Below are 57671 nucleotides of genomic sequence, written 5' to 3'. Positions count from 1 at the left end.
GGGCGACTGCGTGATCGTCCGGCTGACCAACGAGGTGGACTGGGAGCACTTCGAGCAGCACGGCATGCGCGGCACCCTCGACGGCGACTCGCCCATCGCGCTGGAGCCGGAGTTCCCGGTGCCGCCGGACGACGAGGACGAGGACGGCCCGCAGTTCGAGCCCGGTGTGCCCTGGTTCGCCGGGAACCGGGTGTCGATGCACCCCTCCCTCGTGCGCTACGACGTGCGCACCAGCGACGGCACCACCGTGGGCTACAACCTGGACCAGACGGCCGGGCCGGGCGACACGGTCCAGTACGTCTGGTACGCCGACGAGGTCGTCTACCAGGACCCGGCCAGCGAGCCCGAGCTGACGGACGGGGAGCTGGGTGCGGTGCCACTGACGGCGTTCGGGGACGTCCGCGGGCACCGTCACCACGGCCTGCTCGCGGCGCTGGTCGTCGGGCCGCGCGACGCCCGCTACCGCGACCCCTTCACCGGGGCCTGGGTCAGCAGCGGCGCCCAGGTCGACGTGCTGCCGGGCACCGAGGGTGCGGACTACCGCGACGCGGTCCTGCTGCACCACAACGGCCTCAACCTGCGCGACGCCGACGGCGACGTCCTCTTCGACCCGATCCCCGACGACTGGCCGGACGGCGGCGAGCGGGCCATCAGCTACCGCAACGCCCCGCTGCACCACCGCCTCGGCCTGGACCACCCGATCAGCGACCGCACCGTGGAGCCCCCGGCCGACCCGCGCGGAGCGCCCCTGGACGTGGCCGGCTTCGGCGAGCGGCTGGCCAACGCCTTCAGCAGCACCTACCCGGTCGACGGCCTGCCGATGGGCGACCCGGACACCCCGATGGTCCACGCCTACCAGGGCGACCCGCTGCGGGTGCACCTGGTCCAGGCCGCCGACCGCGCACGGACCGTCGCCTACTCCCTCGGCGGGCACAGCTGGCTGGAGCACCCCTTCGACGCCGGGTCGGTGCGCCAGGGCGTGACCGGCTCCATGGCCACCGGCAGCGCCGCCACCCTCCACGTCGAGGCGGCGGGCGGCCTGCTGCAGGCGATCGGCGACTACCGCTACGGGGTGACGAACGGCACCATGGGCCTGTCGTCGGGCAGCTGGGGGATCGCCCGGGTCTACCAGCAGCCGGCGCCCGGCACCGAGCGCTTCCCGGTGCCGCTGGAGCGCTGCCGCAACCCCTACCTCGGGTGCAACCCCCTGCGGGTCATCAACGAGGCGCTCACCCCCGAGCCGGGTATGCCGGTGCTGCAGCTCACGGCCGACCCGACGGTCGTCGGGTCCCTCCCCGGCGAGGTCGAGGTGACCGCGCGCCTGACCGTCGACGGACGACCGCTCAGCGGCGGCTACGACGTGCAGTTCTCCGTCGGCGAGCCCAACGTCCTGGACGAGACGGTGCGCACCGGCACCGACGGCACGGCGGTGGTGACGGTGCCGGTCACGGCATACCCGGCCCCGGGCGTCCTCGAGGTCACCGCGACCACCACGGTCACCGTCACCACGGACGGGGAGTCGGTGGTCCGGCCCCTGGCCGCCGGCGTGCAGGTGCTCGTGCTCGACCCCGCTGACGCCACCGGGCCGACGGTCACCGGCGTGGTGCCGGCGGACGGCGCCCAGGACGTGCTCCGCGACGAGCCGGTCGTGCTCACCTTCTCCGAGCGCGTCGACCCGGCCACGCTGTCCGACGGGGTCCGCCTGGTGGACACCGTGACCGCCACCGCGGTGCCGGTCTCGGTCACCGAGGACTCCACCCAGGACGTCACGGTCTCGACGGTCACCGTGACCCCGGAGAGCCGGCTGGCGGCCAACCGCACCTACCGGGTCGAGGTCGGCACCGACGTCACGGACCTGCGGGGCAACGCCGTGGCGCCGGCCTTCAGCAGCACCCTGACGACGGCCGGTGTGCTGGTCGACCGGGTCAACGGGCCCGACCGCTACGCCACCGCGGCGGCCGTCAGCGCCTCGCTGTTCGAGCCCGGCGTGGACACGGTCTTCCTGGCCAGCGGCGACGCCTTCCCCGACGCGCTCGCGGGCGGTCCGGCCGCGGCAGGCGCGGGTGGCCCGCTGCTGCTGACGCGCCCGGGCAGCCTGCCGGACGCGACGCTCGCCGAGATCGAGCGGCTCGACCCGCTGAACATCGTCATCCTCGGCGGGCCGGGAGCGGTCAGCAGCGGGGTCCTGGAGACCCTGACCGCCCTCGTGCCGGCATCGGGCACGGTGACCCGCGTGGCGGGCACCGACCGCTTCGCCACCGCCGCGCAGATCAGCCGGACGTTCTTCGACCCGGGCGTGGGGACGGTGCTCGTCGCCAGCGGCGGCAACTTCCCCGACGCGCTGGCGGGCAGCGCACCGGCGGCCCGCGACGGCTCGCCGATGCTGCTGACCCGCACGGCCAGCCTCCCGCCGGTGGCGGCCGAGGAGCTCGCCCGCCTGGCGCCGGAACGCGTGGTGGTCCTGGGCGGCCCGGGCGCGGTGTCGGAGGAGACCCTGGCGCAGATCCAGGCGGTGACGGGTGTCGTCCCCGAGCGCGTCGCGGGCACGAACCGCTTCGAGACCGCGGCCGCCGTCAGCGCGGAGTTCTACGCCGCCCGCACCGACCGCGCCTATCTCGCGACCGGCGCCAACTTCCCGGACGCGCTGGCCGCCGGGCCGGTCGCCGGCCTGGAGGGGGCACCGATCCTGCTGACGCAGACCGCCACCCTGCCGTTGTCGACCCGTGACGAGCTGGTGCGGCTCGACCCGGTCCGGGTCCGGCTGCTCGGCGGGTCCAACGCGGTCGGTCCCGTGGTCGAGGAGGCGGTGCATGACCTCCTCAACTGACAGCACGACGCGACAGCCCGCGCGTGCTCCGGCGGCGCCCGTGACGCCGGCTCGCGCCACCCCCGCCCCGCGGCGGGGGCTGGCGTGGGCGGGGGTGGTGCTGGGGGTGCTCGTCCTGGCCCTGCTCACCCTCTGGGGGCAGACGGCCGGGCAGGGCAGGGCGCTCGTCGACACCGAGGTGGCCCACGACGGGGGTCGCTTCGTCGTGACCCAGGCCTGGACCACACCGGACCCGATGATGCTCATGCACCCCGACGACGCCGACAGCTTCGCGGCGCTGGGCATGCAGATGCCGGCGATGTCGGCGATGATGTCCGACGCCGTCCCCGAGGGGTCCAAGCGGGTCGCGGTCGAGCTCGTGGTCACCGCCGGGGAGTCCGGGATGTCCTTCCCGGCGGGAGCGACGTCGCTGACCGCGGACGGGGTGACCTATCCCCCCTACCTGGCGCTGCTGGGCGACGAGAGCCTGCTCCCGGGTGCCATGATCAACGGCGTGGTCATCTTCGAGGTCCCGAGCAGCACGGGCGCCGCACAGTTCCGCCTCGGCACGGAGGGCCGCCCGGTCCACGTCGACGTGGGTGGCGGCCCGGGCGGCGGCGGGCACGAGGGCCACTGAGGGCCGACGTGGTCCTGACGCGCCTGGGTGCCAGGCTCACGCTCCTGCTCGCCCTTCTGCTGCTGCCCCTGGCCGTCCTCGCGGGACCCGCCCAGGCGCACGCCTCGCTCGTCTCCTCCGACCCGGTCGCCGACGCCCTCTACGACGTGGGCCCGGAGGCGGTGACGCTGCGCTTCAGCGAACCGGTGGGGGTCGACCTCGGCGGGGTGCGGGTCTTCGGCCCCGACGGGCAGCGTGTCGACGGCGGCACGCAGAGCCGTGAGGGCGGGACCGTCGTCACCGCCGGCATCGGCGCCGCGAGCGGCGCGACAGGGACCTTCACCGTCGCCTGGACGGTCGTGTCCGCCGACTCGCACGTGCTCTCGGGCACCTTCGTCTACCACGTCGGCGCGCGCAGCGGGGCCGTGGAGGTGGCGGGCACCGACCCGGCGGCCCTGACCACGACCCGGTGGCTGGCCCGGTGGGCGCTGCTCGCGGGCACGACGGTGCTCGGCGGTCTCGTGGTGCTGCGCGCGGCCGCCCCGTGGGCGGGACTGGGCTCGTCCCGCGCGGCGCGGCTGGCCCGCGCTGCCGCCGTCGCGCTCCTGGTCGGAGCCTGCGCCAAGCTGCTCGTCCACGTCGCCGACGCCTCGGCCCGCCCGGTCCTGGAGGTGCTGCCGCTGCTCGGCGACGCCGTGCTCGGCACGCGCGCGGGCCTGCTGGACGGGGTGCGGGTACTCGCCGGGGTCCTCGCCCTCGTCGCCGCCCTGGCGTGGCGGAGCAGGTATGCCGTTCCCCTGGCGGGCGCGGCGGTGCTCACGGCCATGGTCGCGCTGGGCCTGTCCGGTCACCCGTGGACCTCGGCCGTGCCGGCGGTCGCGGTCGTGACCGACGTCGTCCACCACGCCGCCGCGGCCGTGTGGATCGGTGGGGTGGCCGCGCTCGCCCTGGTGCTCGCGCCGCAGGAGGGTGGGGCCGAGGACGGCGTGGCGCGGGCGGTGCGCCGGTTCTCCGCGCTGGCGCTGGCGGCGGTGGTCACCGTGACCGTCAGCGGTGCGGTCTCCGCCCTGCTGCAGAGCGGGATGGCCCCCGGGACGCTGCTGTCGACGCGCTACGGCGCGACGCTGCTGGTCAAGCTGGTCCTCGTCGCCGGGGTGGTGCTGCTGGGATGGTGGCAGCGGTCCCGCCTGCTCGCCACCGTCGCCTCGTCCGGGCAGCTGTTCCGCACCGCCCGGGGCGAGCTCGCCGTCGCCGCGCTCGTCCTGGGCACGACGGCGCTGCTCGTGGACACGGTGCCGGCCCGGGAGTCGCTGCAGCCGCAGCCCTTCGAGGTGAGCGCCACCGACGAGGGCGGCACGGTCTCGGTGCTGGTCACGCCGAGCCGCAGCGGCGACAACGCCATCCACCTGACCTTCTTCGACCGGGTCGGGTCACCGCGAAGCGTCGACGTGGCCTCGGCCACGGTCGTCCGGGGCGACCTGCCCCCGCGCCCGGTGGAGCTGGAGCCGCTGGCGGGGAGCCACTGGGTGGCCCCCGCCGTCAGCCTTCCCTCGTCAGGCACGTGGACGCTGCAGGTCGACACGCTCGGCCGGTCGCAGCAGACCAGCTTCAGCGTCGACATCGACGTGGCCGACCCGCCCGCCGGCTGACCGTCGCAGCAGCCGCATGGCGTTGACGATGACGACGAGCACCGAGAGCTCGTGGACGAGCATCCCCACCGCCATGGTCACGCCGCCGAGCAGCACGCCGACCATCAGCAGGCCCACCGTGAGCAGCGCCACGACGATGTTCTGACGCATGGTGCGCACGGTGCGCCGGGCGAGGGAGACCGCCTCGGGCAGCCGGAGCAGGTCGTCGGTCATCAGGGCGATGTCCGCGGTCTCGACCGCGACGGCCGTGCCGGCCGCCCCCATCGCGACCCCGATGTCGGCGGTGGCGAGCGCGGGGGCGTCGTTGACGCCGTCACCGACCATGGCCACGGTGTGCCCCCGCCGCTGCAGGTCGGCGACCGCCTCGAGCTTGTCCTCGGGCAGCAGACCGGCGCGGACCTCGTCGACCCCGACCTGCGCCGCCACCGCCCTGGCGACCGGCTCCACGTCGCCGGTGAGCATGACGACGGTGCGCACGCCCGCTGCGTGGAGGCGCCGGACCATCTCGGCCGCGTCGCGGCGGACACGGTCGGCGACGGCGACCACACCGAGGACCTGACCGTCGCGGGCGACCACCATCGGCGTCCGGCCCGCGGCCGCCAGCCGGTCGACGACCTCGGCCGCCCGGGAGCGGTCGCGCGCGCCGCTCACGAGGCCGGCGCGGTCCCGCTCCTGCGCCAGGAGCGCCAGGCTGCCGACGGCGACGCGCTGCCCGTCGAGGGTGGCGACGACTCCCTTGCCGGGGACCGGCTCGGTGTGCTCGGGCAGGCCGGGAACCGCCAGGCCGGCCGCCGCCGCGGTCCTCAGGAGCGGACGCGCGAGCGGGTGCTCCGACCCGGCCTCCGCCCGGGCGGCGAGGCGCAGGAGGTCGTCGTGCGTCATACCGGGGGCGAGCGGGACGACGTCGGTCACCTGCGGCCGGCCCTCGGTGAGCGTGCCGGTCTTGTCCAGCGCGACCGCGTCGATGCGGGCCGAGGTCTCGAGGAACTCCCCGCCCTTGATCAGGATGCCGTCCTTGGCGCCGCGGCCGATCCCGGCGACGACCGAGACGGGGATGGAGATGACCAGGGCCCCGGGGCAGGCGATGACCAGCAGCGTCAGCGCCAGCACGACGTCCCGGGCGAGCAGCCCCAGGACGACGGCGAGGCCGATGATCGCTGGGGTGTACCAGGCGGAGAAGCGGTCCATGAACGCCTGGGTCCGCGCCCGTGCGTCCTGCGCCTCCTCGACGCGGTGGATGATCCGCGCCAGCGTGGTGTCGGCCCCGACACCGGTGGCGACCACCTGGAGGAACCCGCCGGTGGAGACCGTGCCGGCGTAGACCCGGTCGCCCTCGGTCTTCTCGACCGGGATGGACTCCCCGGTGATGGACGCCTCGTCGAGCGCGCCGCTGCCACCGGCCACCAGGCCGTCCACGGGGACCTTCGCACCGCTCTTGACCAGCACGGTCTCCCCGGTCAGAACCGTCGCCGCCGGCACCTCGACCTGGTGGCCGTCGCGCAGGACGACGGCGACGGCGGGGGCGACCGCGACCAGCTCGGCCAGCGCCGAGCGTGTCCGGCTCAGCGTCGCCGCCTCGAGGGCGTGGCCGACCGCGAAGAGGAAGGTCACCGCGGCGGCCTCCCAGTGCTCGCCGATGACGACGGCTCCTCCCGCCGCGACGGACACGAGCAGGTCGATGCCGACCACCCTCGCCGACAGGGCCCGCACGGCCGAGAGCACGACCGGTGTCCCGGCGACCACGGCCGCGGCGATCATGAGCGCGTCGCCCCAGCCCGGCTGTCCGCCGAGCCGGTCGATGACCAGCGAGGTCAGGATCAGCAGCCCGGAGACCCCCGGGACGGCCCACCGACGGTGGACGGACAACGCCTGGACGGAATGCACGTTCGTTCCTCCTCTCGGTCGGCAAGTCTCAGAACGCGGCGGGCCGGGCGGTGTAGCCGGCCCTCGCGACGGCCGCGACGAGGTCCTCGACGCTCACCACGGAGGAGTCGTGCACGACCTCGACGCGGGCGGAGGCAAAGTGCACCCTGACGGACACCACGCCGGCCAGCCGGCGGACCTGCTTCTCGATCTTGGCGACGCAGGAGGGGCAGGAGAACCCCTCGGCGCGCAGGACGGTCGTCGTGGTGGTGCTGGCGGTGGTGCTCATGGCAGGTCCTTTCGGTCCTCGGACATCCCCGTGGGGGGCTGATGTCTGCACGCTAGGCAGAACCGCGGCGCGGTTCCTTGACGCACGTCAAGCCCGGCGGGAGGGCGGTCAGCGACCGCAGCGCCAGATGTGATGCAGATCACGGACGGCTGCTCGAAGAGCAGTTCAGCGGCTTATCACGAAACGATCACGACGTATTCTGGGAATTCTGTGGAAGTCTCGATTTGCCAGGCCCCGTGGACCACCCGCAGTGTGGACAGGTCGACGTGAGACCCGGAGTCACCCTCTGACCCGTCCTGTCGAACCCTGTCCCTGTCGTCCCCGTCCGTGAGGTCACGTTTTCATGAAGCACCGTGCCATCAGCCCGCGCCGTCTGTCCGCGGTGGCCGCCGCCACCGGTCTGGCCACCCTGGCGGGCGTCTCCGTCTCCTCCTCCGCCCAGGCCGCCAGCGGCGCCACCTGGGACGCCGTCGCCCAGTGCGAGTCCGGCGGCAACTGGAGCATCAACACCGGCAACGGCTACTACGGTGGCCTGCAGTTCGCCCAGAGCACCTGGGAGGGCTTCGGCGGCACCGCCTACGCGCCCCGCGCCGACCTGGCCACCCGTGAGCAGCAGATCGCGATCGCCGAGAAGACCCTCGCCGTGCAGGGCCCGGGCGCCTGGCCCGTGTGCTCGGTCCGCGCCGGTCTGACCGCCGGCGGCCCGGCCCCCGAGGCCCCCGCCCCGGCGCAGGAGAGCGCGCCGGCCCCCGCCGAGCAGGCTCCCGTGCAGGAGCAGGCCCCGGCGCAGCAGGCTCCCGTGCAGGAGCAGGCCCCGGCCCAGCAGGCGCCGGCCCAGCAGGCGCCGGCCCAGCAGGCGCCGGCCGCCCCGCAGGAGCAGGCCCCGGCCGACCTGGTCGAGCACCTCATCGAGCGTGGCGAGACCACCTCGAGCATCGCCCAGCGCTACGGCTCCACCGTGCAGGAGCTCGTCGGCATCAACGACCTGATCAACGGCGGCGCGCTGATCTACGCCGGCCAGGTCATGCTGGTCCCGGCCGACGGCGCGGCCGCCACCGGCACCGTGACGATCGAGCGTGGCGACACCCTCGCCGAGCTCGCCCGCGAGCACGGCACCACCGTGGAGTCGCTGGTCGAGCTCAACGGCCTGGCGGACGCCGACCTCATCATCGAGGGCGAGTCGCTGACCATCGGCTGACCCCCTCCGCCCCGTGACGTCCCGCGGAGCCGCCGACCCCGATCGGCGGCTCCGCGGGACGACGCACGTCCGGACGCCGGCAGGCACGCCGCGCGCGATCGCCATACCCTGGGCAGATGGGCCTCTTCGACCGCATCAAGGGCGCCGCCCGCCGCAAGGACGAGGACGACGCCGAGGAGGCGCGCGAGCCTCGGGTCCGCGTGCTGCCGGACACCGGTGACACCCCGTCGGAGGAGCTGCCGCTCAAGCCGGAGTCCCGCCGGCTGCGGGAGGAGGAGCGTGCCCGCATCGACTCCCTGCTGGCGGCCCTGGAGGCCGAGGGGGTCGACGTCGACGACCTCGAGTCCGTCGGGGCCGGCCTGGACCGCGCGCTCGCGCGCTGGGTGAGCAGCGGCGGCAGCGACCACGACGAGATCGTGGCGCGCTACGCCGTGGCCGTGGGGGAGCACCTGCACCGGCACACCGACCTGGCCTGGGAGGTGGCCACCGACGTCTTCGGCACCGACCTGGCCGTCGTGGCGGGGGACTTCGTCGTGGTGCCGGCCAACCTGGTCGCCGTGCGCTGGATGCGCCGCGAGACGGGCTGGGTGCCCCAGGTCGTGGGGCACCTGGTCACCCTGCGCAACCGCTGACCGCGACCGGTCAGCCGCGCTGCGCCGGCCGGGCGCTGCGCCGCCCGCGCCACTGCTGCAGCTGGCGGACGACCCAGGAGGTGGCGACCTCCTGACCGGTCACCACGTACTCCACCATCGAGTCGTGGAAGAGCGTCTCCTGCGCGACCTGCAGGTCCTGGTCCCGCCCGAGCAGCAGGAGCACGTCCCCGGGCTCCAGGGCCATCTCACGCTCGGGCGTGAAGATGCGGCGTCCCTCCCGCACCAGCACCGCCGGGTATGCCGCGAGCAGGGTCTCCCGGTCGTCCGGGTCGCGCAGCAGGTCGCCGACCGTCATCTCCCGGGTGCGCATCCACCGCAGGGCCGCCGGTGCGTGCGTCTGGTCGAGGTCGAGCCGGATGCTCACCGGCGCCTCGTCGCCCACCGCGGCGACGATCTCGTCCATGACCTGGGCGTCCCACTCGTCGTCCTCGTGCAGCACGTGGTCGATGAAGCTCCAGTAGTTGGGCGAGGTGATCCGGGCCACCGCCTCGCGGGCCAGCAGCTCGGTGGGCACGAAGACCGAGTCGGCGTCGAAGGCGCGCAGCGGGGCGGCGTTGACCGCGGAGTTCTGCCGGATCGCGATGAACAGGTCGTCGTTCTCGATCCGGGCGTGCGCCGCCATCGCCATGTTGACGATGTCGGACTCGGCGCCGGCGATGAAGCCGACGGCGTCGGTGACGTCCGGGCGGCCGTCGGCAGGGTCGACGAGCACCACGTCCAGGCCCGCGCTCTCCAGGTCACGGGTCACCTCGAAGCCGAAGGTGCCGTCGGCGCACACGACCCAGTGGCCGTCCGTGAGGTGCTCCAGCTTGTGCGGCAGCTCGGTGCCGCGCGGGCTCATCAGCCACGACGCGAGCCGGAAGCCGGCGGGTCGGCGCAGCGCCATGACGAGGTAGGCGCCGTAGCGGTCGAAGGGGTTGATGACGACGTCCGCGGCGAAGTCGTGCATCTGCTGGGCCTGTTCGCGCTCGCTGGAGCGGGCGATGACCATGAGCTCGGGGCGCAGCAGGTTGACGTTCATGACCACCGACAGGTTGGTCTCGTCGCTGCTCGTCAGGGCGAGCACCGCCTCGCACTGGTCGTGGCCCAGCCCGGCGAGGCCGAGCATCCGCGGGTCGCGACCGCTGGCCGCGAACCCCGGCACGTCGGTGCTGTAGCCGTCGAGCGCGAGCCGCTGGACCCGCTCGGGGTCGTTGTCGAGGACCACGAAGGCCCGTCCCTGGTCGTCGAGGGCGCGGCAGACGGCCTCACCGGCCTGGCCGTAGCCCACGACCAGCACGAACGGCTCGCGCATCCCGCGGACCTTGCGGCTGAAGCGCTGCAGCTGGATGGAGCGGCGGAAGGTCACCTCCTGGGCGAGGGCCAGCAGGGAGGCGATGCTGTAGGACCAGGCGATGACGCTGGCGTAGATCGTCAGCGTCACCCAGACCCGCTGCATGTAGGAGAACTCGTGCGGGACCTCGCCGTAGCCGATTGTCAGCCCGGTGTAGCTGATGACGTAGAAGGCGTCGAAGACGGTGAGGGGCTCGGGGTTCTCCTCGGTGCCGGGCATGACCGACAGCCCGAAGGTCATGACCGCGAAGACCCCGACGACCACGACCAGCGGCATCCGCATCCGACGCAGCACGAGGAAGACCGCGTCGGTGGCGGGGGGCTCGCGGGGCACCTCCACCCGGACGCGCCTCAACGAGTCAGGGCGGGTGCGCGCCTGCTTGCCCCGGGGGAGCAGCTGCAGGAGGTTGACCATGGTCGGGAGGCGCCGGGGCGCTCAGCGGCGCCGGAAGGAGACGGTCTCGACCACCAGCAGGATGACCGAGACGATGTTGGCCAGCAGCGCGCCGGCCGCGATCGAGACCACGCTGGCCATGTGCTGGCCCGTCAGGCCGCCGGAGTCGACGTGCGAGCCCCAGATCCACACCAGCGCGGCGATGATCAGCTGGATGCTGGCCACCAGGCTTGTCGCCAGGTGCACGGCGCCGATCTGGGTGCGGTCGCCGAACTTCAGGATCGTGGCGATGATGTTGACCGCGACCGCCGCGTAGAGCTCGTAGACGTTGTGCAGCGCGGGGTTGTCGATCTCGCCGATGACGTAGCCGAAGTTCAGCGTCGCCGCCAGGAGCACGAAGAATCCGAAGACGACCTTCTCTAGGTTCACACGCCGACCATAACGCCGGGGAACTGTCGCACGGTGCTCCTACCATCGTCGGTGTGGACCTGGCACTGGCTGCGCGGACGGCGCGAGCGCTGATGGACGAGCACGGCCTGCACGACTGGACCTTCGACTTCGACCGGGCCCGCGTGCGCGCCGGGGCCTGCCACTTCAGCGACCGCCGCATCACCCTCAGCCGGGCGCTGGCGGCCGCGCAGGAGGAGGCGGAGGTGCGCGAGACGGTGCTGCACGAGGTCGCGCACGCGCTCGTCGGGCCCCGGCACGGCCACGACCGGGTATGGCGTGCCCGCGCCCGCGCCATCGGCGCCACCGGCGAGCGGTGCTACACCGCCGAGGAGCCGGTCGTGGCGGGCCGGTGGCAGGGCAGGTGCGTCGCCGGCCACGTCGTCCACCGCCACCGTCGGCCGGCGCGGCTGCTGCTGTGCGCCCGCTGCCGCGCGGTGCCCGACCCCGACCGCGTCCTGCAGTGGACCCACGACGGGCGGGCGGTCAGCCACGACGAGCTGGGGCGCGAGGTCGCGCTGGCCCTGGAGCAGCTGCGCGGCCTCGCCGCGCGCCCGGGGTCGCCGCCCGTCGGGCACCGCGGGCAGGGGGTCCTGCCGCCCGGTGCGCTGCTGCGGATCACGGCGCCCGGTCGGTTCCACGGCGTCACCGGGCGTGTCGTGCGGCGTGGCCGCTCCCGCTACCTGGTGCAGGTGGTCGGCCAGCGGCTCTACGTGCCGTTCGCGCTGGCCGAGCCGGTCGGTGGCCGCGCCGGGTCGACCGCTGGACAGCACCCCCTCGGGCCCGCTGGGATGGGCCGGTGACGACGGAGACGGTCCAGCACCTGCACCTTCGCGCCGGCGGCGTGTCGCTGGTGCTCGAGATGCCTGGACGCCGGCTCCCGGTCGTGCGGCACTGGGGTGCCGACCTGGGGCCGCTGGAGGAGGAGGACCTCGCCGCGCTCGCCACCGCCGGGCGGGTCCCCGTCGGTGACAGTCCTTTCGACGTCGCCGACTCGGTGAGCGTGCTGCCCGAGCACGCCCTGGCCTGGACCGGGCGTCCCGGCCTCGAGGGGTCGCGCGGCGGACGTGACTGGTCCCCCGCCTTGCGCACGACGACCAGGCCCGAGGTCGAGACCACGGCGGACGGCACCCAGCGGGTGGTCGTCCGCGCCACGGACGAGGCGGCACACCTCGAGGTGCAGCTGGAGGTCGAGCTGCACGCGCAGGGCCTGCTGCGGCTGCGCTCGACGGTGACCAACACCGGGGCCGACCCCTACGTCGTGGGGGCCGTGCGGCACACGGTGCCGGTGCCCGAGCAGGCGACCGAGCTGCTCGACTTCACCGGTCGGCACACCTACGAGCGCATCCCCCAGCGTCAACCGTTCCCTGCGGGGGTGCACAGCCGGGAGGTGCGCACGGGCCGCACCGGTCTGGACGCCTACCACCTCCTGTGCGCCGGTGAGCCGGGCTTCGGCTTCCGGCACGGCGCGGTGTGGGCGGTCCATCTCGGCTGGAGCGGCAACCAGCAGGTCTACGCCGAGCGGCTCCACAACGGTGCCCGCCTGCTGGGCGGTGGCGAGGCGCTGGAGCACGGCGAGCTGCAGCTGGGAGCCGGGGAGTCGTGCACCACCCCGTGGCTCTACGCCGCCTACGGCGTCGGGCTGGACGAGGTGACGGCGCGCTTCCACGCCTGGTCGCGCTCGCGGCCGCACGCCCCGGCACGACCCCGGCCGGTGACCCTCAACACCTGGGAGGCCGTCTACTTCGACCAGTCGCTGGAGCGACTGACCGCTCTCGCCGACGCGGGGGCCGCCGTCGGGGCGGAGCGGTTCGTGCTCGACGACGGGTGGTTCGGCGGGCGCCGTGACGACACGACCTCGCTGGGCGACTGGGCCGTCTCGCCGCAGGTGTGGCCCGACGGGCTGGGGCCGCTGGTGGAGCACGTCCGGGGGCTGGGGATGGAGTTCGGCCTGTGGGTGGAGCCGGAGATGGTCAGCGCCGAGTCCGAGCTGGCCAGGGCGCATCCCGAGTGGCTGTTCAGCGCCGGTGGGCGGCGCGGGCTGGAGTCACGTCAGCAGCACGTGCTCGACCTGGCGCACCCCGGTGCCTACGCGCACGTGCGCGACCAGCTGGTGGCCCTGCTGCGCGACCACGACATCGCCTACCTGAAGTGGGACCACAACCGGTATCTCAACGACGCCGGGCACGCACCCGGTGGTGAGCCGGGCGTGCGCGCCCACACGCTGGCCGCCTACCGCCTCATGGACGAGCTGCTCCGGGCCCGCCCCGGGCTGGAGATCGAGTCGTGCGCCGGAGGCGGGGGGCGGGTCGACCTCGGGGTGATGGAGCGCTGCGTGCGGGTCTGGGCCTCGGACTGCATCGACCCGCTGGAGCGTCGCGACATCCAGCGCTGGACCTTCCTGCTGCTGCCCCCCGGCTGGGTCGGGACGCACGTGGGGGCGACGCGCTCGCACACGACAGGGCGGCGCCACGACCTCTCCTTCCGCGCCGAGACCGCGCTCTGGGGCCACATGGGTATCGAGGCCGACCTCACGGCCGCGACCCCGGAGGAGCTGGCCGAGCTGGGTGCCTGGGTCGCCTTCCACAAGGCACATCGCGCCCTCCTGCACTCCGGCACGGTCGTCACCGGCGACCACCCTGACCCGGCCGTCCAGGTCCACGGGGTCGTGGCGCCGGGCCGTGACCGGGCGCTGTACTCGGTCGCCTCCGTCGCCCGTCCGGCGACCACCGGGCCGCACCGGGTGCGGCTGCCGGGCCTGGACCCGGCTCGTCGCTACCGGGCCACGGTGCCCGAGCCGGGCGCCCCCTGGTCCGGCGGGGTGGCTGACCGGGTGCCCTGGGCCCGGGAGGGTGTGGTCCTGCCGGGCTCGGTGCTGGGCCAGGCCGGGCTGCCCATGCTGCCCCTGCTGCCGGAGCACTCCCACCTCGTGCTGGTCGAGCCGGTGCCCGACCGCCAACCGTGACCACATCGTGATCCAGTGACGTGACGCAACTCACTGCGAGTGGGTAGTGTCGAGACCGATGTGCTGGCTGATGCGCGCACCCATCCCAGCGGTCGCGACGCCGGCACCGCGAGGAAGGAGCCTCACGTGGCGAGTTCACGACTGAAGCGCGGCCTGGTGACGACGACGTCGGTCGCCGTGGCTCTCACCCTGTCCGGCTGCCTGCAGAACCCCGACGCGGGTGCCGGGGCCGGCGGGTTCGGGGCCGACACCGAGCCGGAGGAGGGTGACGGCGTCGTCACCATCATGGGTGCCTTCGGCGGCAGCGAGGAGGAGCTGTTCAACGCCTCCCTGGCGGACTTCGAGGCGGAGTCCGGGATCGACGTCCAGTACGTCTCCGACCAGGACTTCACCACCAACATCCTCATCCGTGTCGACGCCGGCGACCCGCCGGACATCGGCCTGTTCCCCCAGCCCGGTGGTGTCATGCAGATGGCGCAGGCGGGCAACATCGTGCCGATCGACCAGTTCCTCGACTACGACGCGCTCAACGCCAGCCTGGTCAACGGCTTCCTCGACTCGGCCAACTACCGCGGCCGGGTCTACGCGGCCCCGATGCGCATGGCCGTGAAGTCGATCGTCTGGTACCCCAAGAAGGCCTACGAGGAGGGCGGCTGGAACACCGAGCCGGCATCGCTCGCCGAGCTTGACGAGGTCGCCGAGCAGATCAAGTCGGACACCGACGCGGCGCCGTGGTGCATCGGCTGGGAGTCCGCGCAGGCCACCGGGTGGGTCGGGACCGACTGGGTCGAGGAGTACATGCTCCGGCTGCACGGTCCGGACGTCTACGACGACTGGGTCGCGCACCGCATCCCCTTCAACGACGAGCGCGTCGTGCAGGCGATCGAGGCCTACGGCGAGCTCGCCAACGAGGAGGGCAACGTCCTCGGCGGGGCCACCGGCATCCTGTCGACCCCCTTCGGCGAGGCGATGACCCCGGCCTTCCAGGAGGACCCCGACTGCTACCTGATGCGTCAGGGCAACTTCGCCACCGGGTTCTTCCCCGAGGACGTGCAGGCCAACCTCGACGAGGAGGTGGGGATCTATGTCTTCCCACCCGCCGAGGACGGCTACGACGGGCAGCCCATCCTGGGTGGCGGCGACCTCGCGGCGGCCTTCACGTACGACACCGACACGATCGAGGTGATGGAGTTCCTCACCTCCCCCGAGTTCGGCGGCCCGTGGGCGGAGGGCGGCGGCTGGCTCAGCCCGCACACCACCTTCGACGCCAGTCTCTACGTCGACGAGACGACCCGGCAGATCGCCGAGATGGCCTACAACGCCGACGTCTTCCGTTTCGACGCCTCCGACGTCATGCCCAAGGAGGTCGGCTCCGACTCCTTCTGGAAGGGGATGGTCGCCTTCCAGAGCGGCGAGGCCACGGCGCAGGAGGTCGCCGACGACATCGAGAACAGCTGGCCCGACACCGGCGACGCGGCGACCGAGACAGGGTCGGGGCGATGACCTCCTCCCACTCGCAACCGCCGCTGAGCGACGACACGACCGTCGTCGAGGCCGACCCCCGCGCCGACGACGCGCCGCCCGAGGCCACGGTGCCCGACGACCAGGGGCTGCAGCCGGTCAAGCTGCTCATCGGCGTCGTGGGGGTGGCGTTCACCCTCTGGGCGATGCTCAACCTGTTCCTGGCCTTCGCCTACTACCCCGAGTGGTTCTTCAACAGCAAGATCCTCATGGGGGCCCTCGGCCTGGTGGTCGGGGTCGGCGGCGCCGCGGTGCTGTTCTACTTCATCAACGTCGCGGTCGAGGCGCTGCCACGGCGGCTGGAGCACGGGTTGATCCCCTACGCCTTTCTGCTGCCGGGCTTCTCCCTCATCGGGCTGATGCTGCTCTACCCCACGCTGCAGACCATCCACTACAGCTTCGCCAACGCCGACAGCACGGCCTACGTAGGACTGCAGAACTACGTCGACCTCTTCGGCAGCGGTGCGTTCTGGTCCGCAGTGATCAACAACCTGCTGTGGATCGCGATCGTGCCGGCGCTGACGGTCGCCATCGGCGTCGTCGTGGCGGTCCTGGCGGACAAGCTCTCCGCCGGCGGTGAGAAGTGGGCCAAGAGCTTCATCTTCCTGCCGATGGCGATCAGCTTCGTCGCCGCGTCGGCCATCTGGCTGACCCAGGTCTACGCCTACCAGGCACCAGGACGTCCCCAGACGGGCATGCTCAACGCGATCCTGACCGCCTTTGGTGGCCAGCCGCAGAACTGGCTCTCGATCGACACCGGGCGTCTCAACAGCCTGCTGCTCATGGTCATCCTCGTCTGGCTTCAGACCGGTCTGGCCATGGTGCTGCTGTCCGCGGCCATCAAGGGCGTCCCTGAGGACACCATCGAGGCGGCCCGTATCGACGGGGCGACCGAGTGGCAGATCTTCTGGAAGGTCGTCATCCCGCAGATCAAGGGCACGATCATCACCGTCTTCATCACCGTGCTGATCCTGGTCATGAAGGTGTTCGACATCGTCTACGTCCTGACGAACGGACGGGCCAACACCGACGTCATCGCCAACCAGTTCTTCAACCAGCTCTTCGCCCGCGGGCAGGCCGGGCTGGCCAGCGCTCTGGTCGTGATCCTGCTGATCGCGGTGATCCCGGTCCTGATCTACCAGGTCAAGCAGTTCCGTGAGCAGGAGGCCATGCGATGAGCACGACGACGGCGAACGACCGCGACACCAGGGTGACCGCCGAGAAGATCCGTGGCAGCGGCCGGATGAAGGACGGGCGCAAGCGCAGCCCGGTCTCCATGGTCGTGATGTTCCTGCTCGCGCTGCTGTGGACGGTCCCGACCATCGGCCTGCTCGTCACCAGCCTGCGCACCCGCGACGCGGCGGCCACCTCCGGCTGGTGGGAGGCGCTGTGGGCCGGCGGGTGGACGACGGAGAACTACTCCCGGGTCTTCGAGCAGGCCGACATGGGCAACGCGTTCATCAACGGGGTCCTGGTGGCCGTCCCGGCCACCATCATCCCGATCATGTTCGCCGCGTTCGCGGCCTACGCCTTTACGTTCATGGACTTCCGGGGCAAGGACGTCCTGTTCATCTCGATCGTGGCGGTGATGGTGGTCCCGATCCAGGTGGCCTTCGCGCCGCTGCTCGACATCTTCGGCCCCCGTGGCCTGGACATCGCCGGGCAGTACCTCGCGGTCTGGGTCCTCCACACCGGGTTCGGCATGCCGCTGTGCATCTACGTGCTGCGCAACTACATGGCCTCGCTGCCGTTCAGCGTGGTCGAGTCGGCGCGCATCGACGGCTGCTCCAACTTCCAGATCTTCTGGAAGCTCATCGCCCCGATGGCCATGCCGGCGATGGCGGCCTTCGCCACCCTGCAGTTCCTGTGGGTGTGGAACGACCTGCTCATCGCCAAGCTGTTCCTGTCCAACGAGAACACGACGGTGATCGTCAAGCTCCAGCAGCTGCTGGGCACCCAGGGCCAGGGCGCGGAGCTGCTGACGGCCGGGGCGTTCATCTCCATGGTGCTGCCGATGCTGGTCTTCTTCACGCTCCAGAACCTCCTGGTGCGCGGTATGACGTCCGGCGCCGTCAAGGGGTGAGCCCCGCCCCGCAGTGGCCCGAGCCGCTCGCGCCGTCCGTGCGCGAGCGGCTCGACGCCGTGCTGGCCGAGGTGCCCGGGCACCGACGCACCACCTTCGTCCTGCGGGTGGCCCGGTGGTGGGACGACCTCGTCTCCGGCCTGGCCCCCTACCCCGACCCCGCCGCGGTGGCCGGACGCCTGCTGGAGCTGGCGGCCACGGCATACCGCGACCGTGACGACGAGCTGCACCTGCTCGACGAGCGGCGCTCCCTGGAGCCGGACTGGTTCCAGCGTCCTGAGGTCGTCGGCTACGCGGCCTACGCCGAGCGGCTGGCGCCCCAGGGCACGGGGCTGGCCGGGGTCGCCGAGCGGGTGGGGCACCTGCGCGACCTGGGCGTCCGCTACCTGCACCTCATGCCGCTCCTGCAGCCCCGCCCCGCACCCAACGACGGCGGGTACGCCGTCGCCGACTACCGGCAGGTGCGCGCCGACCTCGGCACGATGGAGGACCTGCGCGCGCTCACGCGCACCCTGCGCGGGGAGGGCATCAGCCTGTGCCTGGACCTCGTGCTCAACCACGTGGCCCGCGAGCACGCGTGGGCGCGCGCGGCACGGGCCGGTGACGAGCGCTACCGCGCCTACTTCCACGTCTACCCCGACCGCACCGTCCCCGACGAGTACGAGCGCACGCTGCCGGAGGTCTTCCCCGACTTCGCGCCAGGCAGCTTCACCTGGGACGAGGAGCTGGAGGGCTGGGTCTGGACGACGTTCAACGGCTACCAGTGGGACCTGGCGTGGGACAACCCCGACGTCTTCTGCGAGATGGCCGACGTCGTGCTCTTCCTGGCCAACCAGGGGGTCGAGGTGCTGCGGCTGGACGCGATCGCGTTCATCTGGAAGCGGATGGGCACGATCTGCCAGAACGAGCCCGAGGTCCACCAGCTCACCCAGGCGCTGCGGGCGGTGGCGCGCATCGCCGCCCCGTCCCTGATCTTCAAGGCCGAGGCGATCGTCGGCCCGAACGAGGTCGTGCACTACCTGGGGCAAGGGCGCCACCACGGGCGGGTCTCCGACCTCGCCTACCACAACAGCCTCATGGTCCAGATCTGGTCGATGCTCGCGACCCGGGACGCCCGCCTGGCCACGCACGCGCTCGGCCGCTTCCCCCAGGTGCCGACGACCACCGCCTGGATCACCTACCTGCGCTGCCACGACGACATCGGGTGGGCCATCGACGACGCCGACGCCCGGGCCGTGCAGGCCGACGGTGCGGCGCACCGCGGCTTCCTGTCCGACTACTACTCGGGCGAGTTCCCCGGCTCGCCCGCGCAGGGCCTGGTCTTCCAGCACAACCCCGCCACGGGGGACCGGAGGATCTCCGGCAGCGCGGCGAGCCTGGTCGGGCTCGGCACGGCGCTCGCCGGGGACGACCCGAGCGCGGTCGACTCCGCGGTCGCCCGGCTGCTGCTGGGCTACACGATCGTCTACGGCTACGGCGGGGTCCCGGTCCTCTGGTCCGGCGACGAGGTCGCCCAGCTCAACGACGACGCCTGGGCGGCGGTGCCCGAGCACGCCGACGACAACCGGTGGGCCCACCGCCCGCGGCTGGACTGGCAACGGGTGCTCACAGCCCGGGCCGACGCAGCCTCGGCGGAGGGGCGCGTGTATGCCGGTCTGCGGCACCTCGCGAGGGTGCGGGCCGGGCTGCCGCACCTGCACGCCAGCGTGCCCGCGGAGCTCGTCGCGACCACGGACCCCGGCGTCTTCGCGGTGCTGCGCCGCCACCCGGTCGGCCCGCTGCTGGAGCTCTACAACGTGACCGAGCAGCCCCGGGAGGTCCCGGCCTGGTGGGTGCGCGAGCTCGGGCTGTCGGCGGACTCGGCGGTGGACGCCCTCAACGGCTACCCGCCCAACCTCACCGAGGACGGCGCGATCTGGCTCTCGACCTACCAGCCCGTCTGGCTCGTGCGTCCCTGAGCCGGCAGGGCCCTGGCCTAGTGTGTGCGCCATGAAGCTCGCCGACCTCGCCGCCGCCCTCGGTGCCACCCTCGACGACCGCTCCGGGCACGACGGGGACACCCAGGTGACCGGCGTCAGCCACCAGGCCGACTGGATCCGCCCGGGGCAGGCCTTCGTGGCGGTCCGGGGCGCCCGCTTCGACGGCCACTCCTTCATCGGCGAGGCGGTCGAGGCCGGGGCCGTCGTCGTCCTCGGCGAGGGCCTGCCGGAGCACGCCCTGTGCCCGGTGCCCTACCTGCGCGTCCCGCACGCCCGCGCCGCGCTGGCCGACGCCGCGACCGCGATCATGGGCCGCCCCAGCGACGAGCTCAGCGTCGTCGGGGTGACCGGCACCGACGGCAAGACGACGACCTCGTGCCTGGCGCTGCACCTGCTCCGGTCCGCGGGGCGCAGCACCGGGCTGCTCTCGACCATCGGCTACGAGCTGCCCGACGGGGTGCTGCGCCAGCCGCCGTCGCACTTCACCACGCCCGAGGCGCCGCAGGTGCAGCACATCCTGCGCGAGATGCTCCGGCACGGCGCCACCGACGCGGTCGTCGAGTCCTCCTCCCACGCCCTGGCCATGGACCGGGTCCGCGGCGTCTCCTACGACGTGGCCGTGTGGACCAACCTCACCGGCGAGCACCTCGACTTCCACGGGACGATGGAGCAGTACTTCGCCGACAAGGCCAAGCTGGTCCAGCGCGCCCGGCACAGCGTGCTCAACGCCGACGACCTGCCGTGGTTCGACCAGCTGCTGCCCCTGGCCACCGAGGGCGGGCGCACGTGCACCACATACTCGGCGGAGGGCGGGGAGGCCGACTGGCGTGCGACGGACGTCCAGGAGGGTGCCGAGGGGATCACCTTCACCCTGCACGCCCCCGACGGGCGGTTCAGCGCCAGCCTGCCGATGATCGGCCGCTTCAACGTCGCCAACGCGCTGGCCGCCATGGCCGGGGTCGCCGCGACGGGCGTCGCGACGGCCGAGCTGGTCGAGGCCCTCGCCGGCTTCGACGGCGTCGCCGGGCGGATGGAGATGGTCGAGCGGGGCGAGGGCGAGCCACGCGTCATCGTGGACTTCGCACACACCCCGCCCAGCCTGGAGAAGGCGCTGGAGACCGTGCGCGTGACCACCGACGGTGCCCTGTGGGTCGTGATCGGCTCCGCCGGCGGCCCGCGCGACCCCTCCAAGCGGGCGCCGCTCGGCGCGGTCGCGACCCGGCTCGCCGACCATGCCGTCCTCACCGAGGAGGACCACCGCACCACCCCGCTGCGCGACATCCTCGAGGAGATGGAGCGGGGCGCGCGGGAGGAGGGGCGCACCAACTTCGTCTCGATCGGCGACCGCACCGAGGCGATCAGGTATGCCGTGTGCTCGGCCGCCCCCGTCGACACCGTCCTGCTGGCGGGCAAGGGACCGGAGGAGACCCTCGAGCGCGACACGGAGACGATCCCCTGGGCGGAGATCGAGCAGGCTCGGGCCGCGCTGCGGGTGCGGCGGGAGGGCGGCTGCCCCTGAGGTGGGGCGTGACGGTCTGAGGTAGCCCGCGGGCGCAGGTCAGGGAGATCGCCCGATGTCTGCTCCTACCTCAGGAGACGACTCTGGACATGTCGGACCCGCCCGGGTCCGCCTGCCGAGAGGAACCCGTCATGTTCACCACCACCGCCTTCCTGGAGGTCGAGAACACCTACCGCCGCGAGCAGCTGCGGCGCGCCTGGGGCGGCCCGGTGCTGGCCCGCCTGCGGCGGCGCGCCCGGGCCGCGGCCGGTCGGCCGGCCTCCCGTCGCGCGTCCGGGAGCCACGTCCACGCCGTGGCCGGAGCCCGGTGACCGCGCGCCCCGTGTCGCCGTCCGCCGGCCAAGGACTGGATCTGTCCGCGCTGACGGCGATGATGGGAGACGTGACACCGGAGGAGCGCGCCGCCACCCCCCTGCTGGGGCGTGACCGAGAGCTGTCCGAGCTGGAGGCCAGGGTCGGCATGGGCGAGCTGCCCAGACCGGCCCCAGTCGTGCTCGGCGGTGACGCCGGGGTGGGCAAGACCCGGCTGCTGGGCGAGCTCGGCGGGCGGGCTCGTGCGCAGGGCTGGCGGGTGCTCGTCGGGCACTGCCTCGACTTCGGGGACAGCGCCCTGCCGCTGCTGCCGTTCACCGAGGTCCTCGGACGCCTGGACGACGACGCCCGTGAGCTGGCGGCGCCCGTCGTGGCGCACCACCCCGCCCTGGCGCGGCTGCTGCCCGCCGGCCGGGTCCTGGCCGTCCCGCACCCCGCCGGCGGGCCGGGCGGGCTGCCGGGGGCCGCGCTCGGGCCCGGTGGCACCCTCGCGGGCGACGACGGCGCGGTCCGGGCCGACCTCTTCGAGGCGCTGCACGCGGTGCTGGAGGTGCTCGGCGCCGACCGACCGGTGCTGCTGGTGGTCGAGGACGTCCACTGGGCCGACCGGTCCACCCGTGACCTGCTCTCCTTCCTCTTCGCCCGGGGCTTCAGCTCGCCGGTGTCGCTCGTGGCCTCCTACCGCGCCGACGACCTGCACCGTCGTCACCCGCTGCGCCGGGCGCTGGCGGAGTGGGGCCGCATGCCCGCGGTGCACCGGACGCACCTGGCCCCGTTGGGCGACGCCGACGTGCGCGCCCTGGTGCGCGCGGTGCGCCCCGGCCTGGGGGACCAGCGTGAGGTGGAGGAGATCGTCCGCCGCGCCGAGGGCAACGCCTTCTTCGCCGAGGAGCTGGTCGTGGCCCGGGAGCTGGGTGACGCCGCGCTGCCCACCGACCTGGCCGACCTGCTCCTGGTGCGCCTGGACCGGCTGCCCGACGACGCCCGGACCGTGGTGCGTGCCGCGGCCTGCGTCGGCCGGCGGGTGTCCCACGCGATGCTCGCCGAGGTGGTGCAGCTGCCGGGAGACGCTCTGGACGGGGCGCTGCGGGCGGCCGTGGAGGCCAACATCCTGGTGCCGGTGCCCGACGCCGGCTACGCCTTCCGGCACGCGCTGCTCGGGGAGGCGGTCTACGACGACCTGCTCCCGGGCGAGCGGGCCCGCATGCACGCCGCGTGTGCGCGGGCCCTGCGCGAGGGACGGGTGCCGGGCGCGGCCGCCGAGCTGGCGCGCCACGCCCGTGCCGGGCACGACCCGGTCACCGCCGTCCGTGCGTCCGTGCAGGCGGGCCAGGACGCGCTGGGGGTGGGCGGCCCGGACGAGGCGGCCGGGCACCTCCTCACCGCCCTGGAGCTGCTCGAGCTGCCCGACGTCGCCGACCAGGTCGAGGTGGAGCGCACCGCGGTGGTGCTGCAGGCGGTGGAGGCGCTGGTCACGGCCGGCGACGCCCCCAAGGCGGTCACGCTGCTGCGCCAGGAGGCGGAGGCCCTGGACAGCTCGACGCCCGGGCCGCGGGCCGAGCTGCTCGTCGCCCTCGCCCACGCCTCGCTGCTCGTCGACGAGGCGGGCGTCAGCGCGCTCGGCGCCACCGAGGAGGCGCTGGACCTGCTGGGGGAGGAGCGCACCGCCAGGCGGGTCCGGGCGCTCGCCGTGCACGCGCGGGCGCTGGCCGACCGCGGGCGCTTCGAGGTCGCGACCCGGGCGGCGACCGCGGCGCACGAGATGGCCGGGGAGCTGGGGCTGGAGCGGATGCAGACCGAGGCGGCCACGATCCTCGGCCGGCTCAAGTCGTTCGTGGGTGAGCCCGAGGCAGCGGTCGAGGCGATGGAGGACGTCATCGGCCGGCTGCGGAGCACTGGGTATGCCACCGGGCTCGTCCGCGCCCTGCACCAGATGGGCGGCATCCTCTTCGAGCAGGGCCGTTACGAGGAGGCCCGCGGCTGCTACCGGGAGGCGGCCGAGCTCACGCGTCAGGACGGCCGGCCCTGGGCGCCGTTCGGCTTCGACGCACGGCTGCTCGCCGGCATCGCGTCCTACATGGTCGGCGACTGGCCGGAGGTGGACCGGCTGGCGGACGTCTCGGACGAGGCCCCGCCTCCTGCGCTGGCCCCCCTCCTGGGTGCGCTGGCGCTGCATACCCTCGCCGGTCGGGGCGACCCGTCGGCGCGGTCGGCGCTGGACGCGCTGCCGCAGTCGACGGTGCGGGACGGCTGGGCCGTCGTGCTGGCGACCGGGCCGGCGATCGACATCCTCGGCGACACCGGGGACCTGGCCGGCGCGGTGGCCACCTACGACCGGGCCGTGGCCACGGTCAAGGAGCTGTGGCACGTCTCGAGCTTCGCGGCGCAGGTCCGGTTCGGTGCCCTGCTGCTGGGGCACCTGGCCGGGCGGGCGGCTGTGGCCGTGGGTCCGGAGCGGGCCGAGCTGGTCGCCGTCGCCGGGCGACTCGTCGCCGACGAACAGGCGGTGGCCCGGCGGCGTGCCGAGCTCGACCGTGCCGACGGTCCCGAAGGGGTCGCCTGGACCGCGCGCCACCGCGCCGAGCACCTGCGGCTGCGGTGGCGTGCCGACGCCGACCCACCTGCGCCCGAGGAGCTCGTCGACGCCTGGCAGGAGGCCTACGACGCCTACGACCGGCTGGGGCACCGCTTCGAACGGGCGAGGTCGGCCACCCGGCTGGCGTCGGTCCTGGCGCACGCCGGGCAGGAGCACGCCTCCCGGGCCCGCGAGCTGCTGGACGGGGCGCGGGACGAGGCCGAGCGGCTGGGCGCACTGCCGCTGCTCGCCGAGATCGGCGCGCCCGACGGGCGTCGGGCCGCGCGGCAGCAGGACGGCCGGGGACACGGCCCCAGGCAGGACGCCGGGAAGCACGGGCACGCCCTGGTCGAGCTCACCCCCCGCGAGCGCGAGGTGCTCACCCTCGTGGCGGCCGGACGCAGCAACGGCGAGATCGGCCGACAGCTGTTCATCGCGACCAAGACGGTGAGCGTCCACGTGTCCAACATCCTGGGCAAGCTGGGTGTCGCGAGCCGGACCGAGGCGGCGGCCGTCGCACGTGCCCGCCACCTGCTGGACTAGCAGCCGGTCGAGGTCCTCAGCGCTCGCCGAAGGCCTCGAGGACCTCCTCGCGGGTGACGTCGGCGACCGACGCGTGGGTCCACCGGGGCTGGCGGTCCTTGTCGACGAGCTGGGCACGGACGCCCTCGACAAAATCCGGGTGCCGGGCGAACGCCCTGCCGAGGACGAGGTCCTGGGCCAGCACCTGCGGCACGTCCATCGACGCCGCGCGACGCAGCGCCTCGAGCGTCACCCCCACCGAGTGGGGCGACCGGGCGGCGACCGTCTCGGCGGCGGCGCGGGCCTCCGGGGCGGGGTGCTCGCGCAGCCGCCGCAGCACGAGACCCGGGTCGTCCCCGGCGTAGCACTCGTCGATCCAGCCGCGGTGGTCCGCCAGCCAGGAGGACTCCTCCTGCGGACCGACCCGCTCCGCGATCTCGCCGGCGCCCTGGGCCGGGTCCTGGCGGAGGGCGTCCAGGACCCGGTCCTTGGCGGAGGAGGGTACGAGGACGTCGGCCATCCCCAGGACGAGGGCGTCGGCACCACCGACCGGCGTGCCGGTCAGGGCCACGTGGGTGCCGGTCTCGCCGGGCGAGCGCGCGAGGAGCTGCAGACCGGCCACGTCCGGGAAGAAGCCGATGCCCGTCTCGGGCATCGCCAGCTGGGTTCGCTCGGTGACCAGGCCCAGGGAGCCGTGGGAGGAGACCCCGACCCCGCCGCCCATGACGATGCCGTCCATCCACGCGACGTAGGGCTTGGGGTAGGAGTCGACGAGCGCGTTCACGGCATACTCCGCCTCCCAGTAGGCCACCGCCTCCTCCGGGCGCCCCTCGAGGATCGCCGTGCGCAGCGCCCGCACGTCGCCGCCTGCGCACAGCCCGCGGTCGCCCGCGCCGTCGAGGACCACGGCGGCCACGGCGTCGTCGGCCGCCCACGCGGACAGCTGCTGGTGCAGGGAGTCGATGGAGGCGCGGTCGAGGGCGTTGATGGCGCGTGGGCGGTGGAGGCGGGCGCGCCCGAGCGGGCCGTCCACCGCATACAGCACCTCGTCGCCGTGGCCTGGGGCCGGCGCCCATCGCAGCCGGTCGTCGGTCTGAGTCATGCTCAGCCACTCTAGCGACGCACGTAGACTCCCCCGCATGGGTAAGGCATCACGCAAGAAGCGCCAGTCCGAGGGCACCAGGGCCGCCAGCCGCGCGCCCTACGTCGCCCGGCCGTTCGAGGGTCTGGCCGACGAGGCCGACTGGGTCGCCATGCGCGAGATCCTGCCGGCCGCGACGGCGAGGGTGACGGTCGTGGTGCCGGAGGGGACCGAGGTCGACGGCCGTGCCGTGCCGGCCGGTGAGCACGAGGTCACGCTGGTGACCGTGCTGCCGGGGGCGGTGCCGGCCGTCCACCGTGACACCGGTGAGGTGCTGGTAGCACTGCAGTCGCGCACCTCCAGCGGCGACGCCTCCCGCGACATCGCCCGCGCGGTGCTGGTGGCGCTGGCCTCCGAGCCCGGCTCGGCGATCAACGCCGTGCGGCCGGCCACCGCCGACACCCCGCGTCTGCAGGACCTGCTCCAGGACGGGCAGCGCCTCGAGGTGAAGGTGGAGCAGGACTTCGGCTTCTGGCTCGGCGAGGACGCCACCGAGGAGCAGAAGGAGGCGCTGTCGCAGATGAACGACAACGCCGTGCCGATGGAGCGTCTCGACGGTGCGCCGTCCGCCTACTGGTGCCTGATGACGGGGCGGGCCTACATCCGCTGGATCCTGGACGAGGACGAGGACACCGCGACCCGCGCGGTCGCGCGCCTGCAGGCCGCCGGCCAGCACACGCTGGGCGAGGGCACCGAGCTGCTCGGCGCCTTCCGCGCCAACGGCCTGCTCGTGCCCGTCATCGAGGTCGACCCGGCCGCCGAGCCGTCGTCGCACTCGTCGGCGCTCGGTGAGCTGCGGTCCCGCTACGAGAAGGCGCTGACCTCCGACGAGCCGCTGACCGCGGAGGAGCGTCGCGCCCGCGACGGACTGGTCTCCCGCCAGGTCACGCTGCGCTGACGTCACGAGGTATGGCGTGAGCGCCCCCCACCCGACCGCCACGGCGGTCGCTGTCGTCCCGGCCAAGGACGAGGAGGACCGCATCGGCGCGACCGTGGCCGCACTGGTCCGGCTGGGCCAGGTCGGGCAGGTCGTCGTGGTCGACGACGGGTCCATCGACCAGACGGCTGCGGTGGCCGAGTGGGCCGGGGAGGTCGACGTGGTGCGGCACTCACGCAACCGGGGCAAGGCCGCGGCGATGACCACCGGGGCGGCCCGGGCGGCCGAGCTGGCTCCCGGTGCGCCGGTGCTCTTCGTCGACGCCGACCTGGAGGCCTCCGCCGCCAACCTCGGCCCGCTCGTCGACGTCGTGCTGGACGACGAGGCGGACATGGCCATCGCCGTCCTGCCGCCGCAGGCCCGTCCCGGGGGCGGGTTCGGGTTGGTGGTGCGCACGGCCCGTGAGGGGATCGAGCGACTGACCGGCTGGGCCCCCACGCAGCCGCTGTCCGGGCAGCGCTGCCTCACCCGCGCCGCGCTCGACGCAGCGATGCCGCTGGCTCCCGGCTGGGGGGTGGAGGTCGGCCTCACGGTCGACGTGCTGCGCTGGGGTGGACGGGTGGTCGAGGTGCCCTGCGACCTGTCGCACCGGGTGACGGGGCGTGACCTGGCCTCCCAGGTGCACCGGGCCCGCCAGCTGGCCGGCGTCACCCGTGCTCTCGCTGCCCGCTCCGGTGCGGTGGCGGCGGCGCGGGGAGGGGCGGGGGCTGAGGGTCAGCGGGCCCCGGAGCCGGGGGGCCGCCGTGCGGGCGACCGCGTGCGAGGGGTGGGCGGCCGGTTCATGAGTCTCGGTGGCCGGGCCCGTGACCGCGCGGGGCGGGTGTCTCGCGCCGTGCCGCGCCGCGGGGGGACCTGGCACGAGCTCTGACCCCGGCAACCCGCTCAGGAACGACCGTCGTCCTCAGAGGTCGTCCCCAGCACCTCGTCCAGGGTCTGCGCTCGCGGTGGCGGGCCGGGGCGAGCACCGCCCTCGTCGTCGGTGTGGGTCAGGGAGAGCCAGGCATCGCCCCGTCGGCGGCACCTGTGCTCCGGCTGGCCGGCCAGTGCGGCGTAGACAGCCCTGTTGGCCAGGTCACGGCGGTCCTCGAGGTCCTCGGTGTCGCGAAGGTGGGCGTACTGCCGGTAGTCGTGGGTCCGGGTCCTGACGATGTGTCCGAGGAGGGTCGTGAACGTCAGGTCGCGACGCTCGCCCATCACCGCACGCCAGGCCTTGAGGGTCTTGAGCAGGTGCGGCGCCTTGCCCAGGAGGGCGAGGTTGACCTCGCTGGTCTCGCCTCCGGCCCACCCGTAGGGCGTCACGTGGTCGAGCTCGCAGGCGTGCGACCCCGTCCGGGGCCCGGGGGCCCGGGAGTAGACGTCGGCCGCGACGACCTGGCGACGCATGTCGGCGTCGGGCCGGTAGGTCGCGATCGACCGCTCGACCAGCCGGCCGTCCAGCGGGTCGACCACCAGCCGGTGCAGGGTGGTGCCCGGAAGGAGCGCCAACTCCCTGGCCTGGCCCGGGGTGATGTAGTGCGAACCGGGGCCCAGCACCTCTCCGACCAGGCCGCGGCGGGGCCCGTCGCGCGGTGCGGGGACGTCGGACAGGTTCGGGTGCTGATCAAGAGGTCGCGGGTCCTGATCAGCAGGTCGCGGGTCCGGCGGCCCGGGTGGCGAGGATCGGGTGGGCGTTGATCCTGTGGATCTCGGAGGTCTTCCCGGCGGTGCGCCTGGGTCGATGGTCCCGGCACAGCTCACGCAGAGTGGCAGGGCGTTGCCCAGCACGGCGAACGGAACCACGACCTGTACCTGGGTCAGCGGCTGCGCATTGACCACGCGAGCGATCTCCTCCAGGCCCTCGGGGGAGATGACGTCGGCGTCGTGGCTCTCACCGTGGTCCTGGCTCGCACCATGGTCGTGGGGTCCCTCGGCCTCACGTGCCTCGTCGCATGGGGCGCACTGACCGTCCGGGTCGTGCTGCCCGTCCTGGTCGCGCGCCCCCTCTGGGTGCTGCTGTGCGTCGACGGGGCCGGGCAGCTGGATCGTGCCGTAGAGCAGCAGGCTCGCGATGGTGTCGCACCGGAGCTTGTCGAGGTTGCGCTCATCACCGGAGGCGCGGATCCTTCGGGCGATCCGGTCGATGCGCTGCTGCACCGCCACGAGCGTCACGGCGGGTCCGGTCACCGACAGCGTGGCCGTGCCGTCGTCGTGGACACGGACGGACGCGCGACGGCGTGCGTAGGCGCGCCGGCGGCGCTCGCGCTCACCCGCGACGTCGGTGCCCTCGCAGGCGCGGATCTCACGTTCGCAGGCCTTGCGGTAGGAACCGTCACCCCACGGGCGTCCGAGCAGGTCCCCGTCGCAACCCAGCCGCTCCTCGCACGCCAGGCCTGTGTCCTTCCCGAACAGGGACATGGCGACGAGCATGCGCTGCGACTCGTCGAGCCTGGAGGAGGACTCCCAGAAGACGCGCACCATGGGCCAGGTGACCTCTCCGCGACGCAGGGCGCCCAGGACCACGTCGCGCAGGTCGCCGGCCGCGGACGACAGCCCGACCAGGGCCTGGGACTCCGTGATCCCGAAGCCCAGCACCGCCCCCACCTCCGCCACGGCGACCCGGCGGACGTCCGCCTCCAGCGAGCGCTCCTGGCCCCGACCGAGCTCGACCCCGACCAGCCCCTTGTCGTGCAGCAGCCGCTCGCGCGCGGCTGTCAGGACGTCGATGATCGCCTCGATCAGGGCGGCGTCCGCCGTCGACCGCGCGCAGCCCACCTCCTGCAGCCGGGACAGCGAGCGGTGAGCAGCGTCGTCGGTCGGTGCGGGACCCGGGCTCTCCACCGGTGCGCCCTGCTGGCCCTCCGGGGTGGCCCAGCTCGGAGGACCGGGCTGGGTGGTGGGGGCTTGCCTCGACACCTCCTTCGAAGCGCCTGTCGGTGTGTCCGTCAGTCCGAGGTCAAGGGTGAACCGCGCGTCGGTGTGGTGGACCACGTGCAGGGGTGCGGGCCCCTGGGCGCGGAAGGTGGGCAGACGCGACTCGAAGAGCGCCTCACCGGGCGACAGGTCCACGACGATCCCTCCCTCCGGACGCCCCTGCCGACGACGACCCCCGCTGCCGGCACGTCCTGATGACTTCTGCCAAACCTAGCACAGATGTTCGAACCCAATGGGGGTTGTCCACAGCGTGTCGCCCACGGCGTGCGCCGGCGCGTGCACTGCTCAGGTCCGCTCGAGCTCCCTGCCGAGCACGCTCAAGGCCCCGGCGATGACCATCGTGAGCGCGAGCGCCACGACCGCGATCCCGGAGTCGTTGAGGACCCAGCCCAGGCCGATCGCCACCAGGCCGGCGACCGAGGCGGGATAGAGCCCGTGGTAGCGCCACAACGGCGCGGACCAGGCCGGGCGGCGCAGGACCACGACGGCCACGAGCACCAGTGCCAGGACGGCGAACCACGACATCGGGTAGGTGAGCAGGATGCCCAGGCTCTGGTCGAGCTTGCGCGTGACGACGGCCGACGCCTCACCGTCGAGGACGCGCTGGACGAAGTCGCCCAGGTGGGTGCGGCTGCCCGGCCCGCGCAGCCAGTCGAGCACCATGACGACGGCCGCGACCACCACCCCGAGGAGCCCCAGGCCCAGCAGCCCCGTGGCGGTCCACCGCAGCCCGAGCGCCACCATGACCAGCAGCCCGGTGGCGACGACGACGGCGAGCACGCCGCCGAAGTCGGCCCCGCCCCACGGGGCCGCACCGATCACGGTGAACGTCCCTCCCAGCAGGGCGAGGGGTCCCGCCGAACGCCAGTCTCCTGCTCGCGTGCCCTCGCTGCTCCGCCCACCGGTCCTCGGGTCCGGCCGCACCCAGGTCAGCAGCGCCCCGGCCAGGACGAGGAACGCGCCGAGCGCGATGCCGAACCCCACGTTGCCCTGGCCGTAGAACCGGCCGGCCGTGACCGGTTGCAGCCCCAGCACCGACACGAGCCCGAGCCGCGCCGACCACATCATGTCGGCGCCGAGCACGACCAGGGTGACCGCGGAGACGATGGCGGGAGGCAGCAGGGCGTCACGGCGCCCGGGCCCGGCCCAGGCCAGCCCCGCGAGCGCGACCGCCCAGGCGGCGACGGTCAGGGTCAGGACGGTCACCGGGGCGTCAGCGCGCCACCAGGACAGGGACCCGGCGAGGAAGGTGGCGACCGGCACCGCCATGGCGACGGTCACCACGAAGGACACCAGGCGTCCACGCCGCAGCACGGCGGCGACCACCAGCAGCGGGAGGATGACGGCCGCCAGGCCGCCCATGACCGGCACGACCGACGACTTCGCCAGGGTGACGCCGCCCGCCACGTCGCGTGCCTGCCGCACGGGCTCACCCCCGCCTGCCTGCACGGTGAGCGGTTGCCCCGCCAGCGGGCCCGAGCCGCTCTCCGGGACCTCGATGCCGGCCAGGTGCAGCAACGTCGGGGTCAGGTCCGCCAGCTGCACCAGCGACTGCTGGCGGGTCGACCCCGAGGACAGCGCGGCGCCCCCGGCCCCGGCGACGGGGTGCACGATCAGCGCCATCGCCTCCGCCCGCCCCTGCGTGTGCCCCAGACCTGCGACGACCAGGGTGGTGCCGGCCGGCAGTCCGGAGCGGACGGACTCCACGGCCGCGTCGACCTCGGAGGGGGGAGCGGCGGGCAGGCTGACGAGGCGCACCCGGCACGTCGTCCCGCTGGCCGGCTCCCCCGGTCCGGCGCCGTCGGGTCCCGCGGCACCCAGAGCTGCCGCACCGCCGGACGCCGCCACGCAGGACCCGCCGTCCTCGGCGAGCGCGGCGAGCGTGCCCAACCGGGTCCCCAGCTCCTGCCGCTCGACGGCGGCCCGCCACCGGTCCCAGGCCGCGGCGTCCACGCGCCCGTCCTGGACCACCTCCTCCACCGTGGGTCCCCTCGCCCCGTCGTCGGCCGTTCCCGGGTCCACGCCCCGGCACCCCTCCGCGTCGGTGGCTGCCCGCTGCCCGGCCCCCACCGTCAGCCAGGCGTCCGCCACGCAGGTCACCTCGTGCGTGCCGCGCAGCACCAGCGCCGCCGTGCCGCCCTCCTCGGCGAGCCGGGCGAGGGTCGGCGTGGTCTCCTCGTCGACGGACTCCCACGTCAGCCCGGGTATGCCGACCAGCACCACCGCGGGCGCGGCACCGTCATCGCCTCCACCCGGCCGCAGCGGCGCCCCACCCCCCACGGTGGGCATCACGCCGACGGCGGCCAGCAGGAACGCCAGCGCCCAGGCGCCGACGATCCCCAGGACGAAGCGCCAGGCCCGCCGCCGGTCCGTTCCCGTCACCCACCCGTCCTCTCGCCGTCGCATCTGGGAGTCAGCATCGTGTCACGGCCCGGTCGACGCAGCCTGGACGCCGACAGGGCGGCGTGCGGGGAGGGCGGGCGTGCACGGCATACCCTCGGGTCGTGGACCGACTCGACCCCCAGCTGCTGACCTGGACCGCGGTGGGCGTGGCGCTGCTGGCGCTGCTGCTCGCCGTGGTGGCCTGGCGGCGGCTGCGCGTGGTCGACCGCAGGCTGGCCCGGCTCCTGGAGGCCGGGGCGCCGGCGACGCCGGAGGGCGAGCGGCTGGCCGCCCTCGAGACCGAGGTGGAGCGGGTCCGTGGTGCGCTGGGCGAGGCGCTGCGGCACGTGGCGGTGGTCCGCTACGACGCCTTCGGCGACATGGGCGGGCGGATGTCGTTCAGCGCGGCGCTCGTCGACGACGCCGGCGACGGGATGGTCATCAGCTCCATCCACGCGCGCGGGGAGAGCCGCACCTACGCCAAGGGGGTCGTCGGCGGCGACTCCGAGGTCGTCCTCACCCCTGAGGAGCGGCAGGCGCTGGACGCGGCCAGGACCGGCAGCGCCGACTGAGGCACCCGCCCCCGGCCGGCTCAGTCGGCGTGACTGACCTGGTCGTCGTGGTGCGGGTGGCCGCGGCCGTGGGTCAGCGGCTGGTGCTCGGCGTCGCTGAGGACGTCGATCTCGCGACGCGCACCGCGTCGGCCCCCCTCCGGGATGCGCACGAGGAGGCTCCCGGGCTGGACCACCACGCGCATGGCGATCGCCGAGCCGAGGGTGTCGCCGTCGATCTCGATCTCGACCGGCTTGTCCGAGACCACCCGGACCTCCTGGCCCTGCACGTGGTCGACGCGCGAGTGGCCGATGCGGTGGCGCGTCACCAGCTGCCCGAGGGTCGCGGCCCAGCCCACGATGCCCTCGGGGGAGAGCAGCACGGCGTCGACGCTGCCGTCGTCCGCGAGCGCGTCGGGCAGCAGCTCCATGCCGCCCTGCAGCTTGCCGACGTTGCCGACCATCACGCTGCGCACCCGCCGGGTGAAGGTCTCGGTGCCGTCGACCTTGACCGCCACGGTGAACTGCGGACCCTTGAGGTGGCGCAGGCCTGCGACGAGGTAGGCCAGCCAGCCCACCCTGGCCTTGAGGCGCTCGGGCACCCCGGCCATCACCTCGGCGTCGAAGCCCAGACCGGCCATCACCAGGAAGGTGTGCTCCTCGCGCACCTGCTCGGAGGTGCGGTCGTCGACGGCGTCGTCCATGTCGACGTTCTCGGCCGGGTCGTCGTCGTCCTCGAAGCGGGCCGCGAGCTGGGCGCTCGTCGGGCGCACCAGGTCGAGCCAGCAGGTGTCGATCCACGCGTCCTGACCGGTCAGCGCGATCGTCAGGCACCGCTCCAGCGAGTCGTGGGGCAGCTCGAGGTTTCGTGCGAGCAGGTTGCCGGTGCCCGCGGGCAGCAGGCCCATCGGCACGTCGTGCCCGGCCAGCTCGGCGCCGACGGTCCGCACCGTGCCGTCACCGCCCAGCGGGCAGATGAGGTCGACACCGGCAGCCAGCGCCTCCTGGGTCTGGCCGACCCCGGTGTCCTCGGCGGTCGTCTCCAGCCACAGCGGGTCGGCCCAGCCGTGCCGGTGGCAGATCTCGGTGACCTTGCGGCGCACCCGCCCGGCGTCCTCGAACTTCGTCGGGTTGACGATGACGGCGGCGCGACGGGAGGCCCCCTCCGGCCGGTCGCTCACGCGCTCCGCCCGTCGCCGGTGCCGCTGCCACGCTCGTCGTCGGCCTCGAGACGGTCGGCCTTGGCCGCCGCACCCTGCCGCATCCCCCGTGCCCGGCCCCGCCCAGGACGGACGGTGGCCGGCGCCGGGCGGACCGCCCGCACCTCCGTCACCGACAGCCAGATGACGACGGCGGTGAGTGCCAGCACCAGACCCAGGGCGAGGGCGAGCATCGCCCAGCTCGCTTCGCTCTCCATACCCGCAACCGTAGCCGCCCGCCCGCGGCCGCGCGCAGCCGGAGCCGCCCGGCCGGGAGCGGGGCCGCGCGGTGCCGGGCCAGTAGGCTGGCCTGCATGATCGACCTCCGTGAGCTCCGTGACGACCCCGAGCGCGTGCGTGCCTCGCAGCAGGCGCGCGGCGAGGACCCCGGGGTGGTCGACGTGGTGCTGTCCGCCGACGAGCGCTACCGCGCCGCGCTGGCCGGGTTCGAGTCCGCCCGGGCCGAGCAGAAGGCCTTCGGCAAGAAGGTCGCGCAGGCCCAGGGCGAGCAGAAGCAGGCGCTGCTGGCCGAGGTCAAGGACCTCGCGGCCCGCGTCAAGGCGCTGGAGGCCGAGGCCGGCCAGGCCGAGCAGGAGCGCGAGTCCGCGCTGCGCCGGATCGGCAACGTCGTCAAGGACGGTGTCCCGGTCGGCGGCGAGGACGACTACGTCGTTCTCGAGGAGGTCGGCACGCCGCGCGACTTCGCTGCGGAGGGCTTCGCGCCGCGCGACCACCTCGAGCTCGGCGAGCTGCACCACGCGATCGACACCGCCCGCGGCGCCAAGGTCTCCGGAGCCCGCTTCTACTACCTGATGGGCCTGGGCGCCCGCCTCGAGCACGCGCTCATGGCCTTCGCTCAGCACGTCGCCCAGGAGGAGGGCTTCGTGCCCGTGGTCCCGCCGACCCTGGTGCGGCCGGAGGCCATGGCGGGGGCCGGCTTCCTCGACGCCCACGCCGACGAGGTCTACCGCCTCGAGGCCGACGACCTCTACCTCACCGGCACCTCCGAGGTCGCGCTCGCCGGGCTGCACGCCGACGAGATCCTCGACCTGTCGGCCGGGTCGCTGCGGTATGCCGCGACCTCCACCTGCTACCGGCGGGAGGCGGGGTCCTACGGCAAGGACACCCGCGGCATCTTCCGGGTGCACCAGTTCACCAAGACCGAGATGTTCGTCTACTGCCGCGTCGAGGACGCCGAGGCCGAGCACGCCAACCTGCTGCGGGTCGAGCGCCGCATCCTCGACGCCCTCGAGCTGCCCTACCGCGTCATCGACGTGGCTGCGGGCGACCTGGGCGGCCCGGCGGCCCGCAAGTACGACTGCGAGGCGTGGATCCCCACGCAGGGGGCCTACCGCGAGCTGACCTCCACCTCCAACTGCACGACCTACCAGGCCCGCCGGCTCGGCACCCGCGAGCGCGACCCGAACGGCAGCGGCACGCGCACCGTCGCGACGCTCAACGGCACCGCGCTGACGAGCACGCGCCCGATCATCGCGCTGCTGGAGAACCACCAGCAGGCCGACGGGTCGGTCGTCGTCCCGGAGGCGCTGCAGCCCTATCTGGGCGGCTCGAAGGTGCTGCGGCCCCCGCACGCCTGAGCGACCTCGGCCGCGACCCGGTCGAGGGCGTCGGTCCCGCCGGCGAGGTAGGCCTCGGCCAGCGGACCGCGCCCCGCCGGGGTGGCGAGCCACCGGCGGCGTGCCGCCTCGAGCCGGTCGGCCGTGCCGTCGGCGGAGCCCGCGTCCAGCAGCGTGCCCGCCAGCCGCAGCGCCTGCACCGCGCCCTCGGCCTCCTTGGCCGCCAGCCGCTGCGCGTCCGGCCCGTCCAGGCGGCACGTCGAGGGACCGGCGAGCCGGGCCCACCGCTGGGTGGCGCGCTCGCGCGCGGCCGCGACGGCGGTCCGGGTCTGCTCCAGGTCCATGGCCCTTCCAACGTCCGTCGCCGGTGCGACCTTCCCGCCGCGATCTCCCACCTGGGTCGGAGGCGCCCGGGCCCCGTGGCTGCCTACCCTGGAGGGATGAGCGTGGAGCGGTGGTTCGGGATCGACGAGGTGTGGGTCCGGCCCCGTCCACGGGTGGCGGAGGCCCAGGACGTGCGCCTGGCGGTCGCGGCCGCCGCGGTGGTCGCCGTCGGGGCCGAGCTGATGCGCAGCCTCGGCGCCTTCACCGAGGAGCCGCACGGGACCGCCTGGCAGTACGTCGGGATGCTCTCCCTCGCCGCCCTCGTGCTGGTCCGGCGCAGCCACCCCGTCGTGGTGACCGCCGTCGTCGGCGTGCACATGCTGCTGCTCGGCGTCCTGCTGCCGATGACGATGAGCACCCTGCCCATGCAGGTCCTCTACTTCTTCCTCATCTTCTCCGGTGTGGCCTGGGCGCGGGACCGCCGGATGCTGCTGGCGGCGATCGGGCTGGTCGTGGCGCTGATGGTCGCCTGGGTGGCCTGGTCCTACGCGATCGGCACCGGTATGCAGCAGCTCACCGCGATGTTCGCCGAGGACGTCCCCGAGCAGATCGGGCTCTTCGACGTCCCCGCCGCGGTCGCCGGCTTCATGGTGCTCAACAACGTGCTGTTCTTCGGCGGTGCGATCGTGCTGGGCCAGCTGGCCTGGAACGGCGCCCGCAACACCGCCCGCGTCGTGGAGCAGGCGCAGACCATCAGCGAGCAGTCCGTGCGGCTGCGCGACCAGGCCGTGGTCGCCGAGCGGCTGCGCATCGCCCGCGAGCTGCACGACGTCGTCGCCCACCACGTCTCCGTCATGGGGGTGCAGGCCGCCGCCGCCCGGCGGGTCATGGAGCGCGACCCCCAGGCCGCCAGCACGGCGCTGGGCACGGTCGAGCAGGCCTCCCGCGAGGCGGTCACCCAGATGCGCGACCTCGTCGGCACCCTGCGCAGCGGTGAGCTCGCCTCCGGCGGCGCCCGGCCCGAGGAGGAGGACGGGGGCGGCCGCCGCCCGCAGCCCACCCTGGCCGACCTGCCGGCGCTCGCCGACCGGTCGAGCACCCCGACCTGCGCCGTCACCGTGCACCTCGTGCAGACCCCGGAGGGGGCCGCCGAGCGCGTGCCGCCCCCGGTGCAGCTCACCGCCTACCGGGTCGTGCAGGAGGCCCTGGCCAACGTGCACCGGCACTCCACCGCCCGCCACGCCAACGCCGTCGTCCGGGTCGACGAGCCAGCGGGCCGGCTGGAGGTCGAGGTCGTCGACGACGGCACCGCACGGGTCGGCACCTCCGGCACCGGTCTGGGGCTGGTCGGGATGCGGGAGCGCACCGAGCACCTCGGCGGCGCGGTGGAGGCGGGGCCGCGCACCGGCAGCCCCGGCTGGCGGGTGCGGGCGTGGTGCGCCCTCGACGGGGTCCCCGTGCGCGCGCACGGCGAGCCCGCGGGCGTGGGCGTCGGCGCGGGCGCAGCTGTATGAGCGTGCGCGTGCTGCTGGTCGACGACCAGCCGCTCCTGCTGCAGGGGTTCGCGATGATCCTGTCCGTCGAGGACGACCTGGAGGTCGTCGGCCAGGTCACCGACGGCGCCCGCGCGGTGGAGGCCGTCGTCTCGCTGCGCCCCGACGTGGTGCTCATGGACGTCCAGATGCCCGTGCTCGACGGCATCGAGGCGACCCGCCAGGTCGTCGCCGCCCACCCCGAGGTCCGCGTCCTCATCCTGACCACCTTCGACCGGGACGACTACCTCTTCGAGGCGCTCGCGGCCGGGGCCAGCGGGTTCCTGCTCAAGAACTCCGACCCCGACGACCTCGTCGACGCCGTGCGGGCGGTCGCCGAGGGACACGCCCTGCTGGCCCCCGAGGTCACGCGCCGGGTCATCGCCCGGATGGCCACCCCGGGTGCCGGGGAGCCCCCTGGCGACGGGCACGGCATACCCCTGCCCGTCCTGACCCACCGGGAGCGCGAGATGCTCGAGCTGGTCGCGCGAGGGCTGTCCAACGGGGAGATCGCCGCCCGGGCGTTCGTGACCGAGGCGACCGTCAAGACCCACGTGTCCAACATCCTGGCCAAGCTCGGGGTCCGCGACCGGGTGCAGGCCGTCATCGCCGCCTACGAGGCGGGGCTGGTGTCCCCGCGCGGCTGAGCGCCGCCCTCCGTCCGCAGGGGGAGGCCGCATCTCCGACCGCCGGGCGATGTGCCCGGACGCCGCGGTGCCTAGCGTGGGTGGGGTAACGGACCGACACGACGGAGGATGCGATGCTCGAGCTCCAGGGGCTCACGCGCAGGTATGGCGACCACCTCGCCGTGGACGAGGTGGGCTTTGCCGTGCCGGACGGCGCGATGGTCGGCTTCGTCGGCGGCAACGGCGCGGGCAAGACGACCACGATGCGGATGGTCATGGGGGTGCTGGCACCGACCGCCGGCACCGTCCTGTGGCAGGGCAGGCCGGTCACGGCCGCCGACCGCAGCCGCTTCGGCTACATGCCGGAGGAGCGGGGCCTCTACCCCAAGCAGCCGGTGCTGGCGCAGCTGACCTACCTGGGCCAGCTGCACGGGATGACCGCCACCGCGGCCCGCGCCCGCTCCACCGAGCTGCTCGAGCGCTTCGGCCTGGGGGAGCGGCTCAAGGACAAGCTGGAGACCCTCTCGCTGGGCAACCAGCAGCGTGCCCAGATCATCGCCTCGGTCCTGGGCGACCCCGTGCTCCTCGTCCTCGACGAGCCGTTCTCCGGCCTCGACCCCGCGGCGGTCGACCAGATGAGCGCCCTGCTGCGGGAGTACACCGCGCGCGGCGTGCCGGTCCTCTTCAGCTCCCACCAGCTCGACCTCGTCGACCGGCTCTGCGACGCCATCGTCGTGCTGCACCAGGGCCGCGTCGTCGCGCAGGGCACCTCCGAGCAGCTACGGGCCACCGCCCCGCTGCGCTACCGGCTGACCACCACCGGCGACACCGGGTGGGTGCGCGGGGTCCCCGGTGTCGAGGTGGTCGACCTCGACGGGCCCAGCGCCCTGGTCCAGCCCGCCGACGAGCAGGTCGCCGAGCGGCTCCTCGTCGACGCCGTCGCCCGCGGTGGCGTCCGGGAGTTCAGCCGGGTCGTCCCCTCCCTGTCCGAGATCTACCGAGAGGTGGCCGTGTCGTGAGCACCACCCGTGAGCACCCCGACGTCGCACCGCCGCAGGCGGACCGCGCCCGCGTCCCCGACCACCCCTCCGTCACGCCGCCCCGCGCACCCTGGACCCTGGTTATGGCGCGGGAGATCCGCGTGCGGCTCACCGACAAGACGTTCGTCCTGGGCACCGTCCTGACCGTGGTGCTCCTGCTCGGCGCGATGGTCGTGCCGGCGCTCCTGGGCGGCGGCGGCACGGAGTACCGCGTCGCCGTCACCGACGCCACGGGCGCCGCCCTCGTGGAGCGCGCCGCGCCCGCCGTCTCCGGCGCCCCCTCGATGAGCGGGCAGGAGGAGGTCACGGTCCTCACCGAGCCGGTGGCCGACCGGTCCGCCGCCGAGGACGCGGTCGTCGAGGGAGACGCCGACGTCGCCCTGGTCGGCGCGGACGGGGCCTGGGAGGTGCTCAGCGACGGCGAGCCGCCGCTGCGGCTGACCTCGGCCCTCGCCGACACCGTGCGGGCCGAGGCGCTCGCCGCCAACGCCGAGCAGGCGGGCACCAGCATGGCCGAGCTCACGGCGGGCACGGTCCTGACGACCGTCGACGTCGGGAGCCAGGACGGCGCCATGGCCGAGGGCATGCTGTTCGTCGTCGGCCTCGGGTTCGCGATGGTGTTCTACATCGCGGCCCTGATGTTCGGTATGCAGATCGCCAGCAGCGTGGTCGAGGAGAAGCAGTCGCGGATCGTGGAGATCCTGGCCGCCGCGATCCCCGTGCGGCACCTGCTGCTGGGCAAGGTCCTGGGCAACACCCTCATGGCCGTCGGCCAGATGGCGCTCATCGTCGCCGCGGCGCTGGTCGGGCTGACCTTCACCGACCTCGACGTCGCCCTGCCCGGGATGGCCGAGGCCCTGGGGTGGTACCTGCCCTTCTTCCTCCTGGGCTTCCTCGCCCTGGCCTGCGTGTGGGCCGCGGCGGGGGCGCTGGCCTCCCGCACCGAGGACCTGCAGTCGACGACGATGCCGCTGACGATGGTGCTGGTCGTGGCCATCTTCGGGGCGATCAACCTCGACGGCGTCTGGCGCGAGGTCGCCTCCTTCGTGCCGGTCCTGTCGACCCTGCTCATGCCCATGCGCATCCTCGAGGGCGACGTCTCCTGGTGGGAGCCGGCGCTCGCGCTCGCGCTGGTCGCCGGGTTCTGCGCCCTGACGATCCTGCTCGGCAGCCGCCTCTACCGGCGGGCCCTGCTGCACACCTCGGGCAGCCTGACCTGGCGCCGCGCCCTGCGGATGGGCGAGTGAGGCCGGGCCCGGACGTCGCCGCGCCGTTCGCCCTGGTGGCGGCTAGGCTCCCGGTGTGAGCAGCGTCCAGACGACCTCCCCGGAGACCAGGCACCCCGTGCGCGACACCCCCCTCCTCGTCGCCCTCGACGTGGACGGGACCCTGCTGCTGCACGACGGGTCGGTCTCGCCGCGCGTCCTGGAGGTCGTCCGCCAGCTCGAGGCCCTGCCGCACGTCACCGTGGTCGTCGCCACCGGGCGCTCGACCGTCGCGACGCTGCCGGTGCTGGAGCAGTTCGACCTGATGACCCCCGGCCGGCCGGTGGTGTGCTCCAACGGCGCGGTGACCGTCGAGGTCGACCCGACCGCCGACGGCGGGTTCGGCCTGGTCGACGTCGTCACCTTCGACCCGGCACCGGCCGTCTCGCTGATCCACCGCGAGCTGCCCGAGGCGCTCGTGGCGGTGGAGGAGATCGGGGTCGGGTTCAAGGTCAGCACCCCCTTCCCCGACGGCGAGCTGTGGGGCGAGGAGACCGTGGTGCCGATGGAGGAGCTGCTGGCCGACCCCGTCACCCGCGTCACCATCCGTGACCCCAGCTCCACCCCGGAGGAGTTCAGCGCGCTCGTGGAGCGGATGGGCCTGCACGGCGTGAGCTACGCCGTCGGCTGGAGCGCCTGGCTCGACCTGGCGCCGGAGGGGGTCAGCAAGGCCTCCGCCCTGGAGCAGGTGCGGCGCCGGCTCGACGTCGAGCCCTACCGCACGGTCGCCGTCGGCGACCAGCGCAACGACATCGAGATGCTGACCTGGGCGGCGTGCAGCTACGCCATGGGCCAGGCACCCGCCGAGGTCGTCGAGGCCGCCGACCGGATGACCGGGACGGTGGAGGAGGACGGCCTGGTCGACGCGCTGGAGCAGGTGCTGGCCGAGCTCGCCTGAGCCGGAGACGCCGTGCCGTGTGCCGGGACACGCCCGGGCCCGCCGACCTGCGGGGTGCACGTGCGTGCTGAGGGTCGACCTGCCCGGCCGTGTCGCGGACCCGCGGACGCACCTTCGGACCTGAGAGACTGGGCCGCGTGCCCGAGCCGACGCTGATCACCTCCCCGGCCAACCCCAGGGTCAAGGCGCTGGGGACCCTGCGTCGGCGGCGGGTGCGCGAGGAGCAGGGACGCACGCTGGTCGAGGGCCTCGAGGAGCTCGAGCTCTCCCTGGACTCCGGCGTGGTCCCCCGCGAGCTCTACTTCTGCCCGGAGCTGATGGGCGCGACCGCGCGGGCCTCAGGGCTGGTGGACCGCGTCGGTCGGCTCGGGACCGAGCTGGTGCAGCTGTCCCGGGCGGCGTTCGAGAAGGCGGCCTATCGGGAGGGCCCGGACGGCTTCCTGGCCGTCGTCGACACGGTCGAGCGCCGCTGCGCCGACCTGGACGTGCCCGACGACGCGCTGCTGCTCGTCTGCCAGGGGGTGGAGAAGCCCGGCAACCTCGGCGCGATGCTGCGCACCGCCGACGCGGCCGGTGTCGACGCGGTGGTCGCGGCCGACCCGGTGACCGACTGGGGCAACCCCAACACGGTGCGCGCGTCCAAGGGCACGGTCTTCTCGGTGCAGGTGGCCTCCGACACGACGCAGGCGGTGCAGGCCTGGCTCGCCGGGCGCGGCATACCCCTCGTGGCGGCGACGCCCGACACCGACACCGAGCACACTGACGTCGACTGGACCGGGGCCGTCGCCGTCGCGGTCGGCGCGGAGAAGACCGGGCTGACGCCGGAGGTGATCAGCGCTGCCGACCGGCGCGTGCGGATCCCCATGGTCGGGCGCGCCGACTCCCTCAACGTCGCGACCTCGGCCGCGATCATCCTCTACGAGGCGGTCCGTCAGCGCCGCGGGCGCTGACCGCGACCTTCGTCAGATGGTGACGACGCCGTTGGCGGTCTCGAAGGTGACGTCGAACAGGCACGGCTCGTCGTCCTCGACGAAGCCGAACTCGACGGAGGTCTCGAAGGTGCGCTCCTGCAGGTGTCCCAGGCCCAGCCAGGCCCGGACGACCGTCGGCTCGCCGCCGATCGTCAGACCGCTCAGCCGGGTGCTGCTCTCGCTCAGGTGCGAGGGGTGCACCTCGGGGGCGGAGACCCACTTGACGAAGAAGGGCAGGTTGCCGTGGTCGATGACGTTCTTGACGCCGATCTGCAGCCACTGCAGCTCCACGCCCTCGGGCGTGTGCCGGTGACCCTCGACGGCGCCGCGGCCGAGACGCTCCTCGACGGGCGCGAGGTCGTCGACGGCCACGACCCAGGCCATCCAGCCGCCGCCGCGTCCGGAGCGGGCCTTGACGGCCTGGCCGAAGGGCGCCTTGTCCGAGGCCGGGTGGTCCAGGGCCTCCACGACCTCCAGGTAGCGGTCGTCGGCGAGCGGGAGGACGACGTTGCGGGTGCCGAAGCGGGGGTGGACCCCGCCGTCGAAGGGTGAGACCCCGAGCTGCTCCCCGAGCCGTGCGGCCGTCGCCTGCAGTCCGTCCGGGCCGGCGGCGTAGCTGACGTGGTCGATGCGCATGCGGTCATCGTGACACACCGGCCGGACGTCCTTGACACCCCCCTGCAGGTGTGGCCGTGGGCCCGGTCAGCGGCGGCCGTAACCCTTCAGGCGCAGGCTGTTGAGGACCACCAGCACCGACGACAGCGCCATCGCGCCACCGGCGATCAGCGGGGTGAGCATCCCGAACGCGGCCAGCGGGATCGCCAGGGTGTTGTAGCCGAAGGCCCAGACGAGGTTCTCCTTGATGACGCGCAGCGTCCTGCGGGACAGCCCGATGGCGTCGGCCACGGTGTCGACGTCGGAGCGCATGAGCACGATGTCCGCCGACTCGGCCGCGACGTCGGTGCCCGAGCCCATCGCCATCCCGAGGTCGGCCTGGGCCAGCGCCGCGGCGTCGTTGACGCCGTCGCCGACCATCGCGACCACCCGGCCCTGCTCCTGCAGCGCCGAGACGTGGGCGAACTTGTCCTGCGGCAGCACGCCGGCGTCGACGTTGGCCTCGTCGATGCCGACCTCGCGCGCAACGGCCCGGGCGGTGTGCTCGTTGTCCCCGGTCAGCAGGTATGGGGTGAGGCCGAGCTCGCGCAGGCGCGCGACGGCGGAGGCGCTCGAGCTGCGGGCGGTGTCGGCGACCGTGATCGCGGCACGGGCGGTGCCGGCCCAGCCGACGAGGACCGTCGTGCCGGTGCCGGCGTCGACGGCGGCCTGCAGCTCCTCGGGCACCGCGTCGAAGAGGTCGGGCTTGCCGACCGTGACCTCGACGTCCTTGATGCTCGCGCGCGCGCCCCGACCGGGCAGGTTCGAGAAGCCGGTGATCGGGCTGGGCTCGATCCCACGCTGCCGGGCGCCCTCGACGACGGCGCGGGCGACGGGGTGCTCGCTGCCGGTCTCGACGCTCGCGGCCGCCTTGAGGGCGGCGTCCGGCGCCAGGGCACCCGCGGTGACCACGTCGGTCAGGACCGGCTCACCGGTGGTCAGCGTGCCGGTCTTGTCGAGCACGACGGTGTCGACCCGGCGGGTGGACTCCAGGATCTGCGGGCCCTTGATGAGGATGCCGAGCTCGGCGCCGCGGCCGGTGCCGGTCAGCAGGGCGGTCGGCGTGGCCAGGCCCAGGGCGCACGGGCAGGCGATGATCAGCACCGCGACCGCCGGGGCGAGCGCCTCGGCCAGGGAGTGGCCGGTCAGCAGCCAGAGCACGAACGTCACCAGGGCGATGACGAGCACGGCCGGCACGAAGACGGCCGAGATCCGGTCGGCGAGGCGCTGCACGGGCGCCTTGCCGGTCTGGGCCTGCTCGACGAGCTGGGTGATGCGGGCCAGGGTGGTCTCGCTGCCCACGCGGGTGGCCTCGACGACCAGCCGGCCGTGACCGTTGACCGTGGCACCGGTGACGTCGTCACCGACCGAGACCTCGACCGGCATCGACTCGCCGGTGACCATGCTGGCGTCGATCGTGCTGCTGCCGTCGACGACCCGGCCGTCGGTGGCGACCTTCTCGCCCGGGCGCACGACGAACCGCATACCCGCGCCGAGCTCCTCGATGGGGGCGCGCACCTCGGTCCAGGCGCCGGAGCCGACCTCCTGGCGCAGGATCGCGACCTCCTTGGCTCCGAGCTCGAGCAGGGAGGTCAGGGCTGAGCGTCCCTGCGCCTTGGCGCGGGCCTCGATGTAGCGGCCGATGAGGAGGAAGGCGGTGACGACCGCGACGACCTCGAAGTACATGTCGTGGCTGAAGCCGGTGAGCAGCGCCACGACCGACCAGCCCATCGCGGCGGTCGTGCCGACCGAGACGAGGGTGTCCATCGTCGAGGACAGGTGCCGGGCGTTGATCGCCGCGGCACGGTGGAAGGGGAAGGCCGCCCACAGGTAGACGGGCAGGGTCAGCACGAGCTGCAGCCAGTGACCGGTCGTGCCGAGGGCGTCCGCGACGGGCGGCACCATGTGCAGCACGGCGACGACGGCGCCGAGCACGCTGGCGACGACCATCCGCAGCCGCAGGGAGTCCTTGCTGACCACGTCGTGCGTCATCGCCGGGGCGCGACCGCCGCGGTCGTCCTCCAGGGGCGTGGCGCCGTAGCCGGTCTTCTCGACGGTGGCCACGATGTCGGCCACGCTCAGCGCGGAGGGGAAGCTCACCCGGGCCTTCTCGGTCGCCAGGTTGACGCTGGCCTCGACGCCGTCGAGCTTGTTGAGCTTGCGCTCGATGCGTGCCGAGCAGGACGCGCACGTCATCCCGGTGATGGCCAGGTCGACGTGCTGCTGGGCGTCGGCGGCGGGGACCGGGGTGCTGGGACGGGTGCTGGTGCTCATGCTTCTTCCTTCGACCGACGACGTCGTGCGTACGTTCTCGCCCCGACCGGGGACGTGGGGTGACCCCCCTGCGGGCGACCGGGGACGCGGTGTGCGCGCCCGGCCGCCCATCGTGGGTCAGGCTGTGCTGTGCTGGTCAGACGGAGGCGGTGTAGCCGGCCTCCGCGACGGCCGCACGGGCCGCCTCGAGGTCGAGCGGGCCGTCGGACTCGACGAAGACGTCCGTGTCGCCACCCTTGACGAGGTCCTCGACGCGGACCTCGAGCACGCCCTCGACCTCCTTGAGCTCCTCGGTGACCGAGGAGACGCAGTGGCCGCAGGTCATGCCGCTCACGACGATCTTGGTGGTCTGGTTCTGGACCGGGGTGTCGGCGTTGGTGTCGGTCATGGGGTGCTCCTTGTGATGGGGGTGTGCCGCTGGGCGCGGCCGGTCAGCTGCGCACCAGGCGGGCGATCGCGTCGGCGGCCTCACGGACCTTGGCGTCCTTGGCCTCCTCCGACTCGGCCGCCGCCTCGACGACGCAGTGGCTGATGTGGTCCTCGAGCAGGCCGAGGCTCACCGCCTGCAGGGCCTTGGTGACAGCGCTCACCTGGGTGAGGATGTCGATGCAGTAGGTGTCCTCGTCGACCATACGCGCGATGCCGCGCACCTGTCCCTCGATGCGGCTCAGCCGCTTGAGGTAGGCGTCCTTGGACCCGGTGTAACCGTTCACAGCCATGCCAACAGCATACCCCTAGAGGGTATTCCAGCAGGACTCAGCAGGGTGGCGTCCACGTGCTGGACACGGCGACCACGACGTCCCCCTCGCCCAGGTCGACCGCCACGCCGCTCTGCAGCACCAGGACGGGCCATCCGCCGCCGCTCGTGGGCTCGGCGACCACCGTCTCCGCGGCGCGGAGGGCCTGCTCGGTCATCCCGAGCTTGAGCGAGCCCGGCAGGTCCAGCGACGCGGGGCGGTCCCCGGCGTGCACGGTCCAGGTCAGCCCGACGTCGCGCGCCGTGAGCTGCAGGACATCCCACGCGTAGAGGTCGGCGTTCGTGGCACCGCTGCAGTCCACGACGGCCCCCGGCATCGTGAAGGACGGCTCGCCCAGCTCGGCGGTGAGCGCGTCGACGAGGTCGGCGGCGGGACCGTCCAGGGGCAGGCCGTCGACGCTGTCCGCGGTGAGGGCCAGGACCCCGTCGCCACCGGGGCCGGCCGGCACCGTCTGCGTGGCCGTGGGTGGCTCCTGCGTGGGCTCCGTGGGTGACGGGGTGGATGGCTCCTGCACCGGGGTGGTCGTCGGGACCGGGGCGACCTGCTCGGGCCGGGTGTCCGCGGGCGGTTCCTGCGACGGCACCTGCGACGTCTCCCAGGTGGTCACCTGCTCTGACGTCTCCTCCGAGGCCCGCTCGGAGGTCGGCTCGCTCGTGGTGATGGTCGCGGCGGTGCGGGTGGCGGTGTCGTCCACGGTGGGCCGCGCCGGCCCGTCGTAGGCGTTCGGCTCCGAGAGCACCCCGCCGCCGAGGGCGAAGGCGCCGGCGAGCACGGCCGCGGCGGCCACCCCGCCCACCGCCTGCGCGGCGTGCCGGCGGCGCCGCACGACGCGGCCTCCGGTCCAGGCCGACTCGGTCAGGTCGATCTGCGGGTCCTCGCCCGCGGCGCGGTCCAGCGACCGCCTCAGCTCGTCGTTCATCGCTCGTCTCCGTCCCGGACAGCGCTCACGGGCGCCGGCATCAGGTTTCTCAGGGTGTTCATGGCCTTGCTGGCCTGGCTCTTGACCGTGCCGGTGGAGCAGCCGAGCGCCTCGGCGATGTCCACCTCGGACAGGTCCTCGAAGTAGCGCAGGACGATCACCGCGCGCTGGCGTGGCGGCAGCTGGGCGAGTGCGGCCCTCAGGCCCGCCCCCTCGACCCAGCCGTCGACCGCCGCCGGGACCGGCTCGCCGTGGAGCGCGTCCGGCTCCCCGTGCTGACCGGCGTGGGGGATCTCCCGACCCCACCGGCGCCACCTGCTCACCGCGTCGCGGTAGAGGATGCGCCGGACGTAGGCGTCCGGGGACCCGTCACGCACCGACTCCCAGCGGGAGGCGAGCTTGATCAGCGCGTCCTGGACCAGATCTTCGGCGGCGTGGTGGTCGCCGCAGAAGAGACGCGCCGCCCGGACCAGCCGGTGCTGGCGGGCGCGCACGAACGCGGCGAACTCCGCGTCGACCTCGACCTGTCTCATGTCACCAGGACGCCGGGAAGCGCCTGTGAGGTTGCCTCGCACCTGCGGGATCCTTCCGGCCGGTGCTCGTCAGTCCCCGGTCAGCAGCGACCGAGAGCCCAGGAGACGCTCCGGCGTCAGGCGGACGACCACCCGGCGGGGGTTCATGCGGGGCGGGCGGTAGCGGACCGCGTAGAGCTCCTCGGCCCGGGCTACGGCGTCGGGGTCGCGCTCGACGACCGCCGTGCCGGCGAGGCTGAGCCATCGCCGCCCGTCGACCTGCGCGACGGTGGCCCGCGGGTCGCGCTCCACGTTGCGCACCTTCTGGCTCCCGTCGCTGGTGATGACGCGCACCACGCCGTCGGCGAGGGTGAACCCGACCGCGACGACGTGGACCAGCCCTCCGGGGCCGACGGTCGACAGCGTCGCCAGGTGGCGTTCGGCGAGGAAGTCCGCACCCGGCTGCCCCAGCCTGTCCAGCACGGTGCTCACGGGGCGAACTCGCAGAAGCTCTCGTAGTGGTCGTCGGTGAAGTACCAGACGTCGGGCAGGTCGCCGCTCCCGCCGCCGGTGACGATCCGGCGTGCGCCCCGGTGCTCGAGACCGGGCGTCTCGACGGTGTACTCGCGGTAGTAGCCGCGTGACTCGTCCGGCAGGTAGCCCTCGTAGTTGCCGAAGGTCGACCCGTCCTTGCCCGGGAACTCGAACGGCCCGCCCGCCTCGACGTCGTCGGCCACCTCCTCCAGCTCCGGCGGGAGGACGTCGTCGGCGCAGGCGTCGATGTCGTCCCAGTCGCGGGTGTCCGTGCCGGTCGGTCCGTCGTTGCCGGCGGGGCTCGCGGAGCTCGCGGGGCGCGCGGGGGACGCGGTGTCCTCGCCCGTCGTCTGCGCGACGAGCCAGAGCACGACGACCGCGCAGAGCACCAGGAGCCCGACCGCCACGGGCCTGCTCATCCTCATGAGGGCAGGTCCGAGGGCCGGCCCATGCGCGCCTCGCCGAACGCCACCACCGTCAGGTCCTCCGCGTCGTCGAGGATCTCGCCCAGGATCCACCAGGCCCGGCCGTCGTCGGCGGCGAGCCGCTCGGCGTCCTCCCACAGCAGGGCCACCTGGTCGGTCCCCCAGATCTGCGGCAGGTCGCGCAGCGCGTCGGCCATCGCGTCGAGGTTGGTGCCGGCCACCGCGGGCAGCCGCAGCGTCCGCGCGATCTCCGCCTGGGCGGCGCGGAGGCCGCCCTCGACGGGCGTGACCACGGAGGCCACGGCATACCCCTGCCGGTCCAGGTGCGCGCGCACCGGCTCGAGCTGGTCGGCGGGCAGCAGGTGCATCAACGGACCAGGTGGTCGACGAGGTCTGCGGCGATGCCGGTGTAGGTGGCGGGGGTCAGGGCGGCGAGCCGCTCCTCCTCCTCCGGCGGCAGCCCGAGCCCGCGCACGAACTCCACCAGCTCGGCCTGCCCGATGCGGCGGCCGCGGGTCAGCTCCTTGAGCCGCTCGTAGGGGTTGGTCATGCCCTCGACACCGCGCGCCGCCAGCGCCCGCATCACCGACTGGATCGGCTCGGCGAGGACCTCCCAGTTGGCGTCGAGGTCGGCGGCCATGGCCTCCGGGACGGCGTCGAGACCGGCCAGGCCGCGCGCCACGTTGTCGAGCGCGAGGATGCTGTGCCCCAGGGCTGTGCCGATGTTGCGCTGCATGGAGGAGTCGGTCAGGTCGCGCTGCAGCCGGCTGTTCACGAGCGTGGACGCCAGCACGTCGAGGAGGGCGTTGGAGACCTCGAGGTTGGCCTCGGCGTTCTCGAACCGGATCGGGTTGACCTTGTGCGGCATCGTGCTCGACCCGACCGTGCCCTGGCCCCGCACCTGCGCGAAGTAGCCCATCGAGATGTAGGTCCAGACGTCGGTGCACAGGTTGTGCAGCACCCGGTTGAACCGCGCGACGTCGGCGTAGAGCTCGGCCTGCCAGTCGTGGCTCTCGATCTGCGTGGTCAGCGGGTTCCACGTCAGGCCGAGGTGCTCGACGAACGTGCGGCTGACCTCCTGCCAGTCGGCGCCCGGCACCGCCTCCACGTGCGCGCCGTAGGTGCCGGTCGCGCCGTTGAGCTTGCCGAGGTATGCCGTGCCGCTCACCCGCTCCAGCTGGCGCCGCAGCCGCCAGGCCAGCACCGCCAGCTCCTTGCCCATGGTCGTCGGCGTCGCCGGCTGCCCGTGGGTGTGCGCCAGCAGCGGCACCCCCCGCAGGTCGTGCGCCATACCCGTGAGCTGGTCGACGAGCGTGACGGCCTTCGGCAGCCAGACCTGCGTGACGGCGCCCTGGACCATGAGGGCGTAGGAGGTGTTGTTGACGTCCTCGCTGGTGCAGGCGAAGTGGACGAGCTCGGACAGGGACGTGGCGCGCGCGGGGTCGTCGCCTCCGACGATCTCGACGAGGCGACGGCGCAGGTAGTACTCGATCGCCTTGACGTCGTGGACGGTCTCGGCCTCGATCTCCTTCAGCTCGGCGATCGCGTCGGCGTCGAACCTGGTGACCAGCGCCCGGAGCGCCTCCTGCTCCTCGTCGGAGAGGCGGTCGGCGCCGGGCACCACGTCGTGGCTGGTCAGGTGGATGAGCCACTCGACCTCGACGTGCAGCCGGGCCCGGTTGAGGGCCGCCTCGGAGAGGTGGTCGACCAGCGCCCCGACCGCGCCGCGGTAGCGCCCGTCCAGCGCGCCGAGGGCGATCGGCGGGTCGAGCTCGGACAGGGGCGTGCGGGCGGTCGGCAGCGGCATGCCCCCCATTGTCGCAGCCGCCCGGGCCGGGATCCGGTCAGCGCTTGGCGTCGGGGTCGATCTCGTCGGCCCTGAGGTACTCACCCGTCACGCGGTCACGGTGCTCCCTCGCCACGTTGGTGGCGTCGTCGGCCTGGGCGCGCAGCCGGCCGGCCTCCTCCTCGGCCTCGCGGGCCCTCAGCTGCAGCTCGCGGGCCTTGTCCTCGGCGCTCGCGACGTAGCGCTCGCCACCCGAGGCGCGTTCCCGCAGGTCCTTGGCCTGGTGCCGGGCCGCCTCCTGCTTCTTGCGACGCTGCGCGGCCAGAACGGCCACGGCGACGATCACGAGGACGACGAGCGCCCCGATGAGCCACCACATCCACGGTTCCATGCCGGTCTCCTGTCGGTGTCGCTGTCCTGCGGTCTGTCCAACCTAGATGTCGGAGCCCTGGCTCACCACCGCAAGCGGACGCGAAGCGGGAGGTCAGGGCACCGGGACGGTCGCGGCACCCGTGGTCCGCCGCTCGGCGTGCAGGCCTGTCGTGCGCCAGCCGGACAGGTCCCCGGGGCGGTGGCTGACCATGACGTGGGTCCGGCGGTCCGCACCCGGCGCGGACAGCAGACCCCCCAGCGCCCGCTCGGCCGTCGCGTCGTCGAGGTGCGCGGCGGGCTCGTCGAGCAGGACGACCGGTCTGCCGGAGAGCACCGCGCGGGCGAGGGAGAGCCGGCTCCGCTCACCTCCGGACAGCCCGGTCAGCAGGGTGTCGAGGCCCTGGGGGAGCGTGGCGTACCAGTGCCCGAGGTCCACCGCCCGCAGCGCGGCCACGACCTCCTCGTCGGTGGCGTCCTGGCGGGCCAGCACGAGGTTGGCCCGCACGGACCCTGCGAACGCATGCGGCTCGTCGTCGACGACCGCGATCCGCGCGCGGGTGCGCTCCAGCTCGAGGTCGAGCACGTCGGCACGGTCCAGGGCGTAGCGGCCGCACAGCGGGTCCAGGTGCCGTGCGAGCACGGCGAGCGCGGTGGACTTCCCCGCACCGTTGGGCCCGGCGAGCGCGACCCGGCTGCCCGGGGCCAGGTCCAGGTCCAGCGGCGCGAGGTCGAGGGAGCCGCGTGCCTCCCACGAGGCGCCGACGCCGTCGAGCGTGAGCGTGGGGACATCCGTCGCGGCGGGCTCCTGGGTGCCGTGGCCCCGCACGGCCGGGGACTGCCCCAGGACCGCGGCGAGCCGAGCGGCGGCCGCACGGGCGCGGGCCCGGGCCCCGGCGACGTCAGCCGCGCCCACCCAGGTGTCGGCCAGTGCCATCGGGACCAGGGCGACCAGTGCGGCGGAGGGGCCGCCCAGCCCGCCGGCAGCGTGCGCCTCCCGGACCAGGACGGCGACGAGGGCCGTCGTGCCGGCGACGACGCACCACACCAGGGCGAGCACGACCGCCCGGGCGGTGACGAGCCGGGCCTCCGCCCGCTGCTGGGCCTGCTCCGCACGTGCGACACCGGCCAGCAGCACGGTGCGGTCGGCGTGGAGCCCGGTCACAGCCTGCACCGCGAGCAGCCGGCCCGTCAGCGCGGTCACGCGGTGCTGCAGCTGCCCCCGGGATTCGACCGCGTCCTGCTGGGCCGCGCGCTCCGCGGCATACCCGGAGGCGGCCAGACCGAGCGTGAGCAGGGCGCCGCCCGCCACGACGGCGCCCGCGGCGGGCAGGTGCCAGGCGGCGAGGGCCGCGCCGGTGACCGAGGCGACGAGCGCCGACCACGCGGGCACCGTGACGCGCACCTGCTCGTCGACGACGTCGTCGAGGTCACGGACGACGGCCGTCAGCACCTCGCCGCGGCTGCGCCGGCCCAACCGGGCCGGGGTCAGCGGCACGAGCCGGGCGAAGACGTCGGCGCGGCGCCCGGCCAGGTCCTCGAGCGCCACGTCGTGGGAGACCACGCGCTCGGCGTAGCGGAAGACCGGCCGGAAGAGACCGAAGGCGCGCACGCCGACGATCGCGACCATGAGCGTGAGGATGACCGGCATCGTCGAGGCCTGGACGATGAGCCACCCGGACGTCGCGGTGAGGGCCACCCCGCACGCCACGGAGGCGCCACCCAGGGCGCAGGCCAGCCACAGACCGTGACGTCCGCCCGGGGTGGCGATCGGCTCGACGTGACCGGGGACGGCGGTCTGGCCGGCCGGTGCCTCCGCATCCTGCGACGGCTCCGTCGTGTCACGCCGGTCGCCCTGGCGACGCCCGTGACACGACAGAACGGCACGAGGGTCCTGCAGCGGGAGAGGCGTGAGCTCCCAGCGGTCGTCGGCCAGGGCGGCCAGGGCCGGGTCGTGGGTCACCACGACGACGCGGCGCCCGGCCGCCAGCCCCCGGATCACCTCGTGCAGCAGCGGCACGGAAGAGGCGGCGACGTTGGCGGTCGGCTCGTCGAGCAGCAGCAGCGGCGCGTCGCTGAGGAGGGCGCGGGCCAGGGCGAGCCGCGTGCGCTGGCCCGCCGACAGGCCGAAGCCCTCGTCGCCCAGCACGGTGCCCAGCCCCTCGCGGTCGGCCAGGGCAGCCCAGAGACCGACCCTGTCCAGGGCGGCGACCATCGCGGCGTCGGCCGCGGACCCGTCGACGTCAAGGCTGCCACCGGCGAGCGCGAGGTTGTCCCGCACGCTGCCCGGGAGGATGAGCGGACGCTGGGCGGCCAGGTGCGCGGGCGGGGCGACGACCGTGCCGGACGCCGGGACGCGCAGTCCCGCGAGCAGCTCGAGCACGGTCGTCTTGCCGGCGCCGGAAGGTCCGGTGAGCACGGTCAGGCCCGGGGTCGACGGCGTGGTGAGGGTGACGCCCGCGACCGTGCGCCCGCGACCGGGGTGGGCATAGGAGACGTCGCGGAGCACGACACCGGCACGCGCGGGCTCGTCGGCGTGGGCGGGCTCGCCTCCCAGCACGCCGTCGGCCCGCAGCGCCTCGAGCGTCGTCGCACCGTCGGCGGCGTTGTGGAACTCAGCGCCGACGCGACGCACCGGCCAGTAGGCCTCGGGCGCGAGGAGGATGGCGGCCAGGCCGACCACCAGGTCCATCGCGCCGTAGGCCAGCCGCAGACCGACCGCGACCGCGACCATGGCCACCGAGATCGTGGCGAGCAGCTCCAGCGCCGCGGTCGAGAGGAAGGCTGTCCGCAGGGTGCGGACCGTGGCCTCGCGGTGGCGCTCGCCGACGGCCCGCACGACGTCGACCTGGGCCCGGGCGCGCCCGTAGGCCACCAGCGTGGGCAGCCCGCGCACCACGTCCAGGAAGTGCCCCGCCAGCAGCGACATCGCTCCCCACCGGCGCTCCGTCTGGTCCTGGGTGTGCCGCCCGATCAGGGCGGCGAACACCGGCAGCAGCGGCAGCGTCAGGACGACGACGAGCGCGCTCCACGGGTCGACGACGAGCAGCGCCACGACGGTCAGGGCGGGCACCACAGCCGCGGTGACGAGGGCGGGAAGGTAGCGCCCGACGTAGGGCTCGACGGCCGAGACGCCCTCCGTCGCCCGGGTCACCGCGACCTCGTCGGCCGGCCGTCGCTCGACCGGCCGGCCCAGCCACGAGCGCAGCGTGGCGGCGCGCACCTCCCCCGCGACCCGTTGCCCGGCGCGGCGCGCGACCCGCTCCGAGACGCCCGCCAGCACCCCGCGCAGGACGAGGACGCCGACCAGCCAGCCGAGCACCGGCCCGAGCGGGCCGCCGGAGACCACCCGGCCGACGACCAGTGCGAGCAGGAGGGCCTGGGCGATCGCGACCACCCCCGAGAGGACACCGACGGCCGCCAGCCGGGCCACGGGCCACCGGGTGGCGGGCAGCGAGCGGACCAGGGCGGGGTCGAACGGGCGCATCGGGCTCTCAGGCCGAGGTCAGCGGCCGGTCCGGGCGGTCGGAGCCCTGACGGGTCTCGGCCGTCACCGCCGCGTGGTGCACGTCGGTAGGGATGTGGTGCCCGGAGATCCGCCTGCGGAACGTCCAGTAGGTCCACGACTGGTAGAGCAGGACGATCGGGGTGAAGACGACCGCGACCCAGGTCATGATCCCGAGGGTCTTGGCCGAGGACGCGGCGTTGTCGACGGTCAGCGACCACGCGGGGTCGAGCGTGGAGGGCATGACGTCGGGGAAGAGCGCGACGAACAACGACGCGGTGGCCAGGGCGATCGCCACGAACGTGCCGGTGAAGGCCCAGCCCTCCCGGCCGGTGCGCGCGGCCAGCAGGCCGGCGACCAGGGCCGCGGCAGCCAGCACCGCAAGGGTGCCCGAGACGAGGCCACCGGTCGAGGAGTGCACCAGCCACAGCCAGACGACCGCGAGCGCCGCCGCGACGACACCCAGCCGGACGCCGAGGGCGCGGGCGTCGTGCCGCAGCGCCCCGTCGGTCTTGAGCGCGACGAAGAGCGCGCCGTGGGTCAGGAACAGCGTCAGCGTCACCAGCCCGCCGAGCAGGGCGACCGGGTTCAGCAGGTCCCAGAACCCGCCGACGTACTCCATCTGCGCGTCGATCGGCACGCCGCGCACGATGTTGGTGAAGGCCACGCCCCAGAGCAGCGCCGGCACCGCCGACCCGCCGATGATCATCAGGTCCATGCGGCGGCGCCAGGAGGTCGAGTCGACCTTGCCGCGGTACTCCAGGCCGATGCCGCGCACGATGAGCGCCACGAGGATCAGCAGCAGCGGCAGGTAGAAGCCGGAGAAGAGCGTGGCGTACCAGTGCGGGAAGGCGGCGAAGGTCGCCCCGCCGGCGGTGAGCAGCCACACCTCGTTGCCGTCCCAGAACGGGCCGATCGAGCCGAGCATCTGCCGTCGCCGGGTCTCGTCCCGGCCCAGGACGGGCAGCAGCGCGCCGACACCGTAGTCGAAGCCCTCGAGGACGAAGTAGCCGATCCACAGCACGGCGATGAGGACGAACCAGATCGTGGTCAGTTCCATGGGTGCGTTCCTTTGCGGGTATGCGGTGCCGGCGCGCGGTCAGTAGGTGAAGACGAACGGCTCGTCGTCGGAGCGGGTCGCCGGGTCGTACGACGCGTCCTCCGGCACCTGCTCGGCGCCGGCGCGTCCGTAGCGCAGCGTGAGGCCGACCATGACGACCGCGAGCGCGCCGTAGAGCAGGGTGAAGACGACCAACGAGGTCACGACCTCGCCGGTCGTGGTGCCGGGGGAGACACCGGTCTGCGTGGTCATCAGGCCCATGACGAGCCAGGGCTGGCGGCCCATCTCGGTGAAGACCCACCCGAAGCTGTTCGCCAGCAGCGGCAGGAAGAGCACGACGGCCGCCGCGCGGCCCCACCAGGGGCTGCCCTCCAGCCGCGTCTCGCCGACCTCGGAGCCGTGACCACGCAGCGCCCAGAGCACGGCGGCGGCGATCGCCATACCCGCGAAGCCCAGGCCCATCATGAGCCGGAAGCTCCAGTAGGTGACCGGCACGACCGGCCGGTAGTCGTCGGCGGCGGTGAGCTCGGCGCCGGCGTAGGTCAGCTCGTAGCGCTCCTGGATGTGGTCGATGCCCTCGACCTCGCCCTCGAGCGAGCCGGTCGCCAGGTAGGAGAGCAGCTTGGGCACGGTCAGCGCCCAGACCTCCTCGCGGCCGTCGAGGGTGCCGACCGTGATGATCGAGAACGGCGCGCCGACGCCCTCGGGGACGTCCTCGTAGAGGCCCTCGGCGGCGGCCATCTTCATCGGCTGGACCTCGGTCATCACCTTGCCCTGCAGGTCGCCGGTGCCGGCGACGACCAGGCCGGCCACGAGCAGGGTCCAGGCTCCGAGCTTGGCCGCCTTGCGGTACATCGGCTTGTCGGCCTGGGGTGTGCCCTGGCGCCACAGGTGCCAGGCGGCGAAGGCCAGCACGAACGCCCCGCCGGTCATCCAGGCGGCGGCGACCACGTGCGGGAAGGTGACGAGCTGGACCGGGTTGGTGAGCACCGCGAGGAAGTCGGTCAGCTCGGCCCGGCCGTCGGCCTCGTCGATGGTGTAGCCGACGGGGTTCTGCATGAACGAGTTCGCGGCGAGGATGAAGTAGGCGGACAGCAGGGTGCCGATGTGCACCAGCCAGATGAAGGAGGCGTGCAGCTTCTCCGGCACCCGGCCCCAGCCGAAGAGCCACAGGCCCAGGAAGGTCGACTCGAGGAAGAAGGCCAGCAGCGCCTCGATGGCCAGCGGCGCGCCGAAGATGTCGCCGACGAAGCGGGAGTAGTCCGACCAGTTCATCCCGAACTGGAACTCCTGGACGATGCCGGTGACCAGCCCGAGCGCGAAGTTGATCGTGAAGAGCTTGCCGAAGAACTTCGTCAGCCGCAGCCACTGCGGGTCGCGCGTCTGCATCCACCGGGTCTGCATCACGGCCACGAGCAGGGACAGACCGATGGTGATCGGCACGAAGAAGTAGTGGTAGACGGTCGTGATGCCGAACTGCCACCGGGCGAGGTCCAACGCGTCCACTGCAGGCTCCCCTACGGATCGTTACGTACTACACCTAGTCGTAACATACCCCTCCGAGGCGTGGGCCTCCGAGCCGTCTAGAGAAACTGTGAGGTAGTCCACAGCAGGGGCAGCAGGAGCAGCACCGGCAGAAGCAGCTGGGCCACGGCGACGGTGAAGATGCCGGCCCGCGCCCAGCCCGGGGCGGGGTCGGCGGCGAAGGCGCGCAGCCGGGTGGTGACCTGGGTGCCTCCCGCGAGCGTGCCGGCCGGAGGACCCGGGTATGCGGTCCCGCCCGCCTCGCCACCGGCGTCGCCCCGGTGGCCCCCGGCCATGGCGACGAGGGCGTGGGCCAGCGCCAGCGGGCCCACCCGGCGGGCCGCCGCGCGGTCGGCCAGCATCTCGGCCAGCAGGTGGACCTCGTCCAGGGCCGCGTCGGCGCGGACCCGGCGGGGCACCGCCTCGTGCAGCACGGTGAACAGCTCCAGCAGCAGGTCGTGCCGCTGGCTCAGGTGGGCCTGCTCGTGGGCCATGACCGCGTCCAGCTCCTCGGGGCCGAGGCGTTCGAGCGCCTCCCGGCTGAGCACGATGCGGTCGTGCCGGCCCGGCAGGCAGTAGACGGTCGGGTTGCCGCGGGCCAGCACCGTGACGCCCTCCGCGCGGGCGTCCGTCCGCTCGATCCGCTCACCGAGGATGTCGACGAGCTGTCGGTGCTCGGCCCGGCGGCGGCGCAGGTCGGTGCCGACGAGGTGGCCCGAGACCAGCAGCCGGACGAGCATGGCCAGCGACACGGCATACGCGGCCAGGCGCAGCCAGGGGCGGTCGGTGGGCAGGCTGAGGACGGCCACCGGGGCGGCCAGCAGCGCGGCGACCACCCCGGAGAGCGCGACGGCCTGCCACAGGAAGAGGGTCTCGCCCGGCGTGCTGCGCAGCCAGGTCTGGCGCGCGAGCAGGTGCGGGGCGGCGAGGACGGTGAACAGGGCGCCGACGATCAGCGCCGCGGTGACGACGACGCCCGTCACGCTGTCCCCGGGTCAGCCGTGGCGGCGCTCGACCTCGGCGAGTGCGGCTCGCAGGTCGTCGATCTCGGCAGGGCTGGCGTCGTCGAGGAAGTGCACCATCGCCAGCTTGCGGTCGGCCTGGACGTTCTCCAGGGTCGAGCGCAGCGCGGTGGCCGCGAGCTCCTCGCGGGAGGACGCCGCGGTGTAGCGCCAGGCGCGGCCGTCGCGGGTGCGGTCGGCCAGCCCCTTCTTGGCGAGGCGGTCCAGCACCGTCATGATCGTGGTGTAGGCGAGGTCCTTCTCGCCGCCCATG

The 57671-nt window shown here is 73.9% G+C and carries 50 protein-coding genes (2 of these 50 running past the window's edge); 24 read left to right on the top strand and 26 right to left on the bottom strand.

The window, feature by feature from the left end; translation table 11 throughout:
- The 3 genes in view from K330_RS0106970 to K330_RS0106960 are tightly spaced (at most 8 nt apart) and all read left to right on the top strand, a layout consistent with a single transcriptional unit that may run on beyond the window.
- Positions 1-2827 carry the final stretch of a cell wall-binding repeat-containing protein gene (locus tag K330_RS0106970; RefSeq protein ID WP_156875718.1) on the top strand. It extends 4562 nt beyond the left edge of the window, so the window shows 2827 of its 7389 coding nt (coding positions 4563-7389); the start codon falls outside the window, past its left edge; the stop codon is at positions 2825-2827.
- Positions 2811-3443 carry a hypothetical protein gene (locus tag K330_RS23885; RefSeq protein WP_169448509.1) on the top strand — a complete coding sequence of 211 codons (633 nt, stop codon included), beginning with the start codon at positions 2811-2813 and terminating at the stop codon, positions 3441-3443. Before K330_RS0106970 ends, K330_RS23885 begins: the two co-directional genes overlap by 17 nt.
- An 8-nt stretch (positions 3444-3451) precedes the next feature.
- Entirely contained in the window at positions 3452-5071 is a 1620-nt protein-coding gene (locus K330_RS0106960; RefSeq protein WP_022921120.1) for a copper resistance CopC/CopD family protein, read from the top strand.
- Here K330_RS0106960 and K330_RS19710 read toward each other — a convergent pair.
- Both K330_RS19710 and K330_RS0106950 read right to left on the bottom strand, forming a co-directional pair.
- Positions 4976-6955: a heavy metal translocating P-type ATPase gene (locus K330_RS19710; RefSeq protein ID WP_084617250.1), complete on the bottom strand. Its 1980-nt coding sequence runs from the start codon at positions 6953-6955 to the stop codon at positions 4976-4978. The genes K330_RS0106960 and K330_RS19710 overlap by 96 nt on opposite strands.
- A 28-nt stretch (positions 6956-6983) precedes the next feature.
- Complete coding sequence (locus tag K330_RS0106950; RefSeq protein WP_022921118.1) at positions 6984-7223, bottom strand: heavy-metal-associated domain-containing protein; 240 nt, start codon at positions 7221-7223, stop codon at positions 6984-6986.
- A gap of 343 nt (positions 7224-7566) precedes the next feature.
- On the opposite strand from K330_RS0106950, the gene K330_RS24505 reads away from it, so the two are divergent.
- Together K330_RS24505 and K330_RS19700 are read left to right on the top strand one after the other, a co-directional pair.
- Entirely contained in the window at positions 7567-8421 is an 855-nt protein-coding gene (locus tag K330_RS24505) for a LysM peptidoglycan-binding domain-containing protein (RefSeq protein WP_022921117.1), read from the top strand.
- Between the two features lie 116 nt (positions 8422-8537).
- The gene (locus tag K330_RS19700; protein ID WP_022921116.1) at positions 8538-9053 is read left to right on the top strand and encodes a cupin domain-containing protein; all 516 of its coding nucleotides are present in this window, start codon (positions 8538-8540) and stop codon (positions 9051-9053) included.
- A 10-nt stretch (positions 9054-9063) separates the two neighbouring features.
- Here K330_RS19700 and K330_RS24500 read toward each other — a convergent pair whose 3' ends face one another.
- Both K330_RS24500 and K330_RS0106930 read right to left on the bottom strand, forming a co-directional pair.
- Positions 9064-10821 (bottom strand): NAD-binding protein, encoded by a 1758-nt coding sequence (locus K330_RS24500; RefSeq protein ID WP_022921115.1) that lies wholly within the window; start codon positions 10819-10821, stop codon positions 9064-9066.
- Positions 10822-10842: 21 nt separating this feature from the next.
- On the bottom strand, positions 10843-11229 hold the full coding sequence (locus K330_RS0106930; RefSeq protein WP_022921114.1) for a DUF6394 family protein: 387 nt from the start codon (positions 11227-11229) through the stop codon (positions 10843-10845).
- A 53-nt stretch (positions 11230-11282) separates the two neighbouring features.
- On the opposite strand from K330_RS0106930, the gene K330_RS19695 reads away from it, so the two are divergent.
- From K330_RS19695 to K330_RS24495, 9 genes are all read left to right on the top strand, one after another.
- Positions 11283-12050, top strand: coding sequence for a SprT-like domain-containing protein (locus K330_RS19695; RefSeq protein WP_022921113.1), 768 nt, complete (start codon positions 11283-11285; stop codon positions 12048-12050).
- Positions 12047-14212, top strand: coding sequence for an alpha-galactosidase (locus K330_RS0106920; RefSeq protein WP_022921112.1), 2166 nt, complete (start codon positions 12047-12049; stop codon positions 14210-14212). Before K330_RS19695 ends, K330_RS0106920 begins: the two co-directional genes overlap by 4 nt.
- 126 nt (positions 14213-14338) lie before the next feature.
- Entirely contained in the window at positions 14339-15715 is a 1377-nt protein-coding gene (locus tag K330_RS0106915) for an ABC transporter substrate-binding protein (protein WP_051145501.1), read from the top strand.
- Positions 15712-16911, top strand: coding sequence for a carbohydrate ABC transporter permease (locus tag K330_RS0106910; protein WP_022921110.1), 1200 nt, complete (start codon positions 15712-15714; stop codon positions 16909-16911). Before K330_RS0106915 ends, K330_RS0106910 begins: the two co-directional genes overlap by 4 nt.
- Positions 16908-17816, top strand: a complete 909-nt coding sequence (locus K330_RS0106905) for a carbohydrate ABC transporter permease (RefSeq protein WP_022921109.1) — start codon at positions 16908-16910, stop codon at positions 17814-17816. Before K330_RS0106910 ends, K330_RS0106905 begins: the two co-directional genes overlap by 4 nt.
- Positions 17813-19774: an alpha-amylase family protein gene (locus tag K330_RS19690; RefSeq protein ID WP_022921108.1), complete on the top strand. Its 1962-nt coding sequence runs from the start codon at positions 17813-17815 to the stop codon at positions 19772-19774. Before K330_RS0106905 ends, K330_RS19690 begins: the two co-directional genes overlap by 4 nt.
- A gap of 31 nt (positions 19775-19805) precedes the next feature.
- Positions 19806-21314 carry a UDP-N-acetylmuramoyl-L-alanyl-D-glutamate--2,6-diaminopimelate ligase gene (locus K330_RS0106895; protein ID WP_022921107.1) on the top strand — a complete coding sequence of 503 codons (1509 nt, stop codon included), beginning with the start codon at positions 19806-19808 and terminating at the stop codon, positions 21312-21314.
- A 131-nt stretch (positions 21315-21445) separates the two neighbouring features.
- On the top strand, positions 21446-21625 hold the full coding sequence (locus tag K330_RS23880; protein ID WP_022921106.1) for a hypothetical protein: 180 nt from the start codon (positions 21446-21448) through the stop codon (positions 21623-21625).
- Between the two features lie 71 nt (positions 21626-21696).
- Positions 21697-24744, top strand: coding sequence for a helix-turn-helix transcriptional regulator (locus tag K330_RS24495; RefSeq protein ID WP_022921105.1), 3048 nt, complete (start codon positions 21697-21699; stop codon positions 24742-24744).
- 16 nt (positions 24745-24760) lie between these two features.
- On the opposite strand, the gene K330_RS0106880 is transcribed toward K330_RS24495, so the two are convergent.
- Complete coding sequence (locus tag K330_RS0106880; protein ID WP_022921104.1) at positions 24761-25825, bottom strand: 3-hydroxyisobutyryl-CoA hydrolase; 1065 nt, start codon at positions 25823-25825, stop codon at positions 24761-24763.
- Positions 25826-25862: 37 nt separating this feature from the next.
- Between K330_RS0106880 and K330_RS0106875 the strand changes: the two genes are divergently transcribed.
- Positions 25863-26762 carry a DUF5926 family protein gene (locus K330_RS0106875; protein ID WP_022921103.1) on the top strand — a complete coding sequence of 300 codons (900 nt, stop codon included), beginning with the start codon at positions 25863-25865 and terminating at the stop codon, positions 26760-26762.
- Positions 26763-26778: 16 nt separating this feature from the next.
- A complete protein-coding gene (locus tag K330_RS19685) occupies positions 26779-27669 on the top strand; it encodes a glycosyltransferase (RefSeq protein WP_022921102.1) in 891 nt (296 codons plus the stop codon).
- Between the two features lie 14 nt (positions 27670-27683).
- Here K330_RS19685 and K330_RS0106865 read toward each other — a convergent pair whose 3' ends face one another.
- Together K330_RS0106865 and K330_RS0106860 are read right to left on the bottom strand one after the other, a co-directional pair.
- Positions 27684-29846: a hypothetical protein gene (locus K330_RS0106865; RefSeq protein ID WP_022921101.1), complete on the bottom strand. Its 2163-nt coding sequence runs from the start codon at positions 29844-29846 to the stop codon at positions 27684-27686.
- A gap of 150 nt (positions 29847-29996) precedes the next feature.
- Positions 29997-32093, bottom strand: a complete 2097-nt coding sequence (locus tag K330_RS0106860; RefSeq protein ID WP_022921100.1) for a hypothetical protein — start codon at positions 32091-32093, stop codon at positions 29997-29999.
- Between the two features lie 122 nt (positions 32094-32215).
- Between K330_RS0106860 and K330_RS0106855 the strand changes: the two genes are divergently transcribed.
- Entirely contained in the window at positions 32216-32665 is a 450-nt protein-coding gene (locus tag K330_RS0106855; protein ID WP_022921099.1) for a DUF4446 family protein, read from the top strand.
- A 20-nt stretch (positions 32666-32685) separates the two neighbouring features.
- Here K330_RS0106855 and K330_RS19680 read toward each other — a convergent pair whose 3' ends face one another.
- Together K330_RS19680 and K330_RS24215 are read right to left on the bottom strand one after the other, a co-directional pair.
- A complete protein-coding gene (locus K330_RS19680; RefSeq protein WP_022921098.1) occupies positions 32686-33825 on the bottom strand; it encodes a diacylglycerol/lipid kinase family protein in 1140 nt (379 codons plus the stop codon).
- The gene (locus K330_RS24215; protein ID WP_229665726.1) at positions 33822-34061 is read right to left on the bottom strand and encodes a hypothetical protein; all 240 of its coding nucleotides are present in this window, start codon (positions 34059-34061) and stop codon (positions 33822-33824) included. The genes K330_RS19680 and K330_RS24215 overlap by 4 nt, the downstream gene beginning before the upstream one ends.
- 96 nt (positions 34062-34157) lie before the next feature.
- Between K330_RS24215 and serS the strand changes: the two genes are divergently transcribed.
- Positions 34158-35441 (top strand): serine--tRNA ligase, encoded by a 1284-nt coding sequence (serS, locus tag K330_RS0106840; protein WP_022921096.1) that lies wholly within the window; start codon positions 34158-34160, stop codon positions 35439-35441.
- Here serS and K330_RS0106835 read toward each other — a convergent pair.
- Positions 35399-35764, bottom strand: coding sequence for a hypothetical protein (locus K330_RS0106835; protein WP_022921095.1), 366 nt, complete (start codon positions 35762-35764; stop codon positions 35399-35401). The two genes, serS and K330_RS0106835, sit on opposite strands and share 43 nt — an antisense overlap.
- Before the next feature lie 96 nt (positions 35765-35860).
- Here K330_RS0106835 and K330_RS19675 point away from each other — a divergent pair, with 96 nt between their 5' ends.
- The 6 genes from K330_RS19675 (at position 35861) to K330_RS0106805 (ending at position 42055) form a co-directional block, all read left to right on the top strand.
- Complete coding sequence (locus tag K330_RS19675; protein ID WP_022921094.1) at positions 35861-37258, top strand: sensor histidine kinase; 1398 nt, start codon at positions 35861-35863, stop codon at positions 37256-37258.
- Positions 37255-37923 (top strand): response regulator, encoded by a 669-nt coding sequence (locus K330_RS0106825; RefSeq protein WP_029202408.1) that lies wholly within the window; start codon positions 37255-37257, stop codon positions 37921-37923. Before K330_RS19675 ends, K330_RS0106825 begins: the two co-directional genes overlap by 4 nt.
- Positions 37924-38036: 113 nt before the next feature.
- Positions 38037-38921 (top strand): ABC transporter ATP-binding protein, encoded by an 885-nt coding sequence (locus tag K330_RS0106820; protein WP_022921092.1) that lies wholly within the window; start codon positions 38037-38039, stop codon positions 38919-38921.
- Positions 38918-40189 carry an ABC transporter permease gene (locus K330_RS0106815; RefSeq protein ID WP_022921091.1) on the top strand — a complete coding sequence of 424 codons (1272 nt, stop codon included), beginning with the start codon at positions 38918-38920 and terminating at the stop codon, positions 40187-40189. The genes K330_RS0106820 and K330_RS0106815 overlap by 4 nt, the downstream gene beginning before the upstream one ends.
- Before the next feature lie 55 nt (positions 40190-40244).
- Positions 40245-41105 (top strand): HAD family hydrolase, encoded by an 861-nt coding sequence (locus K330_RS0106810; protein ID WP_022921090.1) that lies wholly within the window; start codon positions 40245-40247, stop codon positions 41103-41105.
- A gap of 137 nt (positions 41106-41242) precedes the next feature.
- On the top strand, positions 41243-42055 hold the full coding sequence (locus K330_RS0106805) for a TrmH family RNA methyltransferase (protein ID WP_022921089.1): 813 nt from the start codon (positions 41243-41245) through the stop codon (positions 42053-42055).
- A gap of 12 nt (positions 42056-42067) precedes the next feature.
- On the opposite strand, the gene K330_RS0106800 is transcribed toward K330_RS0106805, so the two are convergent.
- The 16 genes from K330_RS0106800 to K330_RS0106725 all read right to left on the bottom strand — a co-directional run.
- Positions 42068-42712 carry a VOC family protein gene (locus tag K330_RS0106800; RefSeq protein WP_022921088.1) on the bottom strand — a complete coding sequence of 215 codons (645 nt, stop codon included), beginning with the start codon at positions 42710-42712 and terminating at the stop codon, positions 42068-42070.
- 66 nt (positions 42713-42778) lie between these two features.
- Positions 42779-45004, bottom strand: a complete 2226-nt coding sequence (locus K330_RS0106795; protein ID WP_022921087.1) for a heavy metal translocating P-type ATPase — start codon at positions 45002-45004, stop codon at positions 42779-42781.
- A 136-nt stretch (positions 45005-45140) separates the two neighbouring features.
- The gene (locus K330_RS0106790; RefSeq protein ID WP_022921086.1) at positions 45141-45392 is read right to left on the bottom strand and encodes a heavy-metal-associated domain-containing protein; all 252 of its coding nucleotides are present in this window, start codon (positions 45390-45392) and stop codon (positions 45141-45143) included.
- A gap of 43 nt (positions 45393-45435) precedes the next feature.
- On the bottom strand, positions 45436-45717 hold the full coding sequence (locus K330_RS0106785) for a metal-sensitive transcriptional regulator (protein ID WP_022921085.1): 282 nt from the start codon (positions 45715-45717) through the stop codon (positions 45436-45438).
- 43 nt (positions 45718-45760) lie between these two features.
- On the bottom strand, positions 45761-46681 hold the full coding sequence (locus K330_RS0106780; protein WP_022921084.1) for a hypothetical protein: 921 nt from the start codon (positions 46679-46681) through the stop codon (positions 45761-45763).
- Positions 46678-47214, bottom strand: a complete 537-nt coding sequence (locus tag K330_RS0106775; protein ID WP_022921083.1) for a SigE family RNA polymerase sigma factor — start codon at positions 47212-47214, stop codon at positions 46678-46680. The genes K330_RS0106780 and K330_RS0106775 overlap by 4 nt, the downstream gene beginning before the upstream one ends.
- Before the next feature lie 69 nt (positions 47215-47283).
- Positions 47284-47685, bottom strand: coding sequence for a PPOX class F420-dependent oxidoreductase (locus K330_RS0106770; RefSeq protein ID WP_022921082.1), 402 nt, complete (start codon positions 47683-47685; stop codon positions 47284-47286).
- Complete coding sequence (locus K330_RS0106765) at positions 47682-48146, bottom strand: guanyl-specific ribonuclease (RefSeq protein ID WP_051145499.1); 465 nt, start codon at positions 48144-48146, stop codon at positions 47682-47684. The genes K330_RS0106770 and K330_RS0106765 overlap by 4 nt, the downstream gene beginning before the upstream one ends.
- Positions 48147-48148: 2 nt before the next feature.
- Positions 48149-48520 carry a barstar family protein gene (locus K330_RS0106760; protein WP_022921080.1) on the bottom strand — a complete coding sequence of 124 codons (372 nt, stop codon included), beginning with the start codon at positions 48518-48520 and terminating at the stop codon, positions 48149-48151.
- A complete protein-coding gene (purB, locus tag K330_RS0106755) occupies positions 48520-49959 on the bottom strand; it encodes an adenylosuccinate lyase (protein WP_022921079.1) in 1440 nt (479 codons plus the stop codon). Before purB ends, K330_RS0106760 begins: the two co-directional genes overlap by 1 nt.
- 37 nt (positions 49960-49996) lie before the next feature.
- Complete coding sequence (locus K330_RS0106750; RefSeq protein ID WP_022921078.1) at positions 49997-50329, bottom strand: hypothetical protein; 333 nt, start codon at positions 50327-50329, stop codon at positions 49997-49999.
- 93 nt (positions 50330-50422) lie between these two features.
- Positions 50423-53794 (bottom strand): thiol reductant ABC exporter subunit CydD, encoded by a 3372-nt coding sequence (gene cydD, locus K330_RS19670; RefSeq protein WP_022921077.1) that lies wholly within the window; start codon positions 53792-53794, stop codon positions 50423-50425.
- 7 nt (positions 53795-53801) lie between these two features.
- Complete coding sequence (cydB, locus tag K330_RS0106740; protein ID WP_022921076.1) at positions 53802-54872, bottom strand: cytochrome d ubiquinol oxidase subunit II; 1071 nt, start codon at positions 54870-54872, stop codon at positions 53802-53804.
- A 39-nt stretch (positions 54873-54911) separates the two neighbouring features.
- Positions 54912-56378: a cytochrome ubiquinol oxidase subunit I gene (locus K330_RS0106735; protein WP_022921075.1), complete on the bottom strand. Its 1467-nt coding sequence runs from the start codon at positions 56376-56378 to the stop codon at positions 54912-54914.
- A 77-nt stretch (positions 56379-56455) separates the two neighbouring features.
- Complete coding sequence (locus K330_RS0106730) at positions 56456-57379, bottom strand: M56 family metallopeptidase (protein ID WP_022921074.1); 924 nt, start codon at positions 57377-57379, stop codon at positions 56456-56458.
- A gap of 12 nt (positions 57380-57391) precedes the next feature.
- Positions 57392-57671, bottom strand: the 3' portion of a protein-coding gene (locus tag K330_RS0106725) for a BlaI/MecI/CopY family transcriptional regulator (RefSeq protein WP_022921073.1). It continues 101 nt past the right edge of the window; only the last 280 of its 381 coding nucleotides appear in the window; its start codon lies beyond the right edge, outside the window; the stop codon is at positions 57392-57394.

This window comes from Ornithinimicrobium pekingense DSM 21552 (genome assembly GCF_000421185.1).
Classification (GTDB): domain Bacteria; phylum Actinomycetota; class Actinomycetes; order Actinomycetales; family Dermatophilaceae; genus Ornithinicoccus; species Ornithinicoccus pekingensis.
Note: the sequence above shows the minus strand (reverse complement) of the source record. Positions and strands in the feature narration are given on the sequence as shown.

Coding starts and splice junctions, on each gene's coding strand:
- K330_RS0106760 (WP_022921080.1), bottom strand. CDS start 48,520: ATGCACCTGCTGCCCGCCGACCAGCTCGAGCCGGTGCGCGCGCACCTG.
- K330_RS24505 (WP_022921117.1), top strand. CDS start 7,567: ATGAAGCACCGTGCCATCAGCCCGCGCCGTCTGTCCGCGGTGGCCGCC.
- K330_RS0106950 (WP_022921118.1), bottom strand. CDS start 7,223: ATGAGCACCACCGCCAGCACCACCACGACGACCGTCCTGCGCGCCGAG.
- K330_RS23880 (WP_022921106.1), top strand. CDS start 21,446: ATGTTCACCACCACCGCCTTCCTGGAGGTCGAGAACACCTACCGCCGC.
- K330_RS24215 (WP_229665726.1), bottom strand. CDS start 34,061: ATGGAGAGCGAAGCGAGCTGGGCGATGCTCGCCCTCGCCCTGGGTCTG.
- cydD (WP_022921077.1), bottom strand. CDS start 53,794: ATGCGCCCGTTCGACCCCGCCCTGGTCCGCTCGCTGCCCGCCACCCGG.
- K330_RS0106820 (WP_022921092.1), top strand. CDS start 38,037: ATGCTCGAGCTCCAGGGGCTCACGCGCAGGTATGGCGACCACCTCGCC.
- K330_RS0106795 (WP_022921087.1), bottom strand. CDS start 45,004: ATGAGCACCAGCACCCGTCCCAGCACCCCGGTCCCCGCCGCCGACGCC.
- K330_RS24500 (WP_022921115.1), bottom strand. CDS start 10,821: ATGGTCAACCTCCTGCAGCTGCTCCCCCGGGGCAAGCAGGCGCGCACC.
- K330_RS0106905 (WP_022921109.1), top strand. CDS start 16,908: ATGAGCACGACGACGGCGAACGACCGCGACACCAGGGTGACCGCCGAG.
- K330_RS0106800 (WP_022921088.1), bottom strand. CDS start 42,712: ATGCGCATCGACCACGTCAGCTACGCCGCCGGCCCGGACGGACTGCAG.
- K330_RS0106775 (WP_022921083.1), bottom strand. CDS start 47,214: ATGAGACAGGTCGAGGTCGACGCGGAGTTCGCCGCGTTCGTGCGCGCC.
- purB (WP_022921079.1), bottom strand. CDS start 49,959: ATGCCGCTGCCGACCGCCCGCACGCCCCTGTCCGAGCTCGACCCGCCG.
- K330_RS0106835 (WP_022921095.1), bottom strand. CDS start 35,764: ATGGACCTGGAGCAGACCCGGACCGCCGTCGCGGCCGCGCGCGAGCGC.
- K330_RS19675 (WP_022921094.1), top strand. CDS start 35,861: ATGAGCGTGGAGCGGTGGTTCGGGATCGACGAGGTGTGGGTCCGGCCC.
- K330_RS0106910 (WP_022921110.1), top strand. CDS start 15,712: ATGACCTCCTCCCACTCGCAACCGCCGCTGAGCGACGACACGACCGTC.
- K330_RS23885 (WP_169448509.1), top strand. CDS start 2,811: ATGACCTCCTCAACTGACAGCACGACGCGACAGCCCGCGCGTGCTCCG.
- K330_RS0106765 (WP_051145499.1), bottom strand. CDS start 48,146: ATGAGCAGGCCCGTGGCGGTCGGGCTCCTGGTGCTCTGCGCGGTCGTC.
- K330_RS0106750 (WP_022921078.1), bottom strand. CDS start 50,329: ATGGAACCGTGGATGTGGTGGCTCATCGGGGCGCTCGTCGTCCTCGTG.
- K330_RS0106875 (WP_022921103.1), top strand. CDS start 25,863: ATGGGTAAGGCATCACGCAAGAAGCGCCAGTCCGAGGGCACCAGGGCC.
- K330_RS0106790 (WP_022921086.1), bottom strand. CDS start 45,392: ATGACCGACACCAACGCCGACACCCCGGTCCAGAACCAGACCACCAAG.
- K330_RS0106780 (WP_022921084.1), bottom strand. CDS start 46,681: ATGAACGACGAGCTGAGGCGGTCGCTGGACCGCGCCGCGGGCGAGGAC.
- K330_RS0106825 (WP_029202408.1), top strand. CDS start 37,255: ATGAGCGTGCGCGTGCTGCTGGTCGACGACCAGCCGCTCCTGCTGCAG.
- K330_RS0106895 (WP_022921107.1), top strand. CDS start 19,806: ATGAAGCTCGCCGACCTCGCCGCCGCCCTCGGTGCCACCCTCGACGAC.
- cydB (WP_022921076.1), bottom strand. CDS start 54,872: ATGGAACTGACCACGATCTGGTTCGTCCTCATCGCCGTGCTGTGGATC.
- serS (WP_022921096.1), top strand. CDS start 34,158: ATGATCGACCTCCGTGAGCTCCGTGACGACCCCGAGCGCGTGCGTGCC.
- K330_RS19700 (WP_022921116.1), top strand. CDS start 8,538: ATGGGCCTCTTCGACCGCATCAAGGGCGCCGCCCGCCGCAAGGACGAG.
- K330_RS0106880 (WP_022921104.1), bottom strand. CDS start 25,825: ATGACTCAGACCGACGACCGGCTGCGATGGGCGCCGGCCCCAGGCCAC.